44 protein-coding genes, 9 tRNA genes and 1 pseudogene are annotated in these 56,831 nt (G+C 66.0%); 34 read left to right on the plus strand and 20 right to left on the minus strand.

The genetic code is table 11. From position 1 onward, the window contains the following. Window positions 1-175: 175 nt before the first annotated feature. Both EO141_RS03240 and EO141_RS03245 read right to left on the minus strand, forming a co-directional pair. The gene (locus tag EO141_RS03240) at window positions 176-3,946 is read right to left on the minus strand and encodes a PAS domain S-box protein (protein WP_127168536.1); all 3,771 of its coding nucleotides are present in this window, start codon (window positions 3,944-3,946) and stop codon (window positions 176-178) included. 190 nt (window positions 3,947-4,136) lie between these two features. Beyond that, window positions 4,137-4,517, minus strand: coding sequence for a response regulator (locus EO141_RS03245; protein ID WP_104582548.1), 381 nt, complete (start codon window positions 4,515-4,517; stop codon window positions 4,137-4,139). Between the two features lie 139 nt (window positions 4,518-4,656). Between EO141_RS03245 and EO141_RS03250 the strand changes: the two genes are divergently transcribed. Beyond that, window positions 4,657-4,743: transfer RNA gene (locus tag EO141_RS03250), tRNA-Leu, on the plus strand. A gap of 343 nt (window positions 4,744-5,086) precedes the next feature. Continuing rightward, window positions 5,087-5,263 (plus strand): hypothetical protein, encoded by a 177-nt coding sequence (locus EO141_RS03255; protein ID WP_102252013.1) that lies wholly within the window; start codon window positions 5,087-5,089, stop codon window positions 5,261-5,263. A gap of 264 nt (window positions 5,264-5,527) precedes the next feature. On the opposite strand, the gene EO141_RS03260 is transcribed toward EO141_RS03255, so the two are convergent. From EO141_RS03260 to EO141_RS03285, 6 genes are all read right to left on the minus strand, one after another. After that, window positions 5,528-5,603 (minus strand) — tRNA-Glu (locus tag EO141_RS03260). A 49-nt stretch (window positions 5,604-5,652) separates the two neighbouring features. Further along, window positions 5,653-5,728 (minus strand) — tRNA-Ala (locus tag EO141_RS03265). A gap of 498 nt (window positions 5,729-6,226) precedes the next feature. Further along, a tRNA-Glu gene (locus EO141_RS03270) sits at window positions 6,227-6,302 on the minus strand. 46 nt (window positions 6,303-6,348) lie between these two features. Further along, window positions 6,349-6,424: transfer RNA gene (locus EO141_RS03275), tRNA-Ala, on the minus strand. Window positions 6,425-6,528: 104 nt separating this feature from the next. Next, window positions 6,529-6,990 (minus strand): cytochrome c, encoded by a 462-nt coding sequence (locus tag EO141_RS03280; RefSeq protein ID WP_164739041.1) that lies wholly within the window; start codon window positions 6,988-6,990, stop codon window positions 6,529-6,531. Between the two features lie 8 nt (window positions 6,991-6,998). Further along, the gene (locus EO141_RS03285; protein ID WP_127168537.1) at window positions 6,999-7,391 is read right to left on the minus strand and encodes a cytochrome c; all 393 of its coding nucleotides are present in this window, start codon (window positions 7,389-7,391) and stop codon (window positions 6,999-7,001) included. A 204-nt stretch (window positions 7,392-7,595) separates the two neighbouring features. Between EO141_RS03285 and EO141_RS03290 the strand changes: the two genes are divergently transcribed. The 3 genes from EO141_RS03290 to EO141_RS03300 are packed head-to-tail and all read left to right on the plus strand — an operon-like array spanning window position 7,596 to window position 15,309. Continuing rightward, entirely contained in the window at window positions 7,596-8,729 is a 1,134-nt protein-coding gene (locus EO141_RS03290; protein WP_164739042.1) for an efflux RND transporter periplasmic adaptor subunit, read from the plus strand. Further along, window positions 8,726-12,235: an efflux RND transporter permease subunit gene (locus tag EO141_RS03295; RefSeq protein ID WP_104582551.1), complete on the plus strand. Its 3,510-nt coding sequence runs from the start codon at window positions 8,726-8,728 to the stop codon at window positions 12,233-12,235. The genes EO141_RS03290 and EO141_RS03295 overlap by 4 nt, the downstream gene beginning before the upstream one ends. Then, the gene (locus EO141_RS03300) at window positions 12,232-15,309 is read left to right on the plus strand and encodes an efflux RND transporter permease subunit (RefSeq protein WP_127168538.1); all 3,078 of its coding nucleotides are present in this window, start codon (window positions 12,232-12,234) and stop codon (window positions 15,307-15,309) included. The genes EO141_RS03295 and EO141_RS03300 overlap by 4 nt, the downstream gene beginning before the upstream one ends. 978 nt (window positions 15,310-16,287) lie before the next feature. On the opposite strand, the gene EO141_RS03315 is transcribed toward EO141_RS03300, so the two are convergent. The 5 genes from EO141_RS03315 to zwf form a co-directional block, all read right to left on the minus strand. Beyond that, window positions 16,288-16,947, minus strand: a complete 660-nt coding sequence (locus EO141_RS03315; protein ID WP_127168539.1) for a bifunctional 4-hydroxy-2-oxoglutarate aldolase/2-dehydro-3-deoxy-phosphogluconate aldolase — start codon at window positions 16,945-16,947, stop codon at window positions 16,288-16,290. A 52-nt stretch (window positions 16,948-16,999) separates the two neighbouring features. Next, the gene (gene edd / locus EO141_RS03320; protein WP_104650444.1) at window positions 17,000-18,916 is read right to left on the minus strand and encodes a phosphogluconate dehydratase; all 1,917 of its coding nucleotides are present in this window, start codon (window positions 18,914-18,916) and stop codon (window positions 17,000-17,002) included. Window positions 18,917-19,035: 119 nt separating this feature from the next. After that, window positions 19,036-19,755 carry a 6-phosphogluconolactonase gene (gene pgl, locus EO141_RS03325; RefSeq protein ID WP_104582556.1) on the minus strand — a complete coding sequence of 240 codons (720 nt, stop codon included), beginning with the start codon at window positions 19,753-19,755 and terminating at the stop codon, window positions 19,036-19,038. Next, window positions 19,752-20,759, minus strand: coding sequence for a glucokinase (gene glk / locus EO141_RS03330; protein WP_104533472.1), 1,008 nt, complete (start codon window positions 20,757-20,759; stop codon window positions 19,752-19,754). The genes pgl and glk overlap by 4 nt, the downstream gene beginning before the upstream one ends. Next, complete coding sequence (gene zwf, locus EO141_RS03335; protein ID WP_115676951.1) at window positions 20,756-22,186, minus strand: glucose-6-phosphate dehydrogenase; 1,431 nt, start codon at window positions 22,184-22,186, stop codon at window positions 20,756-20,758. Before zwf ends, glk begins: the two co-directional genes overlap by 4 nt. A 421-nt stretch (window positions 22,187-22,607) precedes the next feature. On the opposite strand from zwf, the gene ugpC reads away from it, so the two are divergent. Further along, window positions 22,608-23,696: a sn-glycerol-3-phosphate ABC transporter ATP-binding protein UgpC gene (gene ugpC / locus EO141_RS03340; protein ID WP_115676952.1), complete on the plus strand. Its 1,089-nt coding sequence runs from the start codon at window positions 22,608-22,610 to the stop codon at window positions 23,694-23,696. Here ugpC and EO141_RS03345 read toward each other — a convergent pair. Further along, window positions 23,693-24,583, minus strand: a complete 891-nt coding sequence (locus EO141_RS03345; protein ID WP_127168540.1) for a folate-binding protein YgfZ — start codon at window positions 24,581-24,583, stop codon at window positions 23,693-23,695. The two genes, ugpC and EO141_RS03345, sit on opposite strands and share 4 nt — an antisense overlap. Before the next feature lie 39 nt (window positions 24,584-24,622). On the opposite strand from EO141_RS03345, the gene EO141_RS21620 reads away from it, so the two are divergent. From EO141_RS21620 to lolD, 10 genes are all read left to right on the plus strand, one after another. Then, window positions 24,623-24,793: a DUF1674 domain-containing protein gene (locus tag EO141_RS21620; RefSeq protein ID WP_164739043.1), complete on the plus strand. Its 171-nt coding sequence runs from the start codon at window positions 24,623-24,625 to the stop codon at window positions 24,791-24,793. A gap of 55 nt (window positions 24,794-24,848) precedes the next feature. Then, on the plus strand, window positions 24,849-25,244 hold the full coding sequence (gene sdhC / locus EO141_RS03355; protein WP_104582560.1) for a succinate dehydrogenase, cytochrome b556 subunit: 396 nt from the start codon (window positions 24,849-24,851) through the stop codon (window positions 25,242-25,244). Then, window positions 25,241-25,627 carry a succinate dehydrogenase, hydrophobic membrane anchor protein gene (sdhD, locus tag EO141_RS03360; RefSeq protein ID WP_016902592.1) on the plus strand — a complete coding sequence of 129 codons (387 nt, stop codon included), beginning with the start codon at window positions 25,241-25,243 and terminating at the stop codon, window positions 25,625-25,627. Before sdhC ends, sdhD begins: the two co-directional genes overlap by 4 nt. Before the next feature lie 33 nt (window positions 25,628-25,660). After that, on the plus strand, window positions 25,661-27,451 hold the full coding sequence (gene sdhA, locus EO141_RS03365; RefSeq protein WP_104650447.1) for a succinate dehydrogenase flavoprotein subunit: 1,791 nt from the start codon (window positions 25,661-25,663) through the stop codon (window positions 27,449-27,451). A 3-nt stretch (window positions 27,452-27,454) separates the two neighbouring features. Next, window positions 27,455-27,664, plus strand: a complete 210-nt coding sequence (locus EO141_RS03370; protein ID WP_104582562.1) for a hypothetical protein — start codon at window positions 27,455-27,457, stop codon at window positions 27,662-27,664. A gap of 16 nt (window positions 27,665-27,680) precedes the next feature. Then, window positions 27,681-28,463 carry a succinate dehydrogenase iron-sulfur subunit gene (locus EO141_RS03375; RefSeq protein WP_024938686.1) on the plus strand — a complete coding sequence of 261 codons (783 nt, stop codon included), beginning with the start codon at window positions 27,681-27,683 and terminating at the stop codon, window positions 28,461-28,463. 107 nt (window positions 28,464-28,570) lie between these two features. Then, complete coding sequence (locus EO141_RS03380) at window positions 28,571-28,819, plus strand: succinate dehydrogenase assembly factor 2 (protein ID WP_104582563.1); 249 nt, start codon at window positions 28,571-28,573, stop codon at window positions 28,817-28,819. Continuing rightward, window positions 28,770-29,222 carry a hypothetical protein gene (locus tag EO141_RS03385; protein ID WP_127168541.1) on the plus strand — a complete coding sequence of 151 codons (453 nt, stop codon included), beginning with the start codon at window positions 28,770-28,772 and terminating at the stop codon, window positions 29,220-29,222. The genes EO141_RS03380 and EO141_RS03385 overlap by 50 nt, the downstream gene beginning before the upstream one ends. Window positions 29,223-29,245: 23 nt before the next feature. Continuing rightward, complete coding sequence (locus EO141_RS03390; protein ID WP_104596009.1) at window positions 29,246-30,487, plus strand: lipoprotein-releasing ABC transporter permease subunit; 1,242 nt, start codon at window positions 29,246-29,248, stop codon at window positions 30,485-30,487. Continuing rightward, entirely contained in the window at window positions 30,480-31,235 is a 756-nt protein-coding gene (gene lolD / locus EO141_RS03395; protein WP_164739044.1) for a lipoprotein-releasing ABC transporter ATP-binding protein LolD, read from the plus strand. Before EO141_RS03390 ends, lolD begins: the two co-directional genes overlap by 8 nt. 226 nt (window positions 31,236-31,461) lie before the next feature. Here lolD and EO141_RS03400 read toward each other — a convergent pair whose 3' ends face one another. Then, entirely contained in the window at window positions 31,462-32,526 is a 1,065-nt protein-coding gene (locus EO141_RS03400; protein ID WP_104650449.1) for an SDR family oxidoreductase, read from the minus strand. Window positions 32,527-32,782: 256 nt separating this feature from the next. Between EO141_RS03400 and EO141_RS03405 the strand changes: the two are divergent. From EO141_RS03405 to EO141_RS03470, 13 genes and pseudogenes are all read left to right on the plus strand, one after another. Further along, window positions 32,783-35,329 (plus strand): annotated as a pseudogene (locus EO141_RS03405) (DNA internalization-related competence protein ComEC/Rec2); the annotation flags it as partial. Continuing rightward, window positions 35,223-35,885, plus strand: coding sequence for a MotA/TolQ/ExbB proton channel family protein (locus tag EO141_RS03410; RefSeq protein WP_127168543.1), 663 nt, complete (start codon window positions 35,223-35,225; stop codon window positions 35,883-35,885). The pseudogene EO141_RS03405 and the gene EO141_RS03410, both read left to right, overlap by 107 nt. Window positions 35,886-35,888: 3 nt before the next feature. After that, the gene (locus EO141_RS03415) at window positions 35,889-36,353 is read left to right on the plus strand and encodes a biopolymer transporter ExbD (protein WP_104582570.1); all 465 of its coding nucleotides are present in this window, start codon (window positions 35,889-35,891) and stop codon (window positions 36,351-36,353) included. Next, window positions 36,350-38,119: a lipid A export permease/ATP-binding protein MsbA gene (msbA, locus tag EO141_RS03420; RefSeq protein ID WP_127168544.1), complete on the plus strand. Its 1,770-nt coding sequence runs from the start codon at window positions 36,350-36,352 to the stop codon at window positions 38,117-38,119. Before EO141_RS03415 ends, msbA begins: the two co-directional genes overlap by 4 nt. After that, on the plus strand, window positions 38,116-39,159 hold the full coding sequence (lpxK, locus tag EO141_RS03425; protein WP_127168545.1) for a tetraacyldisaccharide 4'-kinase: 1,044 nt from the start codon (window positions 38,116-38,118) through the stop codon (window positions 39,157-39,159). Before msbA ends, lpxK begins: the two co-directional genes overlap by 4 nt. A 318-nt stretch (window positions 39,160-39,477) precedes the next feature. Beyond that, complete coding sequence (kdsB, locus tag EO141_RS03435) at window positions 39,478-40,257, plus strand: 3-deoxy-manno-octulosonate cytidylyltransferase (RefSeq protein WP_127168546.1); 780 nt, start codon at window positions 39,478-39,480, stop codon at window positions 40,255-40,257. Further along, window positions 40,254-40,718 (plus strand): low molecular weight protein-tyrosine-phosphatase, encoded by a 465-nt coding sequence (locus tag EO141_RS03440; protein WP_104582574.1) that lies wholly within the window; start codon window positions 40,254-40,256, stop codon window positions 40,716-40,718. The genes kdsB and EO141_RS03440 overlap by 4 nt, the downstream gene beginning before the upstream one ends. A 23-nt stretch (window positions 40,719-40,741) precedes the next feature. After that, the gene (locus tag EO141_RS03445; protein ID WP_164739045.1) at window positions 40,742-42,160 is read left to right on the plus strand and encodes a hypothetical protein; all 1,419 of its coding nucleotides are present in this window, start codon (window positions 40,742-40,744) and stop codon (window positions 42,158-42,160) included. After that, window positions 42,157-44,013 carry an excinuclease ABC subunit UvrC gene (uvrC, locus tag EO141_RS03450; RefSeq protein ID WP_127168547.1) on the plus strand — a complete coding sequence of 619 codons (1,857 nt, stop codon included), beginning with the start codon at window positions 42,157-42,159 and terminating at the stop codon, window positions 44,011-44,013. Before EO141_RS03445 ends, uvrC begins: the two co-directional genes overlap by 4 nt. Next, window positions 44,013-44,645, plus strand: coding sequence for a CDP-diacylglycerol--glycerol-3-phosphate 3-phosphatidyltransferase (pgsA, locus tag EO141_RS03455; RefSeq protein WP_016902574.1), 633 nt, complete (start codon window positions 44,013-44,015; stop codon window positions 44,643-44,645). The genes uvrC and pgsA overlap by 1 nt, the downstream gene beginning before the upstream one ends. Before the next feature lie 36 nt (window positions 44,646-44,681). Next, window positions 44,682-44,757: transfer RNA gene (locus tag EO141_RS03460), tRNA-Gly, on the plus strand. A 68-nt stretch (window positions 44,758-44,825) separates the two neighbouring features. Further along, window positions 44,826-44,899, plus strand: a tRNA-Cys gene (locus EO141_RS03465). An 80-nt stretch (window positions 44,900-44,979) separates the two neighbouring features. Further along, window positions 44,980-45,055 (plus strand) — tRNA-Gly (locus EO141_RS03470). Between the two features lie 127 nt (window positions 45,056-45,182). On the opposite strand, the gene EO141_RS03475 is transcribed toward EO141_RS03470, so the two are convergent. After that, the gene (locus tag EO141_RS03475; protein WP_127168620.1) at window positions 45,183-45,995 is read right to left on the minus strand and encodes a 4'-phosphopantetheinyl transferase superfamily protein; all 813 of its coding nucleotides are present in this window, start codon (window positions 45,993-45,995) and stop codon (window positions 45,183-45,185) included. A 106-nt stretch (window positions 45,996-46,101) separates the two neighbouring features. Then, window positions 46,102-46,185: transfer RNA gene (locus EO141_RS03480), tRNA-Leu, on the minus strand. A gap of 142 nt (window positions 46,186-46,327) precedes the next feature. Between EO141_RS03480 and EO141_RS03485 the strand changes: the two genes are divergently transcribed. Further along, window positions 46,328-47,620, plus strand: a complete 1,293-nt coding sequence (locus EO141_RS03485; RefSeq protein WP_127168548.1) for a nucleotide sugar dehydrogenase — start codon at window positions 46,328-46,330, stop codon at window positions 47,618-47,620. On the opposite strand, the gene EO141_RS03490 is transcribed toward EO141_RS03485, so the two are convergent. Both EO141_RS03490 and EO141_RS03495 read right to left on the minus strand, forming a co-directional pair. Further along, window positions 47,604-48,866: a TIGR03862 family flavoprotein gene (locus EO141_RS03490; RefSeq protein WP_127168549.1), complete on the minus strand. Its 1,263-nt coding sequence runs from the start codon at window positions 48,864-48,866 to the stop codon at window positions 47,604-47,606. The genes EO141_RS03485 and EO141_RS03490 overlap by 17 nt on opposite strands. An 11-nt stretch (window positions 48,867-48,877) precedes the next feature. Then, the gene (locus EO141_RS03495; RefSeq protein WP_164739046.1) at window positions 48,878-49,309 is read right to left on the minus strand and encodes an FKBP-type peptidyl-prolyl cis-trans isomerase; all 432 of its coding nucleotides are present in this window, start codon (window positions 49,307-49,309) and stop codon (window positions 48,878-48,880) included. 61 nt (window positions 49,310-49,370) lie between these two features. On the opposite strand from EO141_RS03495, the gene EO141_RS03500 reads away from it, so the two are divergent. The 3 genes from EO141_RS03500 to EO141_RS03510 all read left to right on the plus strand — a co-directional run bounded on the left by EO141_RS03500 (window position 49,371) and on the right by EO141_RS03510 (window position 51,390). Next, on the plus strand, window positions 49,371-49,736 hold the full coding sequence (locus EO141_RS03500; protein ID WP_104650459.1) for a DUF6164 family protein: 366 nt from the start codon (window positions 49,371-49,373) through the stop codon (window positions 49,734-49,736). Between the two features lie 35 nt (window positions 49,737-49,771). Continuing rightward, on the plus strand, window positions 49,772-50,533 hold the full coding sequence (locus tag EO141_RS03505; protein WP_115676968.1) for a sulfurtransferase: 762 nt from the start codon (window positions 49,772-49,774) through the stop codon (window positions 50,531-50,533). A gap of 209 nt (window positions 50,534-50,742) precedes the next feature. Then, window positions 50,743-51,390 (plus strand): response regulator, encoded by a 648-nt coding sequence (locus tag EO141_RS03510; protein WP_016904564.1) that lies wholly within the window; start codon window positions 50,743-50,745, stop codon window positions 51,388-51,390. A gap of 185 nt (window positions 51,391-51,575) precedes the next feature. Here EO141_RS03510 and EO141_RS03515 read toward each other — a convergent pair whose 3' ends face one another. Beyond that, window positions 51,576-55,322 (minus strand): Rne/Rng family ribonuclease, encoded by a 3,747-nt coding sequence (locus EO141_RS03515; protein WP_164739061.1) that lies wholly within the window; start codon window positions 55,320-55,322, stop codon window positions 51,576-51,578. Between the two features lie 410 nt (window positions 55,323-55,732). Between EO141_RS03515 and EO141_RS03525 the strand changes: the two genes are divergently transcribed. Further along, the gene (locus tag EO141_RS03525; RefSeq protein WP_104582583.1) at window positions 55,733-56,719 is read left to right on the plus strand and encodes an RluA family pseudouridine synthase; all 987 of its coding nucleotides are present in this window, start codon (window positions 55,733-55,735) and stop codon (window positions 56,717-56,719) included. The last annotated feature ends 112 nt before the right edge of the window (window positions 56,720-56,831 follow it).

The following is a 56,831-nucleotide window of genomic DNA, read 5'->3' on the forward strand; positions in this document are numbered from 1 at the left end:
CGCCCACCCCCGCAGGACACGCCGCAAGGACGTCCTTGTAGGCTCTTACGCGGCATCCATGCCGCGTGAGGTCTCGCGACGGCGGGCGGGCAAGGACCTGTCGGGATGGTCGATGTGTTTTGTTGCAAACAGCGCTGGTTGACCACGCTGTTTTATTAGCCGTTTCCAGGCGACCTCACGCCTCGCTGCGCACCGCGCGCGTCGGCAAGATCAGGCGTTCGATCAGGTCGACCAAGCCGGGCGGCTCCACCGGCTTGCCCATATGCGCATCGAATCCGGCCACTACGGCGCGGTCGCGGTCTTCTTCGCGCACATAGGCGGTGAGGGCGATCGCGGGGATATGCCGTGGCAGGTCGGTGCGACCGGAGCGCACCGTGCGGATCAGGTCGTAGCCGTCGCGCATCGGCATGGCGATATCGCTGACCAGCACGTCGAAGGGTGCCTCTGCCAGGCATTGTTCGGCTGCCTCCACCGAGCCGGCCGCCTGCACCTGCGCGCCGGCCAGCATCAGGAACTGCACCACCGCCTCGCGCGAATCCTGGTCGTCGTCGACCAGCAACAGGCGCACGCCATCCAGGCGCCCGAGGCAGTCGCTCGGCAACGGGCCGACCTGCAGCGACCCGGACGCCGCCGGCCGCAGATCGCTGACCCCGTGCTGGAACGGCAACACGATGGTGAAGGTCGCCCCCTTGCCTTCGCCCGCACTGGATGCCCCCAGGCTGCCGCCGTGCAGATCGACCAACTGACGCGAGATCGACAAGCCCAGCCCCAGCCCACCGACGCGGCGCGTGGTACCGGCATCGGCCTGGCGAAAACGGTCGAACACGTGCGGCAGGAAGTCGGCTGCAATCCCGATGCCGGTGTCCTGCACGCATAGCCGCAGCCGCTCGTCCTCGATGTCCAGCGCCACCCGCACCATGCCACCGGGCGAGGTGAACTTGAGTGCGTTGCTGAGCAGATTGGTCAGCACCTGCTGCAGGCGCCCGGCATCGCCGAAGAACCACAGTTCGCCTGCATCGGGCGCATCCAGTTCCAGCGCGATGTCGCGCGCCAGTGCGGACGGCTGCATCAGTTCCACCGTGCTGCGCATCAGTCCTGCGATATCGAAATGCTCTGCCTGCAGGCGGATCTTGCCGGACAGGATCGCGCTCATGTCGAGCAGGTCGTCGATGATCTGAGTCTGTGCACGCGCACTGCGCTCGATGATGATCAGGCCTTTGCCCACATTGGCCGGATCGAACACCTCCGACTGCATCAACCGCGACCAGCCGAGGATGGCATTGAGCGGCGTGCGCAATTCGTGGCTGAGCGTGGCCAGAAACTCGTCCTTGACCCGGCTGGCATGCTCGGCCTGGCTGCGTGCGGCGGTCTCGGCTTGCAGCGATTGCTTGAGCTTGGCGTCCACGCGCGTGCGCTCGATGACGATGCCGGCCAGATGCGATGCAGAGCGCGCCATTGCCTGTTCGCGCAGCGAGGGCAGGTGGGCGCGATCGTAGTAGATGTTGAGCGTGCCCAGCACCTGACCGTTGCTGTCCAGGATGGGCGTCACGCAGCAGGCGACGATGCCCAGTGCCGACGACACCGCATGATGGTCGCTGAAGCTGGGGTCGGCCTGGATGTCCTCGCAGATCACCTGCTGCCCGAGGTAGGCAGAGCGCGCGCAAGGCGGCCCGTTCAGCCCGATCGGCGAGGCTTCGAAATGCCCGCGGTACTCGATCGGAAAATGCGGCGCCGAGCCGAAGCTCAGCGTTTTTCGTACCTCGTCGAGCACCATCACCGCGCAATACAACGTCGTCTCGCCACGCGCTTCCACGCTCGATGCGATGGCATCCAGCACCACCGGCAGCGGTGCGCCGGTGGTGATCAGGCTCAGGATGGCGCGGTCGGAGGCGGTGGCATCTTCGATGTGCTTGCGTTCGGAGATATCGGTCAGCGAACCGATGTGGCCGAGAAAACGTCCATCGCTGGCGAAGTGCGGCGATGCGGTATCGATGCACCAGCGATACTGCCCGTCGTGACGACGCACCCGGTACTCGGCCAGGAACTCGCCACGTTGCGCCAATGCCTGCCCGAACGCATGGCGTACGCGCTCGGCATCGTCGGGATGCATCACATCCCACCAGCCCTGATTCATCGCCTGGTCTTCGGCCTGCCCGGTGAAGTGGTACCAGCGCGGATTCCAGTACACGCAGTCGCCCTGCGCATCGGCCATCCAGATCATTGCCGGCACCGTCTCGCACAAGGCGCGGAAGCGCACTTCGCTTTCGCGCAGCTGTTGCTCGAACGCACGACGGTCATGGATGTCGGTGTAGGTGCCGATCCACTCGCCGATGCTGCCGTCGTCGCCGCGCACGGGCAGGGCGCGCGCCAGGTGCCAGCGCCTCTGGCCATCGTGGCGTTGCAGTTCGCACTCCATTTCATAGGCGCGCTCGCCATCGACTGCCAGCGCCCAGGCCTGCGAAGACACCCGCAGGCCATCGGCGGTATGCGCCCGATGCCATGCGGCGGTCTGGTTGTCTGAAGGATCCAGTCCGGTGTATTCGTACCAGCGCCGATTGAAGTAATGCGGCTGACCCTCCCGGTCGGCGATGAAGATGATCTGCGGCAGCGTGTCGGCCAGTCGGCGCAGCCGCGCTTCGTTGGCGGCCAGTTGCTGCTGTGCCTTGGCGCGTTGCATGGACTCCCAGCAGCGTGCAGCGACCAGGCGGACCAGTTCGATCTCGGTGGACAACCATCGCCGCGGTGCGCGCTGATGCACGCCGATGGCTGCGACCAGGCGGCCGTGTTTGTGCAGCGGAATCGCCAGTGATGCGCGCAGGCCTGAGCGGCGGTATTGCTGGGACACATAGTCCGGTGCACCGGGCGCCATCGCATCGGTGGTGAACCAGGGGCGGTTTTCCAGCAAGGCGTCGCGCAAGCCCTGTGCCACTTCCAGCGGAAAATCGCCCTGCAGGCTCGGCATGTCCTGCACATGGTCGCTGATCACGTGCATGGTCCTGCCGTCGGCCGCCGCCAGGCCAAACGCGCAGCGATTGACCTGCAGATGTTCGCCCAGCAATCGCACACTGGTATCGATGATCTGGCGCGGATCGGAGACGTTCTGCAGCGCGTCTTCGAGCATCAGCAAGAAGCTGTCGCGACTGGCCACGTTGCGTTGCTCGGTGACATCGAATCCGTGCACCAGGATCGCGTCGATGCGGCCATCGCGCTCGCGCATGGGCTGATACAGGAAATCCACGAAGGTCTGATCCAGCACGCTGCCGGGCCTGCGCTGCAGATAGGCCGCCATCGATTCGCCGATGAAAGGACGGCCGCTGCGTCGCACCTCATCGAGCAGCTCGACATAGCCCTGGTCGGCGAGTTCCGGCATCGCCTCGAGTAATGGTTGGCCAAGCAACGGACGGTGGCCGACCAGGTCGTGGAAGCGTTGATTTGCGCTCTCGACGATATAACCGGGGCCACGCAGCACCGCCATGAAGGCCGGCGACTGATCGAGCGCGGTGGACACCGCTGCAGGCTCGGCCTCGCTACGGGTCTGTGCCGCAGCAGGGGCGGGCGTGCCGGCGACATACAACATGCCCAGACGTTCGCCGGCCTGCAGGATCGGGCTGCACGACCACGCCGACAGCGGCAATGCCGCATGCGGATGCGCACCGTGGTGGTCGGCTTCAGTGGTGTCTGCAAGTTCCGCCAATGGCTGGCCGAATGCTGCCGGGTGGCGCTCGCCCAGCAGCGCGATGCAGGCATCGTTGTAGATGCAGCGCGACTGGTCGCCCCAGACCAGCAGCATCGGAACCTGCGCGTGCAGGCACACCGAGAGGGTCGTCCGCAGCGCCTGGCTGTCGCGCAGCAGCGGATCGGCGGCGCATGCGGACGACGACAATAATCCGGCGATCTCGCACGTTTCCGGCAGCAGACCGGCAAACGGCGACACGACGCTATCCATTGGGTGACCTGCCCATCATGCCTGGATGCACGATTCTAGTGGCAAGCGGGCTGTAGGCGAGGGGTTTGCGACGACCGGCACGGCAGCGCGAACGGCCTGCGTTAAGCGCAGCAGTGGCGCGATTGGTTACCGAAGAGTGCCAACTATCGACCGCGCCACGTGCTGGCGACACACCGGTAGGCGGTCGCGCTCAGCTGGCGGCACCGCTCAGCTGCCGTGCCCTGGACAACGCGCTGATCAGTTCTTCGGACAAGTAAGGCTTGGTCAGGATCACGCCGCGTTCGAAGCCGCCGGGGATGGTGCCACTGGCAACACCGGTGGCCAGCACGAACGGGATCCCCAGTTCCGACAACAGTCGGGCGACCGGCTCGCTGGTCTCGCCGTTGCCAAGACGGTAATCGAGCACCGCGATTTCCGGCGCATCGGCCTTGATCAGCGTCAGCGCCTGTGCAACCTCTCCGACCGGACCCAGCACGACGGCACCGGCCTGGACGAGCTGCAGGTCGAGCAGCATGGCATTCATCTGGTCGTTCTCGACCACCAGCACCCGAACTCCACGCAACACCGACATTGCTTACTCCTTCACCTAAGTCGGCCAGTATATCGACACTGCTTCGCCGCGGCGCTGATGACTCCGCTTGCACCTGAATTCGTCAGGCGCGTTCTGACACTGTTCGTTTCATGTACAACTCGCTATACTGCGCGGCCACGCCGAAGTGGCGGAATCGGTAGACGCAGCGGACTCAAAATCCGCCGCCCTTAAAAGCGTGTGGGTTCGAGTCCCACCTTCGGCACCAGGATGTAGCAGTACAAGCAGAGCCCTTCTGGCGACAGTCAGAGGGGCTTTTCTTTTTGGCGCTCGACAGCCCTGCCGGAGCAGGCGAATGCCTGCCGGTGATTGCATCGCCGCGCTTGCGCAGTGCCGTCGGGCGTGGAGCGAGGGGGTGTCGATGTTGTGCGCCAGGCGGCGCAGCGTCGTGCCGTGCTTGCATGGCAGTGTGTTCGCTGGCCCGCATCGCTGCCACGTAGTTGCTGAAGAATGCAGTCGAGATGAGACAGCCCTGCCACCTTGCGCCTGCAGGCACGCAACCATCACGCGCGGTGCGTACCTTGGACAGCTCTTTCAAGCAGGTGGCTTCCATGGATTTTGATTCTTCGCAGCAGCTGCGCATTTTGCGCGACATCCACGACACCAAGCCGGTGGCCGACGAAGAGGCCAACTGGGCGGTGCGCGCCGGCTATGCGACACAGGCCGAAGACGGCGATATCGATCTCACTCACGAAGGCCGCAAGGCGCTGGATGTCGGCCAGACCTGATCTGGCATTGTGCGGACGTTGCTCGATGCGCAAGCCGGTTGGTGCGTCATCGAGTGCACACGTTCCACAGTCGATCGGCGGTGTATGCGTGTGGATGCAGCGACACCGCCCCGCGCCCGTAGTCGATGGGCTCGTTGAACTGGCAGCTCAACGATATGTGGTCGCGTCGCTATCGATCGCGTGCGGTGAAGCAAGGGGGGGGGGGGGCTGCTGAGCAGCATCAGGCAAAAAAAAGCCCCGGCAATGCCGAGGCTTTCTGATGATTGGCGTCCCCACGGGGATTCGAACCCCGGTGTCCACCGTGAAAGGGTGGTGTCCTAGGCCTCTAGACGATGGGGACGCGTATCAAAACCTGGTTGTAGATTCCAGACGGCCTATGTCGGGAATATTGGTGGAGCCAGGCGGGATCGAACCGCCGACCTCCTGCATGCCATGCAGGCGCTCTCCCAGCTGAGCTATGGCCCCACGATGCTGCGAGCCGGCAATCATAGCGACATCGATGACGCTTGGGAAGTGGTGCGTGCAAAAAAGATGTGCTGACGGATTTGCCGGTGGCCGGGATCAGCATGGCGCGTGCAGGCGCAAGTATGCGATGCGTTCAAGCATCGCGATTGATCGAGCTGGATGTCGCTGTGCGGGGATTGGCTGATCGGGTAGAGCGCAACGATGCAGTGGCCGTGGTTATCCGCAGGCTGGGCATGTGGGACAGTCCTTGCGCAAGTGATCGACCCGCGTTGCAAGGGGTGCGTGTTCGCGGTCATCGGCATGCGTGCAGTTGCGCTGCAGCCGACGGCGGATCAGCAAAGGGGCCGCTTGCACTGCGGCAACACGCTGCCGCTGCATCTTCGATATCCGCATGACGACATGCCGCACCAGGTGGGCCGCGTGCAGATCCACGACACACGAGCGATGCCGAAAAGCACGCAAAAAAAAGCCCCGGCGATGCCGAGGCTTTCTGATGATTGGCGTCCCCACGGGGATTCGAACCCCGGTGTCCACCGTGAAAGGGTGGTGTCCTAGGCCTCTAGACGATGGGGACGCATATCAAAACCTGAGTTTGTCTACCTGGCGGCCTAAGCCAGGATTGGTGGAGCCAGGCGGGATCGAACCGCCGACCTCCTGCATGCCATGCAGGCGCTCTCCCAGCTGAGCTATGGCCCCACGAAACTGAGAACGAAATGATAGCGGCCTGTTAATGTTCGCGCAAGTGCTTTTTCATCTCGAATGAGACGCAACGTGCGCGGGGCACCCGACGCGTCTGCGCCTCAGTTGACGCCGTGCAGATCGCGCAGCTGCGTCTGCCGCGCACCAAAGTAGGCGGCCAGATCGGCAATGTCCTGATCGCTCAGCGCGGTGGCCTGTGCGGTCATCAGCGGGTGCTGGCGATCGCCGCTGCGGTAGGCCTGCAAGGCGTGCGCAAGGTAGTCGCCGTACTGGCCGCCGAGCTTGGGATAGCTGGGGTCGATGGGAGCATTGCCGTCGGCGCCATGGCAATCGATGCAGCTCTGGCCGGTGGCCTTGCCCTTCGCATGCGCCAGCTTGTCGCCGGCCTCGGCGCGCCCGGTCGGCAGCCCGGCGGACGAACCGGAGCCATGTTCGCCGCTGGCGTGGCCGGCATCGCCGGCGGAATGATCGGTGGACTCCACCTGGGATTGGGAGCAGGCCGCCACCATCAGGGCAGCGACCAGGACGATGGCTAGACGCGGAGCGTGCAGGGCGTTCGGCATGTGGGCGCTTATTTGAGGGTGGACAGGTAGGCGGAGATATCGGCGATGTCCTGCTCGGAAAAGCTCTGCGCCTGCGCTTGCATGGTGGGATGCTTGCGTTTGCCCTGGCGGTACTCGGTCAGCGCCTGGGTCAGATACTGACTGGACTGGCCGCCGATCTTGGGCACGCGATAACTCGGATAGGCGTTCTTGTACCCGGTGACCCCGTGGCACCCCTGACAGGTATAGGCCAGCAAGCGGCCGTTGGACGGGTTGCCGGTAGGCGCTGCGGGGGTGGCCGCCGCCGCAGCGGGCGCAGGCGTGGCGGGTGCGGCTGGCGGGACTGATGGTGTCGCTGATGCGCCCCCAAACGGCAGGAAGACGACCAGAGCGAGACAAGCGGCGAGCGGCTGCGGGCGCATGGTTTCGTATCCGGAAGACTGATTGAACGTCCGCACGTGGGGGCATGACGGAACCGGTCCGAGTATGCCTGCGATTTGGCCCCGCGCAAACGGGGTGAATAGGCGAACTTGAACAGACCATGACCTTTGGCGCATTGGCGACATCATCGTTCGGGTGGTCTACTTGCCTACAACACCTGTTCACGCATCCACTAGGACACGACGATGTCGCCACGCTCTTTCTTGCCCGGCCGCAGCGGAACCTGCGCCGCCGCATTGTTGATCACCACGAGCCTGTTGCTGGGCGGTTGCAAGGCCGGAGATGGCGCGGCCAAGGCGGCCGAGGAAAAAAAGAGCGTCGACGCGGTGCCGGTGGAAATTGCCAAGGCCGCACGCCGTGCGGTGGCGGCCAGCTATACCGGCACCGCCGCACTGGAGCCGCGCGCCGAAGCACAGGTGGTGGCAAAGACCTCCGGCGTGGCGCTGGCGGTGATGGTGGAAGAGGGGCAGAAGGTGTCCGCGGGCCAGGCGCTGGTCCGCCTGGATCCGGACCGCGCGCATCTGGCGGTGGCGCAAAGCGAGGCGCAGCTGCGCAAGCTGGAGAACAGCTACCGCCGCGCCACCCAGTTGGTGGGGCAGCAACTGGTCAGTGCCGCCGATGTCGACCAGCTCAAGTTCGATGTCGAAAACAGCCGCGCGCAGCACCGCCTGGCATCGCTGGAACTGTCCTACACCACGGTGCAGGCGCCGATTTCCGGGGTGATCGCCTCGCGCTCGATCAAGACCGGCAACTTCGTGCAGATCAATACGCCGATCTTCCGCATCGTCGACGACTCGCAGCTGGAGGCCACGCTCAACGTGCCCGAGCGCGAACTGGCCACGCTCAAATCCGGCCAGCCGGTGACCTTGCTGGCCGATGCCTTGCCCGGCCAGCAGTTCATCGGCAAGGTCGATCGCATTGCGCCGGTGGTGGATTCGGGCAGCGGCACCTTCCGGGTGATCTGTGCGTTTGGCCAGGGCGCCGAAGCGCTGCAGCCGGGCATGTTCGGGCGCATCCGCATCGACTACGACCAGCGCAAGGATGCATTGGTGATTCCGCGCCTGGCATTGCTGGACGATGGCGAGCCGGCGGTATTCGTGGTGCGCAACGGCAAGGCCAGCCGGGTGCCGGTGAAACTCGGCTATGCCGAAGGTCCGTGGCTGGAAGTGCGGCAAGGCCTGAAGGAAGGCGACCAGGTGGTGACCGCCGGCAAGGTGGCACTGCGCGATGGCACTGCGGTGCAGGTGATCGGCCAGCCCGATCGCAAGCCGGTTGCGGCTGCGGCGCCGGCAACCGGCAGCGACGGGAAGCGCTCATGAGCGATCACGGCAACCCGCACGGACCCGTGCACGACCCGCATGCGTCCTTGTCCGGCGGTGGCGGTCTGGTGGCCTTCGCCACGCGGCGGCGGGTGACCATCGCGATGATCACCGTGACCATGCTGCTGTTCGGCCTGATCGCCTTGCGCAGCCTCAAGGTCAATCTGCTGCCGGATCTGAGCTATCCCACGCTGACCGTGCGCACCGAATACACCGGCGCGGCGCCGGCGGAAATCGAAACGCTGGTGACCGAGCCGGTGGAAGAAGCGGTCGGCGTGGTCAAGAACCTGCGCAAGCTCAAGTCGATCTCGCGCACCGGGCAGAGCGATGTGGTGCTGGAATTCGCCTGGGGCACCAACATGGACCAGGCCAGCCTGGAGGTGCGCGACAAGATGGAAGCCTTGTCGCTGCCGCTGGAAACCAAGCCGCCGGTGTTGCTGCGCTTCAATCCATCGACCGAGCCGATCATGCGGCTGGCGTTGTCGCCGAAGCAGGCACCGTCCTCCGACAGCGACGCGATCCGCCAGCTCACCGGCTTGCGTCGCTATGCCGACGAGGATCTGAAAAAGAAGCTCGAACCGGTGGCCGGCGTGGCCGCGGTCAAGGTCGGCGGCGGGCTGGAGGACGAGATCCAGGTCGATATCGATCAGCAGAAGCTGGCCCAGCTCAACCTGCCGATCGACAACGTGATCACCCGGCTCAAGGAGGAGAACGTCAACATCTCCGGCGGCCGGCTGGAAGAAGGCTCGCAGCGGTACCTGGTGCGCACGGTCAACCAGTTCGTGGATCTGGACGAGATCCGCAACATGCTGGTGACCACGCAGAGCAGCAGCGGCAGCGCCGCGGAAGCGGCGATGCAGCAGATGTATGCGATTGCCGCGTCTACCGGCTCGCAGGCGGCGCTGGCGGCGGCGGCCGAGGTGCAGAGCACGTCCTCGTCGTCGACCAGCAGCATTGCCGGTGGCATGCCGGTGCGATTGAAGGATGTGGCCGAGGTGCGCCAGGGCTACAAGGAGCGCGAGGCGATCATCCGCCTGGGCGGCAAGGAAGCGGTGGAGCTGGCGATCTACAAGGAAGGCGACGCCAACACCGTGTCCACCGCCGCAGCGCTGCGCAAGCGGCTGGAGCAGTTGAAGGCGACCGTGCCCGGCGATGTCGAAATCACCACCATCGAGGACCAGTCGCACTTCATCGAGCACGCGATCAGCGACGTCAAGAAGGATGCGGTGATCGGCGGCGTGCTGGCGATCCTGATCATCTTCCTGTTCCTGCGCGATGGCTGGAGCACCTTCGTGATCAGCCTGTCGCTGCCGGTGTCGATCATCACCACGTTCTTCTTCATGGGCCAGCTGGGCCTGAGCCTCAACGTGATGTCGCTGGGCGGTCTGGCGCTGGCCACCGGCCTGGTGGTGGACGATTCGATCGTGGTGCTGGAAAGCATCGCCAAGGCGCGCGAGCGCGGCCTGAGCGTGCTGGATGCCGCAATCGCCGGCACCCGTGAAGTGAGCATGGCGGTGATGGCGTCCACGCTGACCACGATCGCGGTGTTCCTGCCGCTGGTGTTCGTCGAAGGCATCGCCGGGCAGCTGTTCCGCGACCAGGCGATGACCGTGGCGATCGCGATCGCGATCTCGCTGGTGGTGTCGATGACGCTGATCCCGATGCTGAGTTCGCTCAAGGGCGCGCCGCCGATGGCGTTCCCGGACGAGCCGAGCCACCCGCAGTGGCAGCCGCAGCAGCGCTGGCTCAAGCCGGTAGCCGCCGGCCGGCGCGGAGCCGGGGCGAGCGTGCGCTATGCGTTCTTCGCTGTGGCGTGGGCGGTGGTCCGGCTGTGGCGCGGCATCGCGCGGGTGGTGTCGCCGGTGATGCGCAAGGCCAGCGATCTGGCGATGGCGCCGTATGGCCGCGCCGAGCGTGGCTATCTGGCGATGCTGCCGGCGGCGTTACGGCGGCCCGGGTTGGTGCTGGGACTGGCGGCTGCCGCGTTTGTCGGCACCGTGTTGCTGGTGCCGATGCTGGGGGCGGACCTGATTCCGCAGCTGGCGCAGGACCGCTTCGAAATGACCGTGAAGCTGCCTTCCGGTACGCCGTTGGCGCAGACCGACGCGCTGGTGCGCGAGTTGCAGCTGGCGCACGACAAGGACCCGGGCATCGCCTCGTTGTATGGCGTCAGCGGCAGCGGCACGCGGCTGGACGCCAATCCCACCGAAAGCGGCGAGAACATCGGCAAGCTCACCGTGGTGATGGCCGGTGGCGGCAGCCCGGCAGTGGAAGCGGCGGCCACCACGCGGCTGCGCAACAGCATGGCCGGGCACCCGGGGGCACAGGTGGATTTTGCACGGCCGGCGTTGTTCAGTTTTTCCACGCCGCTGGAAGTGGAGCTGCGTGGGCAGGACCTGGGCGAGCTGGAACGTGCCGGGCAGAAGCTGGCGGCGATGCTGCGGGCCAATGGCCACTATGCCGACGTCAAGTCGACGGTGGAGGAGGGCTTCCCGGAGATCCAGATCCGTTTCGACCAGGAGCGCGCCGGTGCGCTGGGCTTGACCACGCGCCAGATCGCCGATGTCATCGTCAAGAAGGTGCGCGGGGACGTGGCCACGCGTTACAGCTTTCGCGATCGCAAGATCGACGTGCTGGTGCGCGCGCAGCACAGCGACCGCGCCAGCGTGGACGCGATCCGGCAGCTGATCGTCAACCCCGGCAGTAGCCGGCCGGTGCGTCTGGCGGCGGTGGCCGAGGTGGTGGCGACGACCGGGCCGAGCGAGATCCATCGCGCCGACCAGACCCGCGTGGCGATCGTGTCGGCCAGCCTGCATGACATGGATCTGGGCGGTGCGGTGCGCGAGGTCGAGTCGATGGTGCGCAACGATCCGCTGGCCGCCGGCGTGGGCATGCATATCGGCGGGCAGGGCGAGGAGCTGGCGCAATCGGTGAAGTCGCTGCTGTTCGCGTTCGGCCTGGCGATCTTCCTGGTCTACCTGGTGATGGCCTCGCAGTTCGAATCGCTGCTGCATCCGTTCGTCATCCTGTTCACCATCCCGCTGGCGATGGTCGGCGCGGTGCTGGCCTTGCTGATGACCGGCAAGCCGGTGTCGGTGGTGGTGTTCATCGGATTGATCCTGCTGGTGGGGCTGGTGACCAAGAACGCGATCATCCTGATCGACAAGGTCAACCAGTTGCGCGAGGACGGCGTGCCCAAGCGCGAGGCCTTGATCGAAGGTGCGCGTTCGCGCTTGCGGCCGATCGTGATGACCACGCTGTGCACCTTGTTCGGTTTCCTGCCGCTGGCGGTGGCAATGGGTGAGGGTGCCGAGGTGCGCGCGCCGATGGCGATCACCGTGATCGGCGGGTTGCTGGTGTCCACGCTGCTGACCCTGCTGGTGATCCCGGTGGTGTACGACCTGCTGGATCGACGCGCCGATGCGTACTACCTGGAGCGTGGCCGACGCATGGCCGGGCAGCGTGCGCAGGCACCCGGGAACTCCGACGGGCTGGAGGCGCTATGAGCGTTGCCGCCTTCAGCATCCGTCGCCCGGTCACCACCATCATGTGCTTTGTCTCGCTGGTGGTGGTGGGGCTGATTGCCGCATTCCGGCTGCCACTGGAGGCGCTGCCGGACATTTCCGCGCCGTTCCTGTTCGTGCAACTGCCGTACACCGGCTCCACCCCGGACGAGGTGGAACGCAACCTGGTGCGCCCGGCCGAAGAGGCGCTGGCGACGATGACCGGCATCAAGCGCATGCGCTCGACCGCCACCGCCGATGGCGCCAACATCTTCATCGAGTTCTCCGACTGGGATCGCGACATCGCCATCGCCGCATCGGATGCGCGCGAGCGGCTGGATGCCATCCGTGACGATTTTCCGGAAGATCTGCAGCGCTTCCACATCTACAAATGGTCCAGCAGCGACGAACCGGTGCTCAAGGTGCGCCTGGCCAGCCAGACCGACCTGACCGGCGCGTACGACATGCTCGACCGCGAATTCAAGCGGCGCATCGAACGGATTCCCGGCGTGGCCAAGGTGGAGATCTCCGGCGCACCGCCGAACGAGGTGGAGATCGCGATCGCGCCAGACCGGCTCACTGCGCACGACCTCAGCCTCAATGAGTTGAGCGAGCGCCTGGGCAAGCTCAACTTCTCGGTGTCTGCCGGCCAGATCGATGACAACGGCCAGCGCATTCGGGTCCAGCCGATCGGCGAATTACGCGACCTGCAGGAGCTGCGCGAGCTGGTGCTCAACGCAAAAGGGCTGCGTCTTGGCGATATTGCGCAGGTGCGGTTGAAGCCGACGCGGATGAATTACGGACGCCGCCTGGATGGACGGCCGGCGATCGGGCTGGATATCTACAAGGAGCGCAGCGCCAACCTGGTGGATGTGTCCAGGGCGGCGTTGAAGGAGGTCGAGGACATTCGCGCCGAACCTGCGATGCGCGATGTGCAGATCAAGGTGATCGACAACCAGGGCAAGGCGGTGACCTCATCGCTGGCGGAGCTGGCAGAAGCCGGCGCGGTGGGCTTGCTGTTGTCGATCACGGTGCTGTTCTTCTTCCTGCGCCACTGGCCATCGACGCTGATGGTGACGCTGGCGATTCCGATCTGCTTTGCGATCACGCTGGGCTTCATGTATTTCGTCGGCGTCACGCTCAACATCCTGACCATGATGGGCCTGTTGCTGGCGGTCGGCATGCTGGTCGACAACGCGGTGGTGGTGGTGGAAAGCATCTACCAGGAGCGCGAGCGCATGCCCGGCCAACCGCAGCTGGCGGCCTTGCTGGGCACGCGCAGTGTGGCGATCGCGCTCAGCGCCGGCACCTTGTGCCATTGCATCGTGTTCGTGCCGAACCTGTTCGGCGAGACCAACAACATCAGCATCTTCATGGCACAGATCGCGATCACCATTTCGGTATCGTTGCTGGCTTCATGGTTGGTGGCCATCAGCCTGATTCCGATGTTGTCGGCGCGCATGAAGACACCGCCGATGGTGAGCTCCGAGCGCGGCGTGATCGCACGGCTGCAGCGCCGTTACGCCAGGGTGCTGGCGTGGACGCTGGCGCATCGTGGCTGGAGCGTGGCCGGCATCGTGCTGGTCAGTGCGATCAGCCTGGTGCCGATGAAGTTGACCAAGGTCGACATGTTCGGCGGCGACGGCGGCAACGAGGCCTTCATCCAGTACCAGTGGAAAGGCTCGTACACGCATGAGCAGATGGGCGAGGAGGTCGGGCGGGTCGAGCACTACCTGCAGGCCCATCGCGACAAGTACCACATCACCCAGATCTATTCGTGGTTCAGCGAGGCCGAAGGCAGCAGCACCACCGTGACCTTCGACGCGGGCAAGGTCAAGGACCTGCCGCCGTTGCTGGAACAGATTCGCAAGGCATTGCCGCGCTCGGCGCGTGCGGACTACAGCATCGGCAACCAGGGCGATGGCGGCAGCGGCAATCAAGGGGTGCAGGTGCAGCTGGTCGGCGACTCGACCCAGGCCCTGCAGGCCTTGGCCGACGAGGTGATCCCATTGCTGGCGCAGCGCAAGGAATTGCGCGATGTGCACGTGGATACCGGCGATCGCACCAGTGAGTTGGCGATCCGGGTGGACCGCGAGCGTGCGGCGGCCTTCGGCTTCAGTGCCGAGCAGGTGGCAAGCTTCGTGGGCCTGGCCTTGCGTGGCACGCCATTGCGCGAGTTCCGCCGCGGCGACAACGAGGTGCCGGTGTGGGTGCGCTTTGCCGGCGCCGAACAGAGCAAGCCGGAAGACCTGGCCAGCTTCACGGTGCGCACCAAGGATGGCCGCAGCGTGCCGTTGCTCAGCCTGGTGGATGTGCAGATTCGCCCGGCCGCCACGCAGATCGGCCGTACCAATCGGCAGACCACGCTGACCATCAAGGCCAACCTGGCCAGCAAGGTCACCGTACCGGAAGCACGCGCGGCAATGGAAAAGCCGCTCAAGGCAATGAGCTTCCCGGCCGGTTACAGCTACACCTTCGACGGCGGCGATTACCAGGACGACGGCGAAGCGATGGGCCAGATGGTGTTCAACCTGGTGATCGCGCTGGTGATGATCTATGTGGTGATGGCGGCGGTGTTCGAGTCGCTGCTGTTTCCTGCGGCGATCATGAGCGGCGTGGTGTTTTCGATCTTCGGGGTGTTCTGGCTGTTCTGGATCACCGGCACTTCGTTCGGGATCATGTCCTTCATCGGTATCCTGGTGTTGATGGGTGTGGTGGTGAACAACGGCATCGTGATGATCGAGCACATCAACAACCTGCGCCGCCGCGGCATGGGCCGCACCCAGGCGTTGATCGAAGGCTCACGCGAGCGCCTGCGGCCGATCATGATGACGATGGGCACCGCCATCCTGGCGATGGTGCCGATCTCGCTGACCAGCACCACGATGTTCAGCGACGGCCCGCCGTACTTCCCGATGGCCCGCGCGATTGCCGGCGGGCTGGCATTTTCGACGGTGGTGAGCCTGCTGTTCCTGCCGACGATCTACGCGATTCTCGATGACATGAGCAATGGCGCAGCAGCGCTGGTACGACGTGCGCGCGGTTTGCCGAAGATGCTGCCGCTATGTAGCGCCTGAGTCTTGAACCTCAAGCCCCTCCCGTAGGGAGAGGGGTTGGGGTGAGGGTACGGGTTCTCCGGGCACTGCCAATCAAAGCGGCTGTCAGTCGCTGGCTTCGGTGAGGGCGGCAGCGCGTCCGCGGACTGGCTCCTCGGCTCGGTCAGACATCCTGTCTGACTCGCCGCCGCGGCACATCCCTGTGCCGCTCTCCGCCAATCCCCGGCCACGCCGCCGCCTCGGCGAGTCGTTGCCATGACCTAGTCAAGGCAAGCGAATTGCCCGTCTTGTTTTCAGAGCCCGCGCGATTCTCGCTAAACCAGCAAGCAGAGCAGGGATCTGCTGGCGTGTCACGGTGCGCCGAACACGCCAGCGCCGCGTAGCGCTTGAGTCTTGAACATCACGAGCCGCCTGAAGCTGCTATCCCGCCGGGAGAGATGTGTACGAGTGCCCTGGGCACTGCCAATCAAGCGGCTGTCAGTCGCTGGCTTCGGTGAGGGCGGCAGCGCGTCCGGGGACTGGCTCCTCGGCTCGGTCAGACATCCTGTCTGACTCGCCGCCGCGGCACATCCCTGGGCCGCTCTCCGCCAATCCCCGGCCACGCTGTCGCTTCGGCGAGTCGTTTCCGCGACGTTGGGCGACGAAAAACGGCAGCCGGTTCAGTGCTCGATTTTGATGCGTGCCAATCTGCTCTCCGTTCCCCCAACGCAGGAACATTCGAGAGTGGTCCGCGGGCGCCGGGGCAGGACCTTACACGACATGGCGCGTGTAAGAGCCCCCATGGATGGGTTCACGGCGTGTCCTGCCCCGGCGCCCGCGGGCCGCTCCTGCGCGCAGAATCAAGGCGCCAGCCAACCACGCTTTTCTCAACCGAAATCAAAGCGCCGGCAAACCGGGCTTTCCTCATTCAAAACCAAAGCGCCACTGATCAGCTTTACCTCAGCCATCCAGCTTCCCGGCAACCTGGGTTCCAAGCCGCTGGATACGGCGGCTGGAGAATCAGCCAGCCCGCACCTGCCGCACGATCGCTGCAGCCTTGGCCGAGCTTTCCTTGACCTTGTCCCACTGGCCCTGGGCCAGCCAGTCCTTGGGCACCATCCAGGAGCCGCCGATGCACAGCACGTTCGGCTGCGACAGGAACTCGGTCGCGTTGGCCTCGCTGATGCCGCCGGTGGGGCAGAGCTTGAGTTCGGACAGCGGACCGGCCAGGCCCTTGAGCATCTGCAAACCACCCACGGCGGTGGCCGGGAACAGCTTGCAGACGCGGAAGCCCAGGCCCATCAGGGTCAGCAGTTCGGTCGGCGTGGCCGCGCCAGGCACTGCGGGAATCGGCGCGTCGGCCAGCAGGCGCGCCAGCGGTGCCGGCGTGCCCGGGGTGACCAGGAAGTCCGCACCGGCATCCACCGACTGACGCAGTTGCAGCTCGCTCAGCACGGTGCCGGCGCCGATCACGATGTCGGGCAGCTCGCGCTTGAGCATGGCCAGTGCGTCGATCGCGACCGGAGTGCGCAGGGTCAGCTCGATCGCGGGCAGGCCGCCTTCGAGCAGCGCATCGGCGACGCGGCGGGCCTGGTCCAGCGTGTCCACGGTGACCACCGGCAGGATGCCGGCGTCGCGCAGCAGCTGTTCGGCGGTGTTCTGGGTCTGGGCAATCGTCATTGCAACTCCGGTAGACGGCGACCGCAGGGCGGTCGCGCAGAGGGAAGGGGAATCAGGCGTCCTTGGACTCGTGCGGTGCGGCGGCGGCCTCGGCATCGGCACCGAGTTCGTACTCGGCGTCGTAGCTCCACAGTGCGCCGTCCGGACGGGTCGGGCCGCAGGAAATCGAGATGGCGCCTTGGTCGGCGGGGCCAACCACCTGGCGGTTGATCGCGAACAGGTTGCGTCCCAGGTCGTTGCCGGCCACCGAGGTGTTCGGCGCGACCTCGCGCGATGCCCACTCTTCAGCCGACACCAGCACTTCCAGCGTGCCGGCTTCGCCGTCCAGGCGCACGATGTCGCCTTCGCGCACGCGCCCGATCGGGCCGCCGCGTGCGGCTTCCGGGGTCATGTGGATCGCCGCCGGGAACTTGCCCGAGGCGCCGGACAGACGGCCGTCGGTGACCAGCGCCACGCGCCGGCCCTGGTTCTGCAACAGGCCCAGCAGCGGCGCCATCGAGTGCAGTTCCGGCATGCCATTGGCACGCGGACCCTGGTAGCGCAGCACCACCACGAAATCGTGCGGCAGCACGCCAGCGGCATGCAGTTTGTTGAGCACCTGCGGCGTATCGATCACCACCGCCGGCGCCTCGATCGTGCGGTGCTGCGGCTTGACCGCCGACAGCTTGATCAGCGAACGGCCCAGGTTGCCGCGCAGCAGGCGCAGGCCGCCCTGCGACTCGAATGCGGCGCTGACCGGGCGCGCCACGCTGTCGTCGGCGGTGGTCGCGGTGCCGGGCACGTACACGATCTTGCCGTCCTGCAGGCGTGGCTCGTTGGCATAGGCGCGCATGCCGCCCTCGACCACGGTGGGCAGGTCGTCGTGCATCATCCCGGCGTCCATCAGCTCGCGGAACACGAACGCGGTGCCGCCCGCAGCCTGGAAGCGGTTCACGTCGGCTTCGCCGTTGGGATAGATGCGGGTCAGCAACGGCACGGTCTGCGAGATCAGGTCCATGTCGTCCCAGGTCAGCACGATGCCGGCCGCGCGCGCCACCGCAATCCAGTGGATGGTGTGATTGGTCGAACCGCCGGTGGCCATCAGCGCGACCACGGCGTTGACGATGGCGCGCTCGTCGATCAGGCGACCGAACGGACGGAAGTCCTGGCCCAGCGCGGAGATTGCCAGCGCACGCGCGGTGCCCTCGCGGGTCAGCGCATCGCGTAACTGCAGTTCCGGGTTGACGAACGAGGCGCCGGGCAGCTGCACGCCCATCGCTTCGAGCAACACCTGGTTGGAGTTGGCGGTGCCGTAGAAGGTGCAGGTGCCGGGCGAGTGATACGAGGACGATTCGGCTTCCAGCAATTCGGCGCGGGTGGCTTCGCCAGCGGCGTAGCGCTCGCGCACTTCGGCCTTCTGCTTGTTCGGAATGCCCGGCGTCATCGGGCCGGCCGGCATGAACAGCGCCGGCAGGTGCCCGAACGCCAGCGCGCCGATCAAAAGGCCCGGCACGATCTTGTCGCACACGCCCAGGTACACCACGCTGTCGAACATGTCGTGGCTCAGGCCGATCGCCGTGGCCTGGGCAATGTTGTCGCGCGAGAACAGCGACAGCTCCATGCCCGCGCGGCCCTGGGTCACCCCGTCGCACATCGCCGGCACGCCGCCGGCAACCTGCGCGGTGGCGCCGAGCGTGCGCGCGGTCTCGCGGATCAACTGCGGGTAATGCTCGAACGGCTGGTGTGCCGACAGCATGTCGTTGTAGGCGGTGATGATGCCCAGGTTGGGCGTGGCCGCACCGCGCAGGCGCGACTTGTCGGTCGGCTCGGACGCAGCGAAACCATGCGCAAGATTGCCGCAGCTCAGACGGCTACGGAACGGACCCTCGCGCAGGGCGGCATCGAGACCGGCCAGATACGCCGCGCGCGACGGCGCGCTGCGCTTGCGGATACGGTCGGTGACAGCTTGGATGTTCGGATGCAGGCTCATTGGCTACCGGCTATGAGAAACGGGGAAGAAAGTAATCACGCTTGTTAGATACCCGCACATGGATGTGCGGGCTGTTGCGAAGGACTCGCACAAAATCGGCTCTTGCGAGGGACTCGCACTCAAGCACACCAGTGAACCCGCAACTTCGGGCCCGGCTGCTGCAGCGCCACCCGGATCGGATACTCGCTGACATCATCGCCCGCCAAGGCAGCCTGCAATACGTCAAGCTTCTGCTTGCCGCGCAGCAGCAGCAAGCGGGTCGGGATGGTGGCCAGCCCGGCCGGTGTCAGCGTGATCCGCAGCGGCCACTGATTCGAACCGGGGCAGCCGGTGGCATCCAGCGAGGCATAGGGCTGCGGACTGGACAGCGCCTTGCTCAGGTCGGTCGAGCCCGGAAACAACGAGGCGGTGTGGCCGTCGCCGCCCATGCCCAGCACTGCCAGGCATGCGGGTTCGGCATGCCTGGCCTGCAGGTTCGCGGTGTGCACGCACTCGGGCAACTGCTTGCCCGGACGTACCAGCGGAATGAAGGTCGCCGCCGGTGCATGGGTCAAGAAGCTGTGATTGACCAGCCAGGCGTTGCTGTCCTGATCCTGCGGCGAGAGCCAGCGTTCATCGACCAGGCCCACTTCCACCCGCGACCAGTCCAGCGGACGGTGGGCGAGGGATTCGTACACCGGCGCCGGTGTGGTGCCACCGGACAGCAGCATGCGCGCCTGGCCGCGGCGCGAAATCTCCTGTTCCAGCAGGTCGGCCATCTCGCTGGCGACCGCCTCGGTCCATTCGGCCGGGTCTTCGTAGCGCACCAGTGTGATGCGCGGATTGTCCTGCAGGTTCATCGCTGCTCCCCTGGATGCTGACGCTGTGCATCCACCGCATAGGCGGCGGCGCCGAGCAGGCCGGCATGCGGATGCATGACTGCCAGCGACGGCACCCGCGACATGATCGCGGAGAAGCGTCCCTTGTGTTCGAAGCGCTGGCGGAAGCCGGAATGCTGCAGCGAATCCAGCACCTTGGGCACCAGCCCGCCAGTGAGGAACACGCCGTCCCAGGCGCCCTGCATCAGCACCATGTCGCCGGCGATCGCGCCGAAGATGGCGCAGAACAGATCGATGGTGCGCGACGAGCGCGGGTCGCCCGCCGCCGCACGTGCGGTGATGTCCTTGGGCTGCAACGGACCCGGGTCGACCCCGGCGATCTCGCTGAGCGCGCGGTGGATGTTGACCAGGCCGGGGCCGCAGATCAGCCGCTCGTTGGAGACCCGGCCGAACTGCTCGGACAGGATCTCCAGGATGCGGATCTCCTCTGGCGTGCCGGGCGGGAAGCTGACGTGGCCGCCTTCGGTTTCCAGCGGGAAGCAGCGTCCGTTGCGGATGATCAGCCCGCCCACGCCCAGCCCGGTGCCCGGGCCGATCACGCCGTAGTTGCGCGCCTGGTCGATCGGCGCCGGCCGCCAGCTGGCGCCGCCGACCTGGACCACGTCCTGCGGGCGCAGCAGGCTGATCGCCATGGCCTGCGCGGCGAAGTCGTTGATCAGGTGCAGGGTGCTGAAGCCCAGCATCGCAGCGGTGCGCGAGCGCGAGATCACCCACGGATGGTTGGTGATGCGTGCCTCGTCGCCATCCACGCGGCCGGCCACGGCAAACACGCCCTGGGTGGCCTGCACGCCGATCTGGTCAAGGTAGTAACGCGCGGCTTCGCCGAGCGAGCCGAAATCGACCACCGCAAATTCGCGCGAGGTGTCATCCAGCAGCGGTACCGAGGCGTCGACGTCGGCCAGCGCGAAGCGCGCGTTGGTTCCGCCGATATCGGCAACCAGCACCGGCTTGGAAGGAGCGGTCATGCGGTGTGTCCCTGTGCGTCGGTGGCGGGGGGCAGGAAGGGGGCCGCGGCATCGGGGCCCCAACTGCCGGCCGGGTAGGGCTGCAGTGGCAACTGCGCGTCTTTCCAGGCATCGCTGACGCTGTCGATCCACGACCAGGCTGCCTTGACCTCGTCGTCGCGCACGAACAGCGCCGGGTTGCCGTTGAAGGCATCCACGAACAGGCGCTCGTAGGCGATGCGCCGGTGCAGGCCGGTTGGCACCGACAGTTCCAGTTCCAGCGGCTGCAGCTCGATCGCCCCCCATTCCGGGCCGGCCAGGCTGCTCATCAGGCCGAGCTCGATGTTTTCCTGCGGCTGCAGCTGGAAGGTCAGGCGGTTGGGCACGGCGTTCTGCCGGTCCGGGCGCTCGAACAGCCAATGCGTCACCGGCTTGAGGGTGACGACGATGCGGGTAGAGCGCTCGGCCAGACGCTTGCCGGTGCACAGATGGAACGGCACCCCGGCCCAGCGCCAGTTGTCGATATGCGCGGTCACCGCGACGAAGGTTTCCACATCGCTGCCTTCCGGCGGGTGATACGCCTGCGCCGGCTGGCCATTGATGCTGCCGGCGGTGTAGCGGCCGCGCACGCTGTCATGGGCGGCATGCTCGGCGGTCATCGGGCGCAGGGCGCGCAGCACCTTGACCTTCTCGTCGCGGATGCGGTCGGCTTCCAGCGAGGCCGGTGGCTCCATTGCCACCAGGCACAACAGCTGCAGGATGTGACTCTGCACCATGTCGCGCAGCGCGCCGGAGCGGGCGTAATAGGCATCGCGCCCGTCCACGCCTTCGCTTTCGGCCACCAGGATCTGTACCGACTCGATGTAGGTGCGGTTCCACACCGCCTCCAGCAGCGTATTGCCGAAGCGCAGCGCGATCAGGTTCTGCACCGCCGCCTTGCCCAGGTAATGGTCGAGGCGGAACACGCGGTCTTCGTCGATCAGCGCGCCGATCGACTGCAGGATCTCGCGGGCGCTGTCCGAGTCGTGGCCGATCGGCTTTTCCAGCATCAGCCGGTGCGGCGCGGCCAGCGCGCCGCCCAGGGCCAGGCCCTGGCAGGTGCTGATGTACAGGCCCGGCGGAATCGCCAGATAGCTTACGCACTGGCGGTTGGCCAGCTCGCGCACGGCGTTTGCCACCGACTCGGCATCGCGCAGATCCACCGAGCGGTAGTCGACCCGCTGCAGCAGCGTCTGGATCTGCTCGGGCGTGGCGATCGGCAGCGCGGCGGCCAGGCGCGGGCGCAGGACCTCGCGGAAGGCCTCGGTGTCGTGCGGCGACAACGCCAGCGCACGGATACGGAAATCCTCCGGCAGCAGGCCGTCGACGAACAGTCGCAGCAGGGACGGGAAGAGATAGCGCTGGGCGAGATCGCCGGTGGCGCCGAACAGGATCAGGGTGTTATGCATGGACCGAATTTCAGATTCTGGAGACATCGTGATCAGCAGCTGGTCGGAAAGGCGCCGGACAGCCGGCGGTCGGTATGTCTGTTCCTGAGCGTCACTGGCGTGCGCGCAGCGGGGGATGGGCGCGCGCGCCCAGTCCCCGATTGTTGCAGCAAGTGGCCGTCAGCGGTTAGCGCCGCGGCGGTAGACCTGACCATGCGTGGCCGGATGCCGGCCCTTGCACGGTAGGCTGCACCGCTTGAAACAGCGGCTTGGGTTGGTGGCGGCATGGTCCCTCCCGAGATCGATGTTGCCATGTGAAAACGATTACATGTCAGAATAAACCAATGCATTCGTTTGCAGGAGATTTCCTTGCAGGCGCATGTGGCGTCACCGCCGTCGGGAGGGCCGAGGGCAGGGCGCACAACTTACGTTGAGGCCGAAGATGGCGAAAGTGCAGTTGGAAGGTGTCCGCAAGGTCTACGAGAACGGCCAGGTCGCGGTGCAGGGTGCGAGTTTCGAGGTCGCCGATGGCGAGTTGATGGTGCTGGTCGGTCCATCCGGCTGCGGCAAGTCGACCCTGTTGCGCATGATCGCCGGGCTCGAGGACATCAGTGCCGGCACGTTGAAGATCGGCGAGCGTGTGGTCAACGACGTGGCTCCAAAGGACCGCGACATCGCCATGGTGTTCCAGAGCTATGCGCTCTACCCGCACATGACCGTGGCCGAGAACCTGGCCTTCGGGCTCAAGTTGCGCGGCCACCCCAAGCAGGTCATCGCCGAACGGGTCAACAACGCCGCCGAGCTGCTGGGGCTGACCCCGATGCTCGACAAGCTGCCCAAGGCGATGTCCGGCGGCCAGCGTCAGCGCGTGGCGCTGGGACGGGCGATGGTGCGCGAGTCGTCGGTGTTCCTGCTCGACGAGCCGCTGTCCAATCTGGATGCCAAGCTGCGCCACAGCGTGCGCACCGAGATCGCGCAGCTGCATCGCAAGCTGGGTACCACGATGATCTACGTCACCCACGATCAGGTCGAGGCGATGACGCTGGGTCAGCGCATCGTGGTGCTCAAGGACGGGGTGATCCAGCAGATCGACAGCCCGATGGCGCTGTACGACCGCCCGGCCAATCTGTTCGTGGCCGGATTCCTGGGCAGCCCGGCGATGAACGTGCTGCAGGGGCGCCTGGATGAGCAGGACGGCCTGCATCTGGTCATGGCCGATGGCTGGCGCGTGCCACTGGGTGCGGCCCGCATCGATCGCAGCTGGTTCGGTCGCGACGTGATCGTCGGCGTACGCCCGGAGCACCTGCAACCGTCAAGCGATGCCGCACTGGGCTTCGATGCGCGTATCGATGTGATCGAGCCGGTCGGCAACGAGATCTTCCTCAACCTCGACCGTGGCGGCCAGCCGCTGGTGATCCGTGTCGCACCGCAGGCCTTGCCGGCGGTAGGCGAGCCGCTGCGCCTGGCGCTGCGCAGCGAGGCGCTGCACTTCTTCGACCCGGCCAGCGGCGAACGGCTGGCGCCGGCCTAACGCGCCAGACCCTGCACGAACGCAAGCGGGCGGGCGGCATGCGCGCCCGCCTGCAGCACGGCGTCGGCCTCCAGGGTCAGCTCCAACGGCAACACCGCCAGCGCGAGATCGCCCGCCACGCTGACCAGCGTGCCGACGGTGGTCTCGCCCAGCAGCACGGCCTGGCCGGGTTCGGCCGCGGCATCACCGACGGCCGCCTCGACCTGCAGCAGCTGCAGCGCACGCTTGGCCTTGCCCAGGAAATGCGTCCGCGCAACGATTTCCTGGCCCGGATAGCAACCCTTTTTGACGCTGAAGGCGTGCAGGCGATCCAGCGCCAGCTGTTGCGGCGTCCATTGCTCGCGCTGCGAGTCGGGCAGGCGCGCCAGCCCCAGTTGCAGGTCTGCACGACGCCAATCGGCGTCCATGCGGGCAGATTCGATAGGCGCGGCCAATGCCTGCTGGTCTGACAGCAGCACCAGCGTGCGCGGCAGGGCAGGGCTGCCCATGTCCAATTCGATACGCTGCGTTCCGATATCGGCCTTCGCGCCTTGCGCGCGCGCAGGTGTGGCGAAGCCGCCATAGGCCGAAAGCGCCGCCACGCCGATCTTGAGCTTGCGTCGGAACACAAAACGGCCGAGTTGCGCCGCGATCCCGGCCGCATCGCCGTCGGGCAGCAGCAGCAACAGGTGCGTGTCGTCCTCACGCAGGAGTGCGAAGATGGCGATCACGCGCCCCTTCGCCGTCAACCACGCATTCCATTGCCACTGCCCGATCGCCAGCGCCTGTACGTCGTTGGCAAATTGCGCATGCGCGAACGCCACTGCATCCGTCCCGGTCAAGCGGACGTATTGCATGTCATGCAGGGAGCCAAAACCCTGCGGAATAAGATTCAGGTTGTCAGCCACGGAAGGGGAGGACTAAAATCGCAATGTTGTGAGACCACTATGATAGGCCATCCAACCCCCACCCCAGCGCAGGATTCCGAGACGCAGCCTTCTCCTCAGGAGCATATTCCCGAGAAGCAGCCACTGCCCAAGGAAATTGGTGGACGCGACGGCCCTGAGCCAACGCGCTACGGCGACTGGGAAAAAAATGGACGCTGCATCGATTTTTGAGCAGCTTTTAGCCACAGCGGCCTAGTGCCGCCCAGCCGAGATACGAGCCCAGCGAATGGCGATCCGCGAACGTCCTCTTTCCCCGCATCTCCAGGTGTACCGCTGGCAGATACAGATGGTGACCTCGATTCTCAATCGAGCCACCGGCATCGTACTGTCCATCGGCGCTCTGGCGATTGCCGCCGCCCTGCTGACGTTGATGCTCGGCCCCGACCACTGGAATTGTTTCCGCGCGCATGCCGGCGCCTGGTACGGGCAAGTGTTCCTGTTCGGCTGGACCTGGTGCTTTGCGTTCCATCTGTTTGGCGGCCTGCGCCACATCCTGCAGGACTTCGGGCAGGGCTATGCAGTGCGCTCGTTCGTCAGCCTCGGCTGGCTGTCGCTGATCCTGAGCTTCGTGCTCACCGCTGCCATCTGGGCATATGTGCTGCTGGCCGGAGGTGCCGTATGAACCGCTACCGTACCCCGTTGAAGAACGTGCGTGGCCTGGGTGCCGCCAAGACCGGTACCGAACACTTCGTGGTGCAGCGCCTGACCGCCACCGCCCTGGTGCCGCTGTCGATCTGGTTCCTGATCTTCGTGCTGAGCCTGATCGGTGCCGATCACGCCGCAGCCAGTGCCGCCGTGGCCAAGCCGTGGAACGCGATTCTGTTGGTCGGCTTCCTGATCGCCTCGTTCTGGCATGCGCAGCTGGGCATGCAGGTGGTGCTGGAAGATTACGTGCACAACTCGCTGCTGGCGCTTGCGGCGCAGACGATCGTGCGCTTCGTCGCCGTGCTGGGCGCCATTGTCAGCGTGTTTGCCGTGGCGCGTATTGCGCTTGGCATCAGCTGAGTCGTCCGCGACCAAACAGGAATCCATAATTCGATGTCCGCTTACAAGATCACAGAACACAAGTACGACATGGTCGTGGTGGGCGCCGGCGGTGCCGGCCTGCGCGCCACGTTCGGCCTGGCCCAGAAGGGCCTGCAGACGGTCTGCCTGACCAAGGTCTTTCCGACCCGCTCGCATACCGTGGCGGCGCAGGGCGGCATCTCGGCCGCGCTCGGCAACATGGGCGAAGACGACTGGCGCTACCACTTCTACGACACCATCAAGGGCTCCGATTGGCTGGGCGACCAGGACGCGATCGAGTACATGTGCCGCGAGGCGATCCCGGCCATCATCGAGCTCGAGCACTACGGCGTGCCGTTCTCGCGTACCGAAGATGGCAAGATCTACCAGCGCCCGTTCGGTGGCATGACCACCAAGTACGGCGAGGGCCCGTCCGCGCAGCGCACCTGCGCGGCGGCCGACCGGACCGGTCACGCGATGCTGCATACGCTGTATCAGCAGTCCTTGGCGCACAACGCGCGCTTCATGATCGAGTACTTCGCGCTCGACCTGATCTTCGACGAAGAGGGCGTCTGCCGCGGCGTACTGGCGCTGGACATGGCCGATGGCAGCCTGCATCTGTTCCGCGCCCATGGCGTGGTGCTGGCCACCGGCGGCTATGGGCGCGCCTACTTCAGCGCCACCTCCGCGCACACCTGTACCGGTGACGGCGGCGGCCTGGTGATGCGTGCCGGCCTGCCGGTGCAGGACATGGAGTTCGTGCAGTTCCATCCCACCGGCATCTACGGCGCGGGCTGCCTGATCACCGAGGGCGTGCGTGGCGAAGGCGGCATCCTGCGCAACAGCAACGGCGAGCGCTTCATGGAGCGCTATGCACCGCATTACAAGGACCTGGCATCGCGCGATGTTGTCTCGCGCTCGATGACCGTGGAGATCCGCGAAGGCCGCGGCGTGGGCGAGCACAAGGACCACATCCTGCTCGACCTGACCCACCTCGGCCCGGAAGTCATCAACGAAAAGCTGCCCGGCATCGCCGAGAGCGCGCACATCTTTGCCGGTGTGGACGTGACCAAGCAGCCGATTCCGGTGCTGCCGACTGTGCACTACAACATGGGCGGCATTCCGACCAACTTCTACGGCGAAGTCGTGCGCAAGCAGGGCGACAACCCGGATGCGGTCGTGCCGGGCCTGTATGCGATCGGCGAAGCCGCCTGCGTGTCGGTGCACGGCGCCAACCGCCTGGGTTCCAACTCGCTGCTGGATCTGGTGGTGTTCGGCCGTGCGGTGGCCAACCGTTGCGCCGAGACGGTCAAGCCCAACCAGCCGCACAAGACGCTGCCGTCCGATGTCTGTGACAAGGCGCTGGGCCTGCTGGACAAGTTGCGCTACGCCAACGGCTCCACGCCGACCTCGGTGATCCGCGACAACATGCAGCGCACCATGCAGTCGGACGCGGCCGTGTTCCGTACCAGCAAGACGCTGAAGGAAGGCGTCGACAAGATGGCCGAGATCTTTGCCAGCTTCGAGGACGTCAAGGTCTCGGACCGCTCGCTGGTGTGGAACTCGGACCTGATCGAGACCTACGAGTTGAACAACCTGCTGCTCAACGCGGTGGCCACGATCAACTCGGCCGAGCAGCGCCACGAAAGCCGCGGCGCGCACTCGCACGAAGACTTCCCGGACCGCGACGACGTCAACTGGCAGAAGCACACCCTGGTCACCGTCGACGACAAGGGCAAGTGCGAGTTCGAATATCGTCCGGTGCACATGTACACGCTGAGCAAGGACGTGGACGTGGTCCCGCCGAAGCCGCGCGTTTACTGATCGATGCGCATGGACCGATCCGCTTGTGCGTTGCCTCTGCCTGCCGGCCTGTCCGGGCATGGCAGCGGTGCACCGTTGCAGGCGGATCGTGTCCTGACGCAGCGGCAACGCCGGCACGCCGCCGGCCGTTGCGCCACCGCTTCGGCAGTGGCGTCCGTCATCTTTACCTTCATGCGCACGGTGCGGTCGTCGTCCGCACCGCGCATCGCCTGAGCCAACGAGAGCAGCTATGGCAGAGTTCACCCTCCCCAAGAATTCAAAGATCGGCAAGGGCAAGCATTACCCTGCGCAGGGCGCCAAGAACACGCGCACCTTCAAGGTCTACCGCTGGGATCCGGATGGCGAGGCCAACCCGCGTACCGACAGCTACGAGATCGATCTCGACAAGTGCGGCCCGATGGTGTTGGACGCGCTGATCAAGATCAAGAACGAGATCGACCCGACGCTGGCGTTCCGTCGCTCCTGCCGCGAAGGCATCTGCGGCTCGTGCGCGATGAATATCGACGGCACCAACACGCTGGCCTGCACCAAGGCGATTGCCGCCTGCGGCAAGGCCGAGGTGCCGATCTATCCGCTGCCGCACATGAGCGTGATCAAGGACCTGGTGCCGGATCTGACGCATTTCTACGCGCAGTACGCATCGATCAAGCCGTGGATCCGCACCCAGACCCCGCCGCCGCCGGACCGCGAGCGCCTGCAGTCGCCGGAAGACCGCCGCAAGCTCGATGGTCTGTACGAGTGCATCCTGTGCGCCTGCTGCTCGACCAGCTGCCCGAGCTACTGGTGGAATGGCGAGCGTTATCTGGGCCCGGCGATCCTGCTGCAGGCGTATCGCTGGATCATCGACTCGCGCGACGAAGACACCGGTGCGCGCCTGGACGACCTGGAAGATCCGTTCAAGCTGTATCGCTGCCACACCATCATGAACTGCGCGCGGACCTGCCCGAAGGGCCTGAATCCGGCGCTGGCCATTGCCGAGATCAAGAAGCTGATGATGGCGCGCCGCGCCTGATCGCAGGTATGAAGCCCCGCCTTGGCGGGGAGAGGGTTCACAGCGGCACCGGCCCTTGGTCTGGTGCCGCTGTCGTTTTCGGCGCCGCGTCAGGCGAGGAGAGTGAGATGGATGAACAAGTCCTGCTGAAGAAACTGCGCTGGCGTTGCCGGCGCGGCATGCGCGAGCTCGATCAATTGTTCGGGCGCTATCTGGATCAACGCTGGGCGCAGGCTTCCGAGTCCGAGCGCGCGGTTTTCCTACAGCTGCTGGATTGCGAAGACGATAAGTTGTGGCGCTGGTTCATGGGATACGAGACCTGCCCCGATGCCGCCAACGCCGCGCTCATCGCCGATATTCGCGCCATGCCGGCTTGAATGGCGCCCCTCGCGCGGGTTGGTCTGCGCACTGGGCGTGCTGAGTGCACTCGCGTTGTGGGCGCTCTGGCGTAGCGGGGTGCCGCCGTGGTTGGCAGTGTTGTTGGCGGTCCATGCAGTGGTGGCGGGCGGCCGATCGTTATGCGTACTGTTGCGTTCGCCAGCACGCGAGGTGATCGTGCCGTGGGGCCAAACGCCCGCCAGCGTTGACGGCAAGCAGGTGCAAGGCCTGCAGGTGGCATGGCGCGGCCCGATCGCGGTGGTGTCGTGGACTGGCCCGGACGCACGTCGCCGGCGCCTGCATTTCTGGCCGGATACCTTGCCGGTGGCGCAGCGACGTGAACTGCGTCTGGCCGCTCAGGCACACGCCATTTCGTCCGGGCGGCCGCAAGTGGCACCATAGCGTCCCTTTCCTGGTTGAACCGCATGTTCAAACCTATCCCGGTTGCCATCGGCTTGCGCTACCTGCGTGCCAAGCGGCGCAATGGCTTCATCTCGTTTATCTCGATGGCATCGATCCTGGGCATCGCCCTGGGCGTGACCGTGCTGATCACCACGCTGGCGGTGATGAGCGGTTTCCAGAAGGAGATCCGCGACCGTCTGCTGCAGATGGCCGCGCATGCCACGGTCAGTGCGGACGGCGCGCCGATGCACGACTGGCAGCATGCGGTCGAGGTCGCCATGGCCGATCCGCGCATCGCCGGTGCTGCGCCGTATATCGAAACCGAATCGCTGCTGCAGGGCCCGCGCAAGCAGCCGGCAATCGTGCGCGGCATCGTTCCTGCCGAAGAAGGCAAGGTGTCGGTGCTGGCCAAGAAGATGCAGCAGGGGTCGGTCGACAGCCTGACCCCGGGCTCCTACAACATCGTCATCGGCAAGGAGCTGGCGATCTGGCTGGGCGTGGACGTGGGCGACAGCATCGTCGTGCTGCTCAGCGATACCCAGGCCACGCCGCTGGGTGCGATGCCGCGGCTCAAACGCTTCACTGTCAGCGGAATCTTCGAGGCGGGCTACAACGAGATCGACCGCGGCCTGGCCGTGGTCAACATGCAGGACCTGGCGCGCGTGCTGCGCATGGACGGCGTCACCGGCGTGCGGCTGCGCCTGCACGACATGGACCAGGCCTGGCCGGTTGCGCGCGATCTGGCGGTGAAGTTGCATGGTCCGTACCGGGTCAGCGACTGGACCCAGGAGAATGCCAACCTCTACCACTCGTTGAAGATGGAAAAGACCGTGATGGGCATCCTGCTGTCGCTGATCGTGGCGATGGGTGCGTTCAACCTGGTGTCCTCGCAGGTGATGCTGGTCACCGACAAGCAGGCCGATATCGCCATCCTGCGCACCCTGGGCCTGTCGCCTGCGGGCGTGATGCAGGTGTTCATGGTGCAGGGTTCGTTGATCGGCTTCATGGGCACGATCATGGGCGTGATCGGCGGCATCGTGCTGACGCTCAATCTGGAACGCATCCTCGGGGTGATCGAGACGATCTTCAGCGTCAAGCTGCTGCCCGAGGACGTGTATTACATCACCGGGTTGCCGACCGACATGCAGACCCAGGACGTGGTGGTGATCACCGTCGTCGCGCTGGTGATGAGCTTCCTGGCGACCTTGTATCCGGCATGGCGCGCGTCGCGGACCCAACCGGCGGAGGCGCTGCGTTATGAATGAGATCAGGGAATCGGGATTCGGGAATCGGGAATCGGCCGTGCAGACGTCAAGCCACGCAGAAGCAGTGATCCGCGCCGAGGGTCTGGGCAAGACCTATGCCGAAGGCAAGATGCGCACACCGGTGTTCGATCGATTGGATCTGACCGTGGCGACCGGCGAGACCGTGGCCATTGTCGGTGCCTCCGGTGCGGGCAAGAGCACGCTGCTGCATCTGCTCGGCGGGCTGGATGTTCCGACCTCGGGCGAGGTGTATGTGGCCGGCCGGCGCATGTCGGCGTTGTCCGATGGCGAGCGCGGCAAGTTGCGCAATCAGGCCCTGGGCTTCGTGTACCAGTTCCATCACCTGTTGCCGGAATTCACCGCGCTGGAAAACGTGATGATGCCGGTGCTGTTGTCCGGGAAAGAGGTCGCGCTTGCCCGGGCGCAGGCCTTGCAGCTGCTGGAATCGGTCGGGCTCGGACATCGCATCGAACACAAGCCCAGCGAGTTGTCCGGTGGCGAGCGCCAGCGTGCGGCCGTGGCGCGTGCGCTGGTGAACAAGCCGGGCTGCGTGCTGGGCGATGAGCCAACCGGCAACCTGGACGACAAGACCGCCGAGACCGTGTTCGAGCTGATGCTGGAACTCAATCGTGCACAGCGCACCAGCCTGGTCCTGGTGACCCACGACCGCAGTCTGGCGCGGCGTCTGGACCGCGTACTCGAATTGCACCAGGGCAAGCTGCGCGAGTTGGCGCCGTCTGCGGTGTAGGACGCACTGCCTGGCCGTCGGGCCAATCCCTGGCGGCTAGAGGGTGTTGAACCGCGGGTTTCCGATCGAAGATCCCGTATCCGGTTACCGATGCACCTGTGTGATGGGCGACCGGATGTTGCGACACCCTGTTCGCGCCGTATGCAGCGCCCGCGCGCATCGTCGCGTCGATGCGCGCTTTGACAGGAAACGGTCGCCGTCACGTGGGTGACGACGACCGGGTGCATCAGGGAATGATGCGCTGCGCGCGCAGGCGCGTGAACAATTCCAGGAACGATGCACGGCTGTCGTAGAACTCCAGGAAGCCCAGCTCGCGGCTCTTGGTCATGTCGTTGACGCACTCGATCTCGCGGCCCAGGTCGGCATCGGTGTGCCACCAGGATGCCAGCCGGTTGACGTCGGCTTCCACCAGGCCATGCTGCTTGGCGATCTCGCTCCACACCGCCGGGGCGGTCTCGCTCAGGCGTGCCTCCAGCGGCATCGGGGTCTCGGGGCAGGGCGCAGCTTCGAGCCCGAAGAAGTCGGCAATCTGGCTCCACATCCAGCGCCAGCGGAACACATCGCCATTGACGGTGTTGAAGGCCTGGTTGCGCGCGGCCGGGCTCAGGCCGGCCCAGGCCAGCTGCTTGCCGAGCAGGCCGGCGTCGGTCAGGTCGGTGAGGCTGTTCCACTGCGCCTGCGATCCGGGAAACACGAACGGCTGGCCGGTGTGCTTGCACAGCGACGCGTACACCGCCAGCGTCACGCCCATGTTCATCGCATTGCTGCCGTTGGCCATGCCGATCATGGTGTGCGAGCGATGCACGCTCCAGCCGAAGCCATGCTGCTCGGCATGCGCGAACAGCAGGTCTTCCAGCGTGTAGTAGAAATTCTCGCCGGGCTGGCGTGGTTCGCTTTCGCGGAACGGGGTTTCGGCCTTGCCGCTACCGTAGTTCTCGAACGCGCCCAGGTAGTGCTTGGTGCCGGTGACCAGCGCCATGTGCTGCAGCGGCGCATCGCTCAGCGCTTCGCACAGATGCCGCATCATCGCGCCGTTGGCTTCGACGTTTTCGCGCTCGGTGTCGCGCCGGGTCCAGGTGCAGAAGAATACGTGGGTGATCGGCAGGCCACGCAGCGCCTTGCTGGTGCTCTCGGCATCCAGCAGATCGGCCGCAAGCGGGATCACGCCATCCTGAGGCAGCGGACGCCGTGCCAGGCCGTAGACGGTCCAGCCGTCGGCCACCAGGACATTGGCGAGGTTGTAACCGGAAATGCCGGTGACGCCGACAATCAGTGCAGTGCCTTTACGCATGGGGGAAGCTCCTCGAAAACAGTGGCGAACATAGCGCGGCGGCCATGAAATCGAGGCGAATGCAGGCCGATACGGTCGATGTGCGGCCCGTACACACTGTCCTGCCCAGCGTATTGCGCGTCTGTCGGGGGACGTTTCCCCGGCCGGATGCACCACGGCAGGCGCCGCCTTTTTCCTACCAGGCACAGCACCGATCGCTGCTGTGCCCGACACGGGCGCTGGCCTAACCTGGGTCGGTGGATGGACCACGGCCAGGATGGCGACCGACAGCATGCATGCGTCAGCACAGGCATCGCCTTCGCCGCGGCGCGTATCGACGATAACGATCGCAGCGGCATTGTTGCTGGGCATCGTGGTGTGCGCATGGTCGCCTGCGCTGCTGTCGCGTGCGGTCTATGCGGCCTGCCTTGGTGCAGCGGCGCTGGGCATCGGTGTCAGCACATGGCTGCGTTTGCGGCCAAGGGTGCTGGTGTGGGCGCTGGCCACCGCCGTTTTCGGTTTCGGGCTGATGGGCTGGCAGGTCGCCGGTGTCCTGCAGGCACAACTGCGCCCGCAGGATGAAGTGCGAGAACTGGCGGTGCGCGGCCAGATCGTCGAGTTGCCGGTCGCCGAGCCACGACGCACGCGCTTTCAACTGCGTGTGGATGACGATCCCGCGCAGCCTGCCGCATTGCGCGGCAAGCTGCTGCAGCTGGCCTGGTATGACGATTTCGGTGCCGAGCGGATGGGGCCGCGTGGTGCGCTGCGCGCAGGCGCAGGCTGGCAGCTGCGGCTCAAGCTGCGTGCGCCGCGTGGCTTGCGCAATCCTGGCGGGTTCGATGCCGAGCGGCATGCGCTGGCACAGCGCATTGCCGCGACCGGCTATGTACGGGTGCCGGCCGCTGCGCAGCAGGTCGCGGCACCGCGTGGGGTGGACGCCTGGCGCGAAGGAATGTCGCAGCGCATTGCCGAGCGCGTGCCCGGGCCGTCGACGCCTTACCTGCGCGCGCTCGCGTTGGGCGACACGCGCGGGCTGGACGACGCGGCATGGGCCACGCTGCGGGCGACCGGGCTCAGCCATCTGATTGCGATCTCGGGGTTTCATGTGGGGCTGGTCGCTGCATTCGTCGCCGTGCTGGTCGCCGGGCTCTGGCGTTGCTGGCCAGCGCTTGGGACCCGGACTCCGCGTGTCCAGGCGGCGGCAGTCGCCGCCTCGCTCGGTGCGGCTGGTTATGCGGTGCTGGCGGGTCTGGCGCTGCCCACGGTGCGCACCGTGCTGATGATTGCCGTGGTCGCGTTGGCGCGGGTGGTACGGCGCCGCGCCACCACCGCGCAGATCCTCGCGCTGGCGATGTTGGCAGTGCTTCTTTGGGATCCGCTGAGCGTGCTGGTGGCCGGCTTCTGGCTCAGCTTTGCCGGGGTGGCCTGGCTGGTGTGGTGTCTGCCAGCGGACGATCGCGCGATCGTGCGGGGCTTCCTGTCCGCCCAGACCGTGGCCACCGTCGGCCTGCTGCCGTTGACCGTCAGCCTGTTCGGGCAGGCATCGTTGGTGGGGCCATTGGCCAATCTGGTCGCCATTCCCTGGTGGACCTTTGTGGTGGTACCACTTGCCTTGCTGGGGACTGCGCTGGAAGCACTTCATCCGGGCCTGGGCGTGTGGGCATGGCGATTGGCGGGCTGGTGCTTCGAGCTGTCCTGGCCGGGCCTGGTCTGGCTCGGGCAGACCTCGGTGGCGTTGTGGTGGGTGCCCGAGTCCGATGCGACCGCCTTGGTCGTGGCCCTGCTCGGCGCGTTCTGGTTGTTGCTGCCGCGCGGCACGCCCGGCAAATCGCTGGCGGTGCTTCTATGGCTGCTGCTGCTGTGGCCGGACCGCGAACTGCCCGCGGCTGGCGAGGCCGATGTGCAGGTGCTGGACGTGGGGCAGGGCCTGGCGGTGCTGGTGCGCACGCAACGGCATGCGCTGCTATTCGACACCGGGCCGGCGGTGCGCGATGGTTTCGATGCCGGTGAGCGGGTGGTGCTGCCGGCATTGCGCGCGCTCGGCTTGCGCCGCCTGGATGCCATCGTGCTCAGTCATGCCGACGCCGACCACGCTGGCGGCTATGCGGCAGTACGTGCGGGATTGCCCGTTGCAATGACGGCGGCGCCGCCACAGGCGCCGCTGGACGTCAGCACGCGCTGCCGTGCCGGCCAACAGTGGGTATGGGACGGGGTGCGCTTTCGCTTCCTGCATCCCAGCGCCGGTTTTCCGTATCTGCGCAATCAATCCAGTTGCGTGCTGCGTGTCGAGACGCGCCATGCAAGCGCGCTGTTGCCGGGCGATATCGGCGAGATCGTCGAGCGGCGCCTGCTGCGGCAGCATGCCCCGGAGTTGCGTGCCGATCTGGTGGTGGTCCCGCACCATGGCAGCGCCGACGGCTCGCATGCCGGCTTCATCGCCGCCACCGGCGCGCGGCTGGCGCTGGTGTCCTCCGGGCACGGCAATCGCTTCGGTCACCCGCGTGCCGAGGTGGTGCAGCGCTGGCAGGGCAGTGGCGCCGAGCTGCTCGACACGGCCCAGGCCGGGGCGATCCGGGTCTGGCTGGGCGCCGACGGCCTGCAGGTGCGCGAGCGGCGGCGCTGGCAGCCACGGCTGTGGGATGCTGCGGAACGGCGGCGGTCGGCTGCTATCCTATCGACCAGCGAATAGGCGGCCGCGTCGCCGGAGGAATCGAATCGTGTTGGAGCTGGTCAAGGCAGGCGGTTGGCCGATGGTGCCGTTGCTGTTGCTGGGCGTGATCGCCCTGGCGATCATGCTGGAGCGCCTGTGGAGCCTGCGCCGCAACGAGGTGGCCCCGCCAGGCCTGGGCGAAGAGGTCCGCAACTGGGCTGCGCGCGGCAAGTTGGATCCCAGCCACATCGAATCGCTGCGTCGCAATTCGCCACTGGGTGCCTTGCTGGCCGCAGCGCTGGACGTGCGTGGGCGTCCGCGTGAGTTGATTCGCGAGCGCATCGAGGACACCGGCCGGCACGTGGTGCACCGCATGGAGCGCTATCTGAATGCATTGGGTACGATCGCCTCGGCCGGGCCGTTGCTGGGACTGCTGGGCACGGTGGTCGGCATGATCCAGATGTTCCTGGGCATCCTCGATCACGGCGTGGGCGATGTGAACCAGCTGGCCGGCGGCATCGGCAAGGCGCTGGTGTGCACGGCCACCGGCATGATCATCGCGGTGCCGGCATTGATGGCGCATCGCTTCTTCAAGGGCCGCATCGCCGGTTACATCATCGAGATGGAGCAGGAAGCCACCTTGCTGCTGGACACGATGGACGGCCGCGTGGTGCCGGCCGCCGCGGTGCCGCTTGCGGCAGCTGGCAAACCCGTCATGGCAAAGGGCTGACGGATGCGCATCGGCAGTGACCGACGCCAGGACGAGCCGCATATCGATCTGGTGCCATTGATTGACGTGATCCTTGTCCTCATCATCTTTTTCGTGGTGACCACGACCTTCGACGCACGCTCCACGCTGCAATTGCAGCTGCCGACCGCCAGCGACCAGCACACCAGCGCGCCGCCGCGTTCATTGAGCGTACTGGTCAATGCCGACGGGCGTTATTTCATCAACGATCAGGAAGTGCTGCGTTCGGATGTGGATTCGCTCAAGCAGACCATTGCCCAGATCGCCGGTGACGACCGCGAGCAGACGGTGTTGATGCGCGCCGATGCGCGTACACCGTATCAGGCGGTGGTGACCGCGCAGGATGCGCTGGGGCAGCTCGGCTTCCGCCGCATCGCGATCGCCACAGCGCCGCAGGCCGGCACCACACCCACACCCGGCCACACACGCACTAACGGAACCCGCCAGTGACCACCTCCAACGACCGCCCGGCGCCAGTCTCGTCCTGGCGCACGTACCGTCGCCTGCTGGCCTTCGCCAAGCCGTATCGCCTGTTGCTGGTCGCCGCGCTGATTGCCGCGCTGATCGAGGCGGCCGGCACGACCGGCTTTCTGGCGTTGATGAAGCCGATCACTGACGAAACCTTCATCTACAAGAATGCCGAGGTCAGCCGCTGGCTGCCGGTGCAGATCATCCTGTTGTTCGTGGTGCGCGGGGTCGCCGGCTACATCACCGATATGGCGATGGGCAAATCCGCACGCAGCATCGCGCGCGATCTGCGCGTCAAGGTGATGTCCAAATACCTGCGTCTGCCGGGGTCGCGCTTCGATTCCGAGCCGGTCCCGTCGATGCTGATCCGCCTGGGCTCGGACTCGGATCAGGTGGCGCAGGCGGCTGTGGATGCGGTCAAGGTGATGATCCAGCAGTCGCTGCAGGTGATCGGCGCGTTGGCGCTGATGCTGTGGCATAGCTGGCAGGTCACGCTGACCATCCTGGTGCTGGCGCCGGTGCTGGCCTGGGTGATGGACAAGGTGGCGCGGCGCTATCGCCGCATCAGCCACAGCATCCAGGAAAGCGGCGCGCATCTGTTGCAAGCGGCCGACCAGACCTTGTCCAGCCACCAGGAGGTCAAGATCTACGGCGCCCAGCAGACCGAAATGGAGCGCTATGGCGCGCTGGCCGACCGCAATCTGCGGCTGGCGATGAAGGTCGAATCCACGCGCGGCATTTCCACCGCCACGGTGCAGATGATCGGCGCGATCGGTCTGTCGGCGCTGCTGTTCGTGGCTGGTGCGCAGGCATTGGCCGGGCGGCTGACCGCCGGTGATTTCGTGGTGCTGATGACCTCGATGCTGACGATCATTCCCGGGCTCAAGCAGCTCACCAATGTGCAGAACATGGTGCAGCGCGGCCTGGCCTCGGCCGAGCGCCTGTTCTCGGTGCTCGACAGTGCCGACGAGCCGGATCAGGGCACGGTGCCGCTGACGCGCGCCAAGGGCTTGATCGAGTTCCTCAACGTCACTGCGCGTTATCCGGGGCAGGTGAATCCGGCCCTGGCCGAGGTCAGTTTCGTGGCGCAGCCGGGCACGGTGACGGCGATCGTCGGGCGTTCCGGCAGCGGCAAGTCCAGCCTGATCAAGTTGATTCCGCGCTTCTACGAGGCAGAGTCCGGGCAGATCCTGCTCGACGGTCACCCGGTGCAGGCGTACGCATTGGCCGATCTGCGTCGGCAGATCGCCCTGGTCGGCCAGCAGGTGATGCTGTTCGATGGCAGCATCGCCGACAACGTCGCCTATGGCGAAATGCGCAGTGCCGACGCCGGCCAGCTGGAACGCGCGATCCTGGGCGCCAATGCGATGGAGTTCGTCGCGCAGCTGCCCGAAGGCCTGCAGTCGCACGTGGGCACCAAGGGCGGGCGCCTGTCCGGTGGCCAGCGCCAGCGGCTGGCGATCGCGCGCGCGATGCTCAAGGACGCGCCGATCCTGATCCTGGACGAAGCCACTGCGGCGCTGGACAACGAATCCGAACGCCTGGTGCAGGACGCCCTGCATAAATTGATGCCGGACCGTACCACCCTGGTGATCGCGCACCGCCTGTCCACGATCGAGCATGCCGACCAGGTGCTGGTGATGGACCAGGGTCGCATCGTCGAGCGCGGCACGCATCACCAATTGCTGGAGCAGGGCGGCTTGTACTCGCATCTGCACGGCATGCAGTTTCGCGAACGTCAGGCATGAGCAAGCGCGGCGCCCGCACGCCGGGCTACTGGTACGACAATGCGCCGATTCCGCTGTCGGCGCGCCTCCTGGCGCCGGTCTACGGTGCAGCCGTCGCGCTGCGACGCGCGCTGTATCGCCGCGGCTGGCGCAAGCGCCACGGGGTGCCGGTGCCGGTGATCGTGGTGGGCAACGTCACCGCCGGCGGCACCGGCAAGACCCCGTTGACGATTGCCCTGGTCGCCAAGTTGCAGGAAGCCGGCTGGACGCCCGGCGTCGCCAGTCGCGGTTATGGCCGCGAGGCGTCGGATACCGCACGCTGGGTCGAGGCGGACACGCCGGTGGCGCTCGGCGGCGACGAGCCGGTACTGATCGCCTGGAAAACCGGCGCACGCGTGCGCGTGGACCGCGATCGCCTGGCCGCGGCGCGCGCCCTGGTCGAAGCGGGCTGCGACATCGTCGTCTGCGACGACGGGCTGCAGCACTACCGGCTCGCCCGCGATGTGGAGATCGAAGTGGTCGATGGCCAGCGCCGTTACGGCAACGGGCGCCTGTTGCCGGCCGGGCCGTTGCGCGAGCCGGCGGCGCGTGCGCGCGACTGCGATTTCCGCGTGGTCAATCTGGGCCAGGCCAGCGCAGCGACGACGACACCCGTGCCCGCGCCCGATGACGCCGGATTCGGCGAATGGCAGATGCGCCTGAGCATCGACAGCGTGCAACCGATGGATGGCAAGCGCGCTCAGCCATTGAGCAGGCTGGCCGGCCAGCGCGTGCATGCAGTGGCCGGGATTGCGCATCCGGAACGCTTCTTCGCGATGCTGCGCGCGCGCGGCATCGGCGTGGTGCCGCATGCCTTTCCCGATCACCACGTCTATCGCGCCGCCGACTTCAGTTTCGGCAGCCGCCTGCCGGTGCTGATGACCGAAAAAGACGCGGTCAAATGCCGGCCCTTCGCCGACGAGTGGCTGTACAGCGTACCGCTCAAGGCAGAGTTGCCGGCGGCGTTCTGGGTGAGTCTGCTGGATCGCCTGGACAAGTTGGCGAGTCGGCAAGGCGTTTGAACGCTGCGCCGGTAGTGGTGATCTGCGGCTTGGTTGCAGGGCCCTTGCCCACCCACCGTCGCGGGACACGCCGCAAGTACATCCATGTAGGCTCTTACACGGCATCCATGCCGCGTAAGGTCCCGCGACGGTGGGTGGGCAAGGACCAATCAAGATGGTCGGTGTGCATGTGCGAGCAGTGCATGCAGCGGCGTGCTGGTGCTATGTAGGGCATCGCTGCCAAACTGAACACCGCGACTTCGCTCAATCACACAACGACATCATGCGATTCGGTTATCTCGTTTCTTCAACTCTTCCTGCTTTCCAGAGCACGCACGCATGACCGCCACAACGCCTGCAGATTTCGTCGTCGCCATTCCCGCGCGCTACGCTTCCACGCGCTTGCCGGGCAAGCCGCTGCAATTGATCGGCGATCGCCCGATGATCCAGCATGTGGCCGAGCGGGCATTGCTGGCCGGGGCGCGCGAGGTCTGGGTGGCCACCGACGATGCGCGCATTGCCGAGGTGATCGACGGCCTGCCCGGCGTGCATGTGGCGATGACCGGCAATGCGCACGTATCGGGAACCGACCGGCTTGCCGAGTGCGCGCGGATCGCCGGCTGGGAGGCCGACACCTGCGTGGTGAACCTGCAGGGCGACGAGCCGTTCGCGCCGGCGGCCGGCATCCGTGCGGTGGCCCAGCTGCTGCTGCATTCCGGTGCCGAGATGGCCACGCTGGCCGCACAGGTCGACGACGCGCACGAGCTGTTCGATCCCAATGTGGTCAAGCTGGTGCGTAGTGCTGGCGGCGACGCCTTGTATTTCAGCCGCGCGCCGATTCCCTGGCATCGCGACAGCTTTGCCAGTCAGCCCGACACCTTGCCCGGTGACGGGCAGTGGCTGCGCCACATCGGGATCTATGCCTATCGTGCGGGGTTTCTGCAGCGCTTTGCCGCAATGCCGCCCGGCATGCTGGAGCGCATCGAGTCACTGGAACAACTGCGCGTGATGGAGGCCGGCTACCGTATCGCGGTGGCAGTGACGCCCGAGCAGTTTCCGCCGGGCATCGATACCACGGACGATCTGGCGCGCGCGCAAGCGCGCCTGGCGTCGGCATGAGGGTGCTGATCGTGTGCCTGGGCAACATCTGCCGCTCGCCAATGGGCGAGGGCGCCCTGCGTGCGCGGCTGGACGAGGCGCGCTTGTCGCTGCGGATCGAGGTCGACTCGGCCGGTACCGGCGACTGGCATGCCGGCGACCCACCCGATCCGCGCGCGATTCGCTGTGCACGCGGCCATGGCGTGGACATCTCCGGATTGCGCGCGCGCCAGGTGCGTACGGCAGACTTCGAGCACTTCGACTGGCTGCTGTGCGCCGATGGCAGCAATCTGCGTGATCTGCAACGCCTCGCCCCGGCGCCGCTGCGCGACAAGCTGGCCTTGTGGCTGCCCTGGGCGGGTGTGGAAGAGCGCGACGAGATCCCCGACCCCTACACCGGTGGCATGGACGATTTCGAGCGTGCCTGGCAGCTGGTCGATACCGCTGCGCGCCAGACCGTGGCCAGGCTCACCCGCCGCTAATCGGGCTTGGGCATAATTACGATATGACTGCCCAGCTCACCCAGGAACTGCCGGAATTTCCTACCTGGCTCAACGCCAGGCCATCCACCCTGCAGGAGCATCGCGGGCGTGCACTGGTGCTGGCATTCGTCAATGCCAGCTCGGTGTGGTGCGCCGAGCGCCTGGCCGAGCTGGCGCACTGGCAGGCCCGCAGCCCCGGCCGGCTGCAGGTGATCGTGGTGCAGGTGCCGCGCTTTGACAGCGAACGCGAGCCGCAACGCGCACTCAAGCAGCTGCGCGGTCATGGTGTCAGCGCCCCCATTTTGCTCGACAGGGACTGGGAGACCTGGCGCCGTTTCGGCATCGAATCCTGGCCCACGCTGGTGCTGCTCGATGCCTACGGCCGCGAGCGTCAGCGCCTGGTCGGCGTGACTGGCGATCTCGACAAGGCACTGGCCGCATTATGTGAAGGCCAGCAGCTGCCATCCGATGCCGATCTGCATGGGGTCGCCGAGCGCGACCCCGAGCCGCGCCTGGAACTGCGGTTTCCAACTGGCCTTGCCGCCACCGAGGACCGCCTGTACATCGCCGACACCGGTCATCACCGCGTGCTCGAATGCACGCATGGTGGCCGCGTGCTGCGCCAGTTCGGCCATGGCAACGCGGACTTCATAGATGGTGGCGTCGGTGAAGCGGCGTTCCGGCGTCCGCAGGGCCTGGCGCTGGAACGCGATCAGCTGTATGTCGCCGACACCGGCAATCACGCCTTGCGTCGCATCAACCTGCGCAGCGAGCAGGTCGACACCTTGTGCGGCACCGGGCGCTCCGGCGAGCCGGTCGAGGGGCCGCTGGCGTTCGCCGGTGCCTCGGCGCTGCATTACCCGCAAGGGCTGGCGGTTGCCGACAATCAGGTATTGATCGCCATGGCGGGCGACAACCGCATCTGGAGCTATGACCTGGGTCGCGCCGCACTGAGCGCACGCGCCGGTACCGGCGCGCTCGAGATTCGCGATGGCAGCGGGCATCTGGCCGCGTTCGCACAGCCGGCCGGGTTGGCCGCGGTGCAGCAGGTGGCCTACGTCTGCGATGGCCTGGGTTCGTCGATCCGCACCATGCAATTGCGCGGCGATCTGGTGCAGACCCTGGTCGGCGGGCAGGGCACCTGGCAGTTCGGCGACGAGGACGGCCCGCGCGGCACGGCGCGCCTGCAGTTTCCGCAAGCCATCGCCCTGGCTACCGATTCGCCGATGCTCTGGATTGCCGACACCGGCAACGGCCGCCTGCGTTGCCTGCGTCTGGGCGGCGGCGAACTGACCACCGTCTTGCTGCCACGCCGCCTGCATGGCCCGGCCGGGCTGGCAGTTGCCGCCGGCGCGGTATGGATTGCCGAGACCGATGCCCATGCCGTGTTGCGCTACGACCTGGCGAGCGGCGAACTGCGCGATGTTTCGATAGAAGAATGAACGCAAGGCCCCAAGCCGATTTCGATGGAAAGGCGTTTGCTGCCCAACTGAGCACCGCGCCCGGCGTCTACCGCATGTACGCGGGCGACGACACCTTGCTGTACGTCGGCAAGGCCGGTGCGCTGCGCAAGCGGGTGGGCAGCTATTTCAACGGCACGCCGAAGAATGCGCGGCTGACCTCGATGTTGTCGCAGGTCGCGCGGATGGACGTCACCGTGACCCGCAGCGAGGCCGAAGCGTTGCTGCTGGAAAACCAGCTGATCAAGTCGCTGTCGCCGCGTTACAACGTGTCGCTGCGTGACGACAAGAGTTATCCCTACGTGCTGCTGACACGCGAGCAGTGGCCGCGCATCGCCCTGCACCGTGGCCCTCGCGCCGTGCAGGGGCGCTATTTCGGCCCCTATACCGGCGTCACCGGCGTGCGCGAAACGCTGAGCCTGATGCACAAGCTGTTCAAGCTGCGCAGTTGCGAGGACAGCGTGTTCCGCAATCGCTCGCGGCCCTGCCTGCAGTATCAGATCGGCCGCTGCAGCGCGCCCTGCGTGGAGCTGGTCGCCGCGCCCGACTACGCCGAATCGGTGCGCCGCGCCACCATGTTTCTGGAAGGCAAGAGCGACCAGCTCGGCGAAGAGATCATGCACTCGATGCAGCAGGCCAGCGAAGCGCTCGAGTTCGAGCGCGCCGCGCGTCTGCGCGACCTGCTGTCCTCGCTGCGCAGCATGCAGAACCGCCAGTACGTGGACGGCCGCGCGGCGGATCTGGACGTGCTGGCCTGCGCCACGCAAGCCAGCCAGGCCTGCGTGCTGCTGCTGAGTTTTCGCGATGGCCGCAATCTGGGCACGCGCTCGTTCTTTCCCAAGACCAATGGCGAAGACAGCGCGGACGAAATCCTGGCTGCATTCGTATCGCAGTACTACGCAGAGCATTCGCCGCCGCGCGAGATCCTGCTCGATCGCGAAATTCCCGATGCCGAACTGATCGAGGCCGCACTCAGCAGCGCCGCCGAGCACAAGGTCACGTTGAAGTGGAACGTGCGCGGCGAACGTGCCGGCTACCTGCTGCTGGCCACCCGCAATGCGCAGCTGACCCTGGTTACCGAACTCACCAGCCAGAGCGCGCAGCACGCACGCAGCGAGGCACTGCGCGAGATGCTGGGGCTGGCCGAGCAGGTCAAGCGGGTGGAGTGCTTCGATATCAGTCACACCATGGGCGAGGCGACGGTGGCCTCGTGCGTGGTGTTCGATGCCAATGGGCCGGTGCGCGGCCAATACCGGCGCTTCAATATCTCCGGGATCACGCCAGGTGACGACTACGCCGCAATGCGTCAGGCCATCGAACGGCGTTTTCGACGCGCGGTAGAAGAAAACGGCGTGCTGCCCGACGTGCTGCTGATCGATGGCGGCGCCGGTCAGCTGGCGCAGGCCAAGGGCGCGCTGGCCGATCTGGGCATCGAGAACGTGCTGCTGGTCGGCGTGGCCAAGGGCGAGGAACGCAGGGCAGGGCATGAAGCGCTGATCATGGCCGATGGCCGCGAGCTGAGGCCGGGCGCGGCATCGCCGGCACTGCAGTTCATCCAGCAGGTGCGCGACGAAGCGCACCGTTTTGCGATCACCGGTCACCGTGGCCGTCGCCAGAAGGCGCGCATGACCAGCAAGCTCGAGGATATCCCCGGCATCGGTCCGCGCCGGCGCGCGAGCCTGCTCAAGCATTTCGGCGGCCTGGTCGGGCTCAAGGCCGCCGGCGAGGCCGAGATTGCGCGGGTGGAGGGCGTCAATGCCGCACTTGCCGCGCGAATCTACGCTAACCTGCACGGGCTGGCGCTTCCCGATGCGGCAGGCGAGTCGAGTCCGTAATGAAGTTGACCATCCCCACGTGGCTGACACTGCTGAGGATCGTGATGATCCCGGTGTTGGTCGTGGTGTTCTACCTGCCGTACACCTGGACCAATTTCGCGTCCGCCGGCGTGTTCGCGCTGGCCGCCATCACCGACTGGCTGGATGGCTGGGTCGCGCGGCGTTATCACCAGTATTCGGCCTTCGGTGCATTCCTGGATCCGGTGGCCGACAAGTTGATGGTCGCAGTGGCGTTGTTCCTGATCGTGCAGGGCCACCCCACACCGTGGATGGCGTTCTGGGCGGCGGTCATCGTCGGCCGTGAAATCGCGGTGTCGGCGTTGCGGGAATGGATGGCCGAGATCGGCCAGCGCGCCAAGGTGCGGGTGGCGGTGATCGGCAAGGTCAAAACCACCGCGCAGATGGTCGCGCTGCTCTGCCTGCTGTATTCGGTCACGCCGGGGCAGATGCCCACGCACGAAATCTGGTTCGGCAACCTGATCTTCCGCGCCGGTTACTGGACGCTGGCGATCGCCGCGCTGCTGACGCTGTGGTCGGGATTCCAGTACCTGCAGGCCGCCTGGCCGAGCCTGCGTGCCGACGAAAAAGCCGCGATCACCAGCAAACCGAAAAAAGTCGAAAGCAATAGTTGACAGCGATGCTGTTCGCTGTAGAATTTCGCCTCCCAAGCGGGAATAGCTCAGTTGGTAGAGCGCAACCTTGCCAAGGTTGAGGTCGCGAGTTCGAGTCTCGTTTCCCGCTCCAGATGTAGACAAGGCCCCTTGCCCGAGGTCTCGTTGTTTCAAGGCAGGATGCCTTGGGTTTGATGTTTCGGCCTGGTGGTAGAGTGGTTATGCAGCGGACTGCAAATCCGCGTACGCCGGTTCAATTCCGGCCCAGGCCTCCACATTGCATGCGTTTTTCATGCGTCGGCAACGACGACAGGACTGGCGCAACGAAGTAACAAGCTGTACAATTTTGCTCCACGCGGGAATAGCTCAGTTGGTAGAGCGCAACCTTGCCAAGGTTGAGGTCGCGAGTTCGAGTCTCGTTTCCCGCTCCAAATCAGAACAACAGAATCCAAGGATTTGGTTGATCACTCAAAAGGGCCTGGCGGCCCTTTTTTGTTGCGTTAAATTTCAACATGCACTTTGTTTACGTGTCAGTGACTGATGGTTATGCGGCATGAATCACCAGGTACGCCAGGTGATCGCCGTCTGCGGATCAACGAAACCGAAACCGATATCGCATATTTGTCCGTTCGGCAGATCCGGGCAGAGCTGCTCGCTGAGCTGAAGACGAACCGCACCCGTAGTGGGATCCATTGCCACCAAGTACGCGCTCGAAAAATCGAAGTAGCGGCCTACTGCCGAAAAACTCGCCTTGAACAGACTTTCCTTGGCAGAGAAGACGATGGTCAGCAACATCTCCAGTGACCAATCGGTGGACGCGCAGATTGAATGCAATAGCGCCAGCTCCAACCCGTCCACAATAGTGCTCAACAACGCCTCACACACATCAGTGCTGACCACGTGCTCCAGATCGATGCCGATACCGCGCCATCTGCCGAGTGGCGCAACGGCCGCCGCTGCCAAGCGATGGGTATGCGAGATGCTGCCGATCACCCGTGCCGGCCATATCGGTTCACGCGAGCTGCCGGTAGCGATTTCGGGATGCATGCCGATACCGACCAATGCCTGATGTTGCAGGGCTTGTCGCGCAGCCAGTCGACCAAAGAAATACTCGGCTTGGCGTTTGTGGACGCTGCGGGCAATCGTGTCAGGACAGGCGATGTTGCAGGTGTCGAAGGCCTGAAGCGAAAACTTCTCAAGCTCGAACGCCAGGACCTGCACGGTCACTGTGCCGCCGTCCGGGCAGGGCAAGGAGTACTGCCAACGCGTACGTAACGCTTCTATCGCGTCGAGGTCTGGATTACCCGATGGAGACGGGTTCTTGTTCAGCAGAGCCGGCTGCGTGCCATCGTTGGGCTGATCGCTTTGCATACTGGACACTGACGTCCTTAACTTTTCCGGGCTACTTGCTGAGTTACATCAACCAACTCGTCGGCGCCAGTGGCGCGTGTGACCCCACATGGATCAATCCGAAGTGTGCCCGGGGCGGGAATCGAACCCGCATAGCCTTGCAGCTGAGGGATTTTAAGTCCCTTGCGTCTACCAGTTTCGCCACCCGGGCATTGCGATAGCGTGCCTGATTGCGCGCCGATTGTGAATTGCCGCGTCGCAGGCGCGCCGCACTGATGGCCCGATGGTCGGCTGCGCTATGCTGCCACCGCGCAGGCGCGCAGCAACCGGCTGCGCACGATTGAAGGAACCGCATGTCCAGCACCACGTTACTCGCTCCGCAGCAGGCCCGCATCGCCGTGATCGGGCTGGGCTATGTCGGCCTGCCGCTGGCCGTCGCCTTCGGCGAACAGCGCGACACCTTAGGCTTCGACATCGATGCGCAACGGGTCGGGCAATTGCGCGATGGCCATGACGCCACGCTGGAGCTGGACGACACCGAGCTGGCCGCCGCCACCCGCCTGCGCTACACCGCCAACGCTGCGGACCTGGCCGCGTGCAGCATCTTCATCGTCACCGTGCCGACGCCGATCGACAGCTTCGAGCAGCCCGACCTGGAACCGCTGCGCAGTGCCACCACGCTGATCGCCGCCGCGCTCAAACCCGGCGACCTGGTGATCTACGAATCCACCGTCTACCCGGGCACCACCGAAGAAGTCTGCGTGCCCTTGCTCGAAGCTGCCTCGGGTTTGCGCTTCAACGACGACTTCTTCTGTGGCTACAGCCCCGAGCGCGTCAATCCAGGTGACCGCCAGCGGCGTCTGCGCGATATCCGCAAGATCACTTCCGGCTCCACCGCCGAAGCCGCCGATGCGGTCGACGCCTTGTATGCCGGCATCATCACCGCCGGCACCTGGCGGGCACCGTCGATGCGCGTGGCCGAGGCCGCCAAGGTGGTCGAAAACATCCAGCGCGACGTCAACATTGCGCTGGTCAACGAGTTGGCGTTGATCTTCGACAAGTTGGGCATCGATACGTTGGATGTGCTGGAGGCGGCCGGAACCAAATGGAATTTCCTGCCGTTCCGGCCCGGCCTGGTCGGTGGTCACTGCATCGGGGTGGATCCGTATTACCTGATGCACAAGTCCGAAAGCGTGGGCTACCACCCTGATCTGATCCACACCGCGCGTCAGGTCAACAACCGCGTCGGCCGGCACGTGGCCGAGCGTGTCTGCGGCATGCTGGCCACGCGTGGCGTGGTGCTTGCGCAGGCGAGGGTGCTGGTGCTGGGCGCCACCTTCAAGGAGAACTGCCCGGACCTGCGCAACAGCCGGGCGCTGGAACTGGTGCAGCTGCTGCAAGCTGCGGGCGTGCAGGTCGATATCTGCGACCCGTGGGCCGACCCCGCAGAAGCGCTGCATCATGCCGGCGTGCAGTTGTGCGCGCTTGCGGACGAGGGTGCCTACGACGCCGTGGTGCTGGCAGTGGCGCATGCGCAATACCGCGGCTACGACGCGCAGCGCATCGCAGCGCTGGGCAAACCCGGTGCGGTGATCTATGACGTCAAATCGGTATGGCCGCGCGATGCGGTCAGCGATCGCCTGTAGCGCGGTCGTCCGGTCGCTGCAGCCACTGCACCGCGCCATGCGCGGCACGTAATCCGCTGGCAAAGCAGGCAGTCAGCAGATAGCCGCCGGTCGGTGCTTCCCAGTCGAGCATTTCGCCGGCACAGAACACGCCGGGGTGCGCGCGCGCCATCAGTTGCGCATCCAGCGCCTCCAGCTGCACGCCACCGGCCGAGCTGATTGCCTCGGCAAGCGGGCGCGGTCGCAGCAGACGTAGCGGCAATCGCTTGAGCGTGCGCGCTGCCAGCGCAGGATCATCGCCCGCCTGCTTGCCCAGGTGTTCGTAGAGCAAGGCGGCCTTGACGCCATCGATGCCGAGCTGACGGCGCAGATGCTCGCTGAAACTGCGTCCCTTGCGCGGCTTTTCCAACTCGGCGTTGACGCGTTCCAGCGTGCGCCCCGGCAGCAGGTCCAGCACCAGCTCGGCCACGCCATCCGCATCGATCTGCGCGCGAAGATCCGCAGCCAACGCATAGATCAGGCTGCCCTCGATGCCGGTGGACGTCGCCACGCACTCGCCCTGCAACTGATGCGGTGTGCCGTTGCGGTCCTGCCAGTGCGCAACCACGGGTTTGAGTGGGGCACCGGCATGTCGCTGCACGAAATGCGCGCTCCAGGCGATGTCGAAGCCGCAGTTGGCCGGTACCAGCGGTGCCACCGCAATGCCGCGTTCCTGCAGCACCGGTTGCCAAAGACCATCGGAACCGAGCTGCGGCCAGCTGCCGCCACCGAGCGCCAGCACCACGGCATCTGCAGTGCGTTCGACGTCGCCGGTGGGCGAGTGGAAGCGCAACGCACCGTCGTCGCTCCAGCCAAGCCAGCGATGCTGCACATGAAACGCCACGCCCTGTTCCTTGAGTCGGCGCACCCAGCCGCGCAACAACGGTGCGGCCTTGCGATCCATCGGGAACACGCGTCCGGAACTGCCGACGTAGGTTTCCACGCCCAGGTCGCGCGCCCAAGCACGCAGCGCGTCTGCATCGAACGCCTGCAGCCACGAGGCGACTGCATCGGTGCGCTCGCGATAGCGCTGCGCAAACACCGGCATCGGATCGGAGTGGGTGAGGTTCAGCCCGCCCTTGCCGGCAATCAGGAACTTGCGTCCCACCGACCCCTTGGCTTCGTACAGGTCGACCGCCAGGCCCGCCGCACACGCCGCTTCTGCAGCCATCAGACCGGCCGGCCCACCACCGATCACCGCCAGCCGCCGCTTGCTCGCATCCGTCATTGCTCAGGCCTTCAGCGCGGCTGCACGCCAAGCAATTCCACGTCGAACACCAGCGACGCGCCGGGCGGAATCACCCCACCTGCGCCGTTGTCGCCATAGCCGTACTCGGGTGGAATCATCAGGGTACGCTTGCCGCCCACGCGCATGCCGGCCACGCCTTCGTCCCAGCCGCGGATCACCTGACGGCCGCCCAGCGCGAACTGGAATGGCTCGGCGCGATCAAGCGAGCTGTCGAACTTCTTGCCGTGCTTGTCGGCGGCTTTTTCGTCGTACAGCCAGCCGGTGTAGTGCACGGTGACCATCGCGCCCGGCGTGGCTTCGGCACCGGTACCGACGTTGCGGTCGATCCGCTCGAATGCGGCGATGGTGCCGCCGGACGGCGGCAGGGCGGGCGTGCAGGCTGCGAGCAGCAGGGCAGCACAAAGCGTCAACAGAAGGCGCATGGGAGGGTCCGGCAAGGGAAGTGCGCCATTATCGCATCCGGCTCCCGGTATCATCGCGCCCATGGCCAAGCTGCTGCTCAATCTGCGCAATGTTCCCGATGACGAGGCCGACGAAGTACGGGCGCTGATGCGCGAGCATCTCGTGCCGATCTACGAGACCCGGCCCAGTAACTGGGGCATTTCCGCCGGTGGCATCTGGCTCAGCGACGATGCCGACTACCCGCGCGCCAAGGCGGCGATGGATGCGTACCAGGCGCAGCGGGGTGCCCTCGCGCGCGCGCAACGCCAGGATGCGCTCGCTGCCGGCACCGCCGAAACCTTCGGCGCGCTGCTGCGCAAGCGCCCGCTGTTCGTGATTGCCACGTTGATCGGCATGCTGGTTGTCGCCTCGCTGGTGCTGCTGCCGTTCCTGCTGCTGCGCGGCTGATCGCACCTGCGGCCGCATCGGCTTAAAATGGCCGCATGATCACCAATACAGCTGCCTACCAGTTCGTCACCATCCAGGATCCGCAGTCGCTCGCCGACAGCGTCCTCGCGCAGGCCGGGCAGCAGGCCTTGAAAGGATCGGTGCTGGTTGCCGGAGAGGGGATCAACCTGTTTCTGGCCGGCGAAGCGGAACAGGTCGGCACGTTCTACGCGTGGCTGCAGGCCGATCCGCGCTTTGCACAGATGCGCATCAAGTACAGCCTGAGCGCGTCGCAGCCGTTTGCGCGGCTCAAGGTGAAGGTCAAGCCGGAGATCATCAGCTTCCGCCGCGACGATGCCTCGCCGCTGCAGGGCCGTGCGCCGGCAGTGACGCCCGCCACGCTGCGCGCCTGGATGCAGGAAGGGCGCGACGATCGCGGCCGCCCGTTGGTGCTGCTGGACACGCGCAATGCCCAGGAAGTGGCGTATGGCACGTTCCAGGGAGCGTTGACGCTGCCGATCGACAAGTTCACCGACTTGCCGGCTGCGCTGGAACCGCATCGCGCTGCATTGGCCGATGCCACCGTGGTCAGCTTCTGCACCGGCGGCATCCGTTGCGAGAAAGCTGCGCTGTGGATGCAGGCCGACGGCATGGACAACGTGCTGCAGCTTGAAGGCGGCATCCTCGGCTACTTCGAGGAGGTCGGCGGCGAAGGCTACGACGGCCGCTGCTTCGTGTTCGACGAGCGCGTTGCACTCGATGCGCAACTGCGCCCCTTGGTGGACGCCGAGCGCAGCACCGAAGCAGGAAAAATCTGACCAGGGGCGAGTGAATTGCCCGATGTTCGCGCATTGGGGGCGCTCGCATCATCCGATCACGCCGCGATCGTGCATTCAATGCCTGCCATGACACGCGGCGGCAGAGTGCGTCGCATTCTTACTCAAATGTAATACGTCGCATCGAGCTTGCCCTGAATTATTCACGGAGATAGGCTGCATCAGCCAGCCGCACAGCGAGGACAACAAGGATGACCATCAGAGTTTTTCTGATCGACGATCATGCACTCGTGCGTACCGGCATGAAGATGATCCTGTCCAAGGAAGTGGACATCGATGTGGTGGGAGAAGCGGAGAGCGGGGAGGCGGCCTTGCCGCAAATTCGCCAGCTCAAACCCGAGATCGTGCTCTGCGACCTGCATCTGCCCGGTGTCAGCGGCCTGGAAATCACCGAGCGCATCGTCAAGGGCGATTACGGCACCCGCGTCATCATCGTGTCGGTGCTGGAAGACGGCCCATTGCCCAAGCGTCTTCTTGAAGCTGGCGCATCTGGCTATGTCGGCAAGGGCGGCGATGCGCAGGAACTGCTGCGTGCGGTGCGCGAAGTCGCACTGGGCCGGCGCTATCTCGGCAATACCATTGCGCAGAATCTGGCCCTGTCCAATCTGGAAGGGGGCAGCTCGCCGTTCGATGCGCTATCGCCGCGCGAACTGGAGGTCGCCCTGTTGCTGACCCAGGGCCTGCGCCAGGAAGACATCGCCAAGCGCCTGAACCTCAGCGCCAAGACCATCAACACGCACAAGGCGCGCCTGTTCGAGAAGGTCGGCATCCAGGACAACATCGCCCTGGCGCGTCTGGCCAATCAGTACGGCCTGACCGACCCGGCGCGCACCCTGTAAGCCAAGTTCCTCGGGTCCGATCTTGCAGATGCGGCGGTCGGATGCTGCCGCATAAGGTGCTGTTGCGGGGAGCCGGAATGCCGGCATGACACTGCTGCACGCAAAAACAAGGCGGCCCGAAGGCCGCCTTGTCTGACGCCACCTGCCTGGATTTACCCAGGCAGGTTCAACCGGCCGGGAGACGATCAGTGATCGCCGCGCGGCTTGTTGGTGTCGTCTTGCTGCGCCTGGGCGTCATCGCCGTTAGGCGATGCATCTGCCGGCTTCGCCGCCTCGGACACGACGACGGTCGGCTTCGGCTTGTCGGCAGTCGGCTCGGTGGCGTCTGCAGGCACCACGGGCGCGACCGATGCCGGCCGCTCGGGCGCCTTGTAGGGCACCGGCGTTTCGGCCTGTGGCGGTGTCGCCGCGGTTGCATCGGCCGGAGCCAAGGCGTCCAGCAGCGTGGTCTGCACCGGAGCGTACGGCTTGCGTGCCGGCGCAGCGTCGGCAGACGGGGAGGTCTGCGGCACCGTGGTGGTGGACGTCGCGGCAACATCGGTTGCCGGGCTTTCCGCCGTTGACGGCTCGGCATGCGGCGGCTTGGATGTCACCACGTTCGCCTGGGCGCTCGACGGCGTAGCAGCGACCGGCTTGGAAACGCTGCCAGCTGCCGCCGTTGCGTCGGTCTTCGCCGGCTCCGCTTGCGTTGCTGCCGCGGCGGCCACCGGTGCTGCCTGTTCCTGCCGGGCAACTTCCTGCCGAGCAACGGCCGGCGCTGCAGCGTCGGCCGATACCGACGCCGCCGGTGTTGACCGCATCGTCGGCTTGGACGAAGGCTCTGCCAAGGAAGCGGCACTCTCGACAGGCGAAGCTGCAGCAGGAGCCGCCGCCGACGTCGCAACCGGAGCCGAAGCGGCAACCGGGCTCGACGCAGCGGACGGAGTCGACGCGGCAACCGGAGGCTGGGCCTGCGGGTTCGCCGATTCCTGCGCAACGACCGGAGCCTGAGGCGCTTGCGGACGCGGTGCATTGCCCGACGCCTGCACAGCCGGTTGCGCTGCAGCTGGCGCCGCGTTGCCAGCCGGTGTCGTTGCAGCGGGTGACGGAGAGGCCGCCGGTGCATCGCCACGTGCCTGTTCGGCTGCGGTCACTGCAGGGCTTGCAGCTTGCTGTTCGAACGACGGCGTGGCGTTGGAAACCGGCGCCGTGGTCGACGTTGTGTCGGCCGCCAGCGGTGCTTCCGCACGCTCCTTCGGGACCGGGCGCGGCTTCACTGCGGCCGGAGTGCTGGATTCCGGCTTGGCGCGTGCCGATACCGCGGGAGTGCTCGCGTCGTCGTCGAAGTCGAACTCCGGTTGACCGGCGCGCGGGGCAGCCGAGGTGTGGACCTGCGCACCGGCTTCGTCGCTCTCGTTGTCGCCATCGAGATCGCCTTCGGCATCGCCGTCCAGATCGTCCGTTTCCAGACCATCGACGCCGCTGCCGCCTTCGCCGTTTGCACCAGCGCCGCGACGGCGACGACGGCCACCGCGACGACCGCGACGACGACGGCTGCCGCCTTCGCCATTTGCCGCATCATCGCCTGCCGCATCCGGTGCCTGGCCGTCCGCATTCGCGTCGGTGCCGCGATCGGCATGCGCTTCGGTCACGATGACCTCGACCGGGTGTGCCGGCGCAGCCTCATGTGCCGAGGCCTGCGTTGCCGGTGCCGCGGTTTCGGCAATCGCCGCGACCACGGTCGCAGTCGTGGCGGTTGCGGCCGTGGAGGTCAGCGTCTGCGCCGAGACAGTGCCTTCGTCCTGGCGCGCAGGACGTTGCGGCCGCTCGGACGGCGCGCCGTCCTGCTGCTGTGCAGCTGCACGCGGCGGGCGCGGTGCCTGGTTCTGCGGCTTCTGCTTCTGCTGCTGGGCCTGCTGCGGTTGCTTGGGTTGCTGTGCCTCGCCGCGCGGCGGCTTGGGCACCTGCACCTGCTGCGCCTGACCGCCGTGTTGCGCAGCCTGGCCATTGGCCGGCTGACGGCGCTCGTCACGACGCTCCTTGTTGGCGCCATTGCCGTTGCCGTTACCGCCATTGCCGCGGTGCTGATTGCCACCGTTGCCACCATTGCGGGCATCCCGGCCGTCGCGACGCTGACCGCCACGATCGCCACGCTCGTTACGGCTGCTGCGGCCGGCATCGTTCTGACGCGGACGCTGGGTCGACTCGGGCGCAGGCGCGACTGGCTCGACGCCACCGAAGATGCGCTTCAGCCAGCCGACCACACCGGTCACCGGTGCGGGAAGCGGCAGTGCCACGACTGGAGCCGGTGCAGGTGCGGCAGCGGCAACCGGGGCAGGGGCCTCCTCACGCAGCGGCGCCGGCTGGCTCGGCTTGATCGAGGTCACTGCCGGCGCAGCCGGGATATTCAACTGTGCCTTGGTCAGCGCATGTACCGGCAACTTGCGCGGGGTGCCGCGCTGGTAGCTCGGCTTGCCGCTGTCTTCGCCCAGCTCGTTCTCACGCAGGCGCGTGACTTCGTAGTGCGGGGTGTGCAGCTGTTCGTCGGCGACGATGATGATCGGCGATTCGTGACGCTGCTCGATCTCACGCAGCGCGCTGCGCTTTTCGTTGAGCAGGTAGTTGGCGATCTCCACCGGGGCCTGCACCAGCACCTGTCCGGTGTTTTCCTTCATGGCGTGCTCTTCGGCCACGCGGATGATCGACAGCGACAGCGACTCGACGCTGCGCATGCGGCCATGGCCGTCGCAACGCGGGCACACGATCTGGCTGGATTCGCCCAGGCTCGGACGCAGGCGCTGGCGGCTCATTTCCATCAGGCCAAAGCGCGAGATGCGGCCCAGCTGCACGCGCGCGCGGTCGTACTTGAGCGCGTTCTGCAGCTTGTTTTCGACTTCGCGCTGGTGCTTGGTCGAGGCCATGTCGATGAAGTCGATCACCACCAGGCCGCCCAGGTCGCGCAGGCGCAGCTGGCGGGCGACTTCCTCGGCCGCTTCCAGATTGGTCTGGAAGGCGGTCTCCTCGATGTCGCTGCCCTTGGTGGCGCGCGAGGAGTTCACGTCGACGGCGGTCAGCGCTTCGGTCTGATCGACCACGATCGAGCCACCCGAGGGCAGCCGCACGTTGCGCTCGTAGGCGCCTTCGATCTGCGATTCGATCTGGAAGCGGTTGAACAGCGGAATGTCGTCGGTGTAGTGCTTGAGCTTGCGCAGGCTCTGCGGCATCACCTGCTGCATGAACTCCTGGGCGTCGGCGTACAGCTCCGGCGTATCGACCAGGATCTCGCCGATGTCGGCGCGCAGGTAGTCGCGCAGGGCGCGGATGATCAGGCGCGATTCCTGGTAGATCAGGAACGCGGCCGGCTTGCTCAGGGCCGCCTCGGCGATCGCCTTCCAGGTCTGCAGCAGGTAGTCCAGGTCCCACTGCAGCTCTTCGGCGTCACGGCCGACACCGGCGGTGCGGATGATCACGCCCATGTCGTCGGGGATGTCGAGCTTGTCCAGCGCTTCCTTCAGCGCGGCACGGTCTTCGCCTTCGATCCGGCGCGAGACGCCACCGGCGCTCGGCGAATTGGGCATCAGCACCATGTAGCGGCCGGCCAGCGAGATGAACGTGGTCAGGGCGGCGCCCTTGTTGCCACGCTCTTCCTTGTCGACCTGCACCACGATTTCCTGGCCTTCGCGCAGCAACTCGCGGATGGTCGACTTGTTGTGGTCGACGCCAGCCTGGAAATAATCGCGGGAGATTTCCTTCAGCGGCAGGAAGCCATGGCGCTCGGCGCCATAGTCCACGAACGCTGCCTCCAGCGAGGGCTCGAGCCGGGTGATACGGCCCTTGTAGATGTTGGACTTCTTCTGTTCCTTGGACGGCTGTTCGATGTCGATGTCGTACAGGGTCTGGCCGTCCACAATCGCCACGCGCAGCTCTTCGGCCTGCGTTGCGTTGATCAGCATTCGCTTCATTATTGCGTTCCTCTCGCGCTCTACCGCGCGGAACGCCGTGACGTTTCGCCTCTGGAACAGCTTGTCGGCCCTTCGCGCAACGCGCGGACAGGCCTGACCAGGGTTTCCAGCGCTGCAACACCACGGCAGGCCGCGGGAGCGCTTGTCTTAAGTTTTATAGGTGTTTCAGGGCCGGCAGCCGCGTCCGGAAGAACCGGGGCAGCGCACGGGACATGTTCAGCGCAACGGTCAAAAACCGCTGGCGATGGCCGGGCAGGCCGGTGAGCCGCTAACATGGCCGCCCCGGGGGCGGTGGTCGCGCACTGTGCCGGAATCATCGGAAGGCAGGCTTCTGGCCAATCAACTTCCAACGAAATCAAACCCTTATCTCGCTCGCCGAGTGTAACAGAATAAAGAGCCGGATGACCGACCCCCAGCCCCCCAAGCCGCCTGCCGACCGTGTAGGCGTGCGTATTCTCAAAGTTCCGCAAGACCGTGCTGGGCAGCGGCTGGACAATTTCCTGCTCGGCCAGCTCAAGGGCGCGCCACGCAGCCTGATCTACAAGCTGGTGCGCAGCGGCCAGGTGCGCGTGAACGGCGGGCGGGCCAAGGCCGAGCGCAAGCTCGAGGGCGGCGAAGAAGTGCGGATCCCGCCGGTGCGCGTTGCCGAAGAGGGCGACAAGGCCGCGCCACCGTCGTCGTTCCTGGCGCGGCTGGAAGCGGCGATCGTGTTCGAGGACGCGCGCCTGCTGGCGCTCAACAAGCCATCCGGGGTCGCCAGCCATGGCGGCAGCGGGATCAGCTTCGGCGCCATCGAGACCCTGCGGGCGCTGCGGCCGAACCAGACCCTGGAACTGGTGCACCGGCTCGACCGCGATACCTCCGGGCTGTTGATCGTGGCGAAAAAGCGCTCCGCGCTGACCGAGATGCAGGCCTTGATGCGGGAGGACGACCGCGTCGAGGGCCGCGGCATCACCAAGCGCTATCTGACCTTGCTGGTCGGTCGCATGCCGGACGGGGTGATGACGGTCGATGCGCCACTGCACATCGGGCTGCGCCAGGGCGGCGAGCGGCATGTGCAGGTCAATGCGATCGGCAAGCCGTCGCTGAGCCACTTCACGCTGCTGGAGCGGCGCGGCGGGCACTCGTATTGCGAAGTCCGCATCGAAACCGGCCGCACCCACCAGATCCGCGTGCACGCCCAGCACCTGGGGCATCCGGTGGCCGGTGACGACAAGTACGGCGAGGCGGAGGTCAACAAGCGCCTGCGAGACCAGCTCGGCCTGAAGCGTTTGTTCCTGCATGCCGCGTCGCTGGAATTCACGCTGGACGGCGGCAAGACGCCCTACGTCTTGAGCGCGCCGCTGGCGCCGGAGCTGGCCGAGGCACTGGACCGGCTGGGGCGCTGACGCAGCCAGGGCGGGCAGGGAGGCTACATCGGCGCGGATGCTGGGACGGCGCTCGCGCCATGTGCGGCTGCGCGGGTCACGATCCTGCCGGTAGAGCGGAACCCGCGCTCGT

The sequence above is a fragment of the Xanthomonas sp. BRIP62415 genome (assembly GCF_003993515.1).
Lineage (GTDB): Bacteria > Pseudomonadota > Gammaproteobacteria > Xanthomonadales > Xanthomonadaceae > Xanthomonas > Xanthomonas euroxanthea.

What these genes read in the sequence shown, in the direction of transcription:
- EO141_RS03240 (WP_127168536.1), bottom strand. Translation starts at nt 3,946, where the DNA reads ATGGATAGCGTCGTGTCGCCGTTTGCCGGTCTGCTGCCGGAAACGTGC.
- EO141_RS03245 (WP_104582548.1), bottom strand. Translation starts at nt 4,517, where the DNA reads ATGTCGGTGTTGCGTGGAGTTCGGGTGCTGGTGGTCGAGAACGACCAG.
- EO141_RS03255 (WP_102252013.1), top strand. Translation starts at nt 5,087, where the DNA reads ATGGATTTTGATTCTTCGCAGCAGCTGCGCATTTTGCGCGACATCCAC.
- EO141_RS03280 (WP_164739041.1), bottom strand. Translation starts at nt 6,990, where the DNA reads ATGCCGAACGCCCTGCACGCTCCGCGTCTAGCCATCGTCCTGGTCGCT.
- EO141_RS03285 (WP_127168537.1), bottom strand. Translation starts at nt 7,391, where the DNA reads ATGCGCCCGCAGCCGCTCGCCGCTTGTCTCGCTCTGGTCGTCTTCCTG.
- EO141_RS03290 (WP_164739042.1), top strand. Translation starts at nt 7,596, where the DNA reads ATGTCGCCACGCTCTTTCTTGCCCGGCCGCAGCGGAACCTGCGCCGCC.
- EO141_RS03295 (WP_104582551.1), top strand. Translation starts at nt 8,726, where the DNA reads ATGAGCGATCACGGCAACCCGCACGGACCCGTGCACGACCCGCATGCG.
- EO141_RS03300 (WP_127168538.1), top strand. Translation starts at nt 12,232, where the DNA reads ATGAGCGTTGCCGCCTTCAGCATCCGTCGCCCGGTCACCACCATCATG.
- EO141_RS03315 (WP_127168539.1), bottom strand. Translation starts at nt 16,947, where the DNA reads ATGACGATTGCCCAGACCCAGAACACCGCCGAACAGCTGCTGCGCGAC.
- edd (WP_104650444.1), bottom strand. Translation starts at nt 18,916, where the DNA reads ATGAGCCTGCATCCGAACATCCAAGCTGTCACCGACCGTATCCGCAAG.
- pgl (WP_104582556.1), bottom strand. Translation starts at nt 19,755, where the DNA reads ATGAACCTGCAGGACAATCCGCGCATCACACTGGTGCGCTACGAAGAC.
- glk (WP_104533472.1), bottom strand. Translation starts at nt 20,759, where the DNA reads ATGACCGCTCCTTCCAAGCCGGTGCTGGTTGCCGATATCGGCGGAACC.
- zwf (WP_115676951.1), bottom strand. Translation starts at nt 22,186, where the DNA reads ATGCATAACACCCTGATCCTGTTCGGCGCCACCGGCGATCTCGCCCAG.
- ugpC (WP_115676952.1), top strand. Translation starts at nt 22,608, where the DNA reads ATGGCGAAAGTGCAGTTGGAAGGTGTCCGCAAGGTCTACGAGAACGGC.
- EO141_RS21620 (WP_164739043.1), top strand. Translation starts at nt 24,623, where the DNA reads ATGATAGGCCATCCAACCCCCACCCCAGCGCAGGATTCCGAGACGCAG.
- sdhC (WP_104582560.1), top strand. Translation starts at nt 24,849, where the DNA reads ATGGCGATCCGCGAACGTCCTCTTTCCCCGCATCTCCAGGTGTACCGC.
- sdhD (WP_016902592.1), top strand. Translation starts at nt 25,241, where the DNA reads ATGAACCGCTACCGTACCCCGTTGAAGAACGTGCGTGGCCTGGGTGCC.
- sdhA (WP_104650447.1), top strand. Translation starts at nt 25,661, where the DNA reads ATGTCCGCTTACAAGATCACAGAACACAAGTACGACATGGTCGTGGTG.
- EO141_RS03370 (WP_104582562.1), top strand. Translation starts at nt 27,455, where the DNA reads ATGCGCATGGACCGATCCGCTTGTGCGTTGCCTCTGCCTGCCGGCCTG.
- EO141_RS03375 (WP_024938686.1), top strand. Translation starts at nt 27,681, where the DNA reads ATGGCAGAGTTCACCCTCCCCAAGAATTCAAAGATCGGCAAGGGCAAG.
- EO141_RS03380 (WP_104582563.1), top strand. Translation starts at nt 28,571, where the DNA reads ATGGATGAACAAGTCCTGCTGAAGAAACTGCGCTGGCGTTGCCGGCGC.
- EO141_RS03385 (WP_127168541.1), top strand. Translation starts at nt 28,770, where the DNA reads ATGCCGCCAACGCCGCGCTCATCGCCGATATTCGCGCCATGCCGGCTT.
- EO141_RS03390 (WP_104596009.1), top strand. Translation starts at nt 29,246, where the DNA reads ATGTTCAAACCTATCCCGGTTGCCATCGGCTTGCGCTACCTGCGTGCC.
- lolD (WP_164739044.1), top strand. Translation starts at nt 30,480, where the DNA reads ATGAATGAGATCAGGGAATCGGGATTCGGGAATCGGGAATCGGCCGTG.
- EO141_RS03400 (WP_104650449.1), bottom strand. Translation starts at nt 32,526, where the DNA reads ATGCGTAAAGGCACTGCACTGATTGTCGGCGTCACCGGCATTTCCGGT.
- EO141_RS03415 (WP_104582570.1), top strand. Translation starts at nt 35,889, where the DNA reads ATGCGCATCGGCAGTGACCGACGCCAGGACGAGCCGCATATCGATCTG.
- lpxK (WP_127168545.1), top strand. Translation starts at nt 38,116, where the DNA reads ATGAGCAAGCGCGGCGCCCGCACGCCGGGCTACTGGTACGACAATGCG.
- kdsB (WP_127168546.1), top strand. Translation starts at nt 39,478, where the DNA reads ATGACCGCCACAACGCCTGCAGATTTCGTCGTCGCCATTCCCGCGCGC.
- EO141_RS03440 (WP_104582574.1), top strand. Translation starts at nt 40,254, where the DNA reads ATGAGGGTGCTGATCGTGTGCCTGGGCAACATCTGCCGCTCGCCAATG.
- EO141_RS03445 (WP_164739045.1), top strand. Translation starts at nt 40,742, where the DNA reads ATGACTGCCCAGCTCACCCAGGAACTGCCGGAATTTCCTACCTGGCTC.
- uvrC (WP_127168547.1), top strand. Translation starts at nt 42,157, where the DNA reads ATGAACGCAAGGCCCCAAGCCGATTTCGATGGAAAGGCGTTTGCTGCC.
- pgsA (WP_016902574.1), top strand. Translation starts at nt 44,013, where the DNA reads ATGAAGTTGACCATCCCCACGTGGCTGACACTGCTGAGGATCGTGATG.
- EO141_RS03475 (WP_127168620.1), bottom strand. Translation starts at nt 45,995, where the DNA reads ATGCAAAGCGATCAGCCCAACGATGGCACGCAGCCGGCTCTGCTGAAC.
- EO141_RS03485 (WP_127168548.1), top strand. Translation starts at nt 46,328, where the DNA reads ATGTCCAGCACCACGTTACTCGCTCCGCAGCAGGCCCGCATCGCCGTG.
- EO141_RS03490 (WP_127168549.1), bottom strand. Translation starts at nt 48,866, where the DNA reads ATGACGGATGCGAGCAAGCGGCGGCTGGCGGTGATCGGTGGTGGGCCG.
- EO141_RS03495 (WP_164739046.1), bottom strand. Translation starts at nt 49,309, where the DNA reads ATGCGCCTTCTGTTGACGCTTTGTGCTGCCCTGCTGCTCGCAGCCTGC.
- EO141_RS03500 (WP_104650459.1), top strand. Translation starts at nt 49,371, where the DNA reads ATGGCCAAGCTGCTGCTCAATCTGCGCAATGTTCCCGATGACGAGGCC.
- EO141_RS03505 (WP_115676968.1), top strand. Translation starts at nt 49,772, where the DNA reads ATGATCACCAATACAGCTGCCTACCAGTTCGTCACCATCCAGGATCCG.
- EO141_RS03510 (WP_016904564.1), top strand. Translation starts at nt 50,743, where the DNA reads ATGACCATCAGAGTTTTTCTGATCGACGATCATGCACTCGTGCGTACC.
- EO141_RS03515 (WP_164739061.1), bottom strand. Translation starts at nt 55,322, where the DNA reads ATGCTGATCAACGCAACGCAGGCCGAAGAGCTGCGCGTGGCGATTGTG.
- EO141_RS03525 (WP_104582583.1), top strand. Translation starts at nt 55,733, where the DNA reads ATGACCGACCCCCAGCCCCCCAAGCCGCCTGCCGACCGTGTAGGCGTG.